Origin of the sequence: Streptomyces sp. NPDC012637 (genome assembly GCF_042954805.1) — a bacterium.
Taxonomy (GTDB): Bacteria; Actinomycetota; Actinomycetes; order Streptomycetales; family Streptomycetaceae; genus Streptomyces.
In genome coordinates this window covers 1-56,262 of the sequence record NZ_JBIBDS010000005.1, presented here as the reverse complement: position 1 = coordinate 56,262, position 56,262 = coordinate 1, and the positions used below count along the sequence as shown (strand labels likewise).

Here is a 56,262-nt window from a genome sequence, read left to right as displayed (position 1 = left end):
CCCAGTTCGTCACCTCGGGACTTCTCCGGCCTGCCCGGCGGGTGGAGCGGGAAGCTCAGCGCGAGGACGGCGCTCGCGCCGAGCTCGGCGGCCGTGCGGCAGGCGACCCGGGCGCCCGCGCTGCGCCCGCCGGCGATCACCGGCAGGCCGGGCGCGGCGAGCGCGGGCCACAGACCGCGCCACCCGGTGTCCAGGGTCTTCGGCGCGGGCGCGACCTTCTTGCCCGCGACCCGCCAGGGCTGCTCGACCAGGGCCACGGTCACGCCCTCGGCGGGCAGCGCCGCGGCCAGCGCCCGCAGGTCGCGGGCCTCGATGCCGCCGCCCGCGCCATGGCTCACGGCAAGCACGGTCCACGGCTTCTTCGCGGCGTGCCAGGTGATCCGGGCGTCCCCGGCGTCGGTCGGAACGGTCTCGCTCTTCGTCACGGTCACCCGCCCATCCTGCCCCGGCCCGCGGCCGGTCCGGCGGATCGGAGCCGGGGCCTCAGGGCGTTTCCCGCCCGTCAGAAGAGCGTCGCCACCTCCGGGCCCTCCAGCTCCGTCAGTAGCTCGGGCCCGTTGTTGCGTACGTTGCTGACGGCGGTCGCCACCGGGTAGGCGCGCATCAGGCCCTCCGTCGGCGGGGCGAGCAGCGAGCGCAGCTCGTCGAGGCCGGTGCGGGACGGGTCGAGCCAGGCGTCCCAGCGGTCGGGGGTCAGCATCAGCGGCATCCGGGGATGGATGTCGGCCAGCGAGCCCGGCCCCTCGGCCGGGGCCACGCCCAGCGGGCCGGTCTCGGCCTCGGTGGTGACCACCGAGCAGGTCACCCACCAGGCCTGCGGGTGGTCGTCGGGCAGGGTGCGGTCCCGCCAGAACTCGTAGAGCCCGGCCATGGCGAAGACCGAGCCGTCGGCGGGGGTCACGAAGTACGGCTGCTTGCGGGGGCGCTTCTTCCTGCCCTCGACCTCCAGCTCCCGCTCGTCGGCCGCGGTCACCCACTCGTAATACCCGTCGGCGGGCAGGATGCAGCGGCGGGCCGCGAAGGCCTTCTTGAAGGAGGGCTTCTCGTGCACGGTCTCCGCGCGGGCGTTGATCATCCGGGCGGCGCCCTCCGGGTTCTTCGCCCAGGACGGCACGAGCCCCCACTTCAGGACCCGCATCTGGCGAACCGGCCGCCGCGATTCCGCGTCTTTCAGAGGACGCTCCAGGATCGCGTAGACCTCCTTGGTCGGGGCCACGTTCCAGTCGGGCGCCAGGGTCTCCTCCGGCTCCCACTTCTCGACCCCGAAGGCGTCCACCAGGTCCTCGGGTCGCCTGCTCGCCGCATACCGTCCGCACATGAGTGCCACACTGCCACGTCACACCCGTCACCCGACCGCCACCCCGAGACGACGGTGCGACGCACCGGCCCCTTTCCCCGACGTCCCTTCCCACCGAGGAGCCCGTCCGCAAAATGAGCCCTGAACTCGACCTCCTCGGCACCCAGCCCGCGCCCGCGACGTGGATCGTGGTCGCCACGGCGGTCGCCGCCCTCGCGGCGGTCGTGCCCCGCCCCATATGGCGGCTGTCCAGGAACGCGATCACCATCGCCCACGAGGGCGGCCACGGTCTGGTCGCGCTCGTCACCGGCCGCCGCCTCCAGTCGATCCGGCTGCACTCCGACACCAGCGGGCTCACCGTCTCGCGCGGCCGGCCCACCGGCATCGGCATGATCCTGACGGCCGCCGCGGGCTACACCGCGGCCCCGCTGCTCGGCCTCGGCGGCGCCGCGCTGCTCGCCTCGCACCACGTGACGCTGCTGCTCTGGCTGGCCACGGCCCTGCTCCTCGCGCTCCTGGTGATGGTGCGCAACGCGTACGGGATCTTCACCGTCCTGGTGACGGGGGCCCTGTTCCTCCTGGTGTCCTGGCTGGCCGGCCCGGACGTCCAGGGCGTGTTCGCCTACGCGGTGGTGTGGTTCCTGCTGCTCGGCGGGGTCCGTCCGGCGTTCGAACTCCAGGCCAAACGGCGGCACGGCGGCGCCGGGGACTCCGACGCCGACCAGCTCTCCCGGCTCACCCACGTGCCTGCCGCGCTGTGGCTGTTCTTCTTCCATGCGGTCTCCCTGAGCGCCCTGATCGGCGGCTTCCGCTGGCTCCTGGCGTCGTGACTCCCCCGTAAAGTGAGGGCATGACCGAAAGCTCCGCGTCCACCGATCCCCTTACCGGCCTCTGGCCCGCCCCTCATGCGGGCGGCGCCGTCGACGCCACCGTCACCGTGCCCGGATCGAAGTCGGTCACCAACCGGGCCCTGGTGCTCGCCGCCCTGGCCGCCGAGCCGGGCTGGGTGCGCCGCCCGCTGCGCTCGCGCGACACCGTGCTCATGGCGGAGGCCCTGCGCACCCTCGGCGTCAAGATCGAGGAAGGCGTGGGCCCGGACGGCACGGGCGAGGCCTGGCGGGTCATCCCGGCCGGGCTGCGCGGCCCGGCGACCGTGGACGTCGGCAACGCGGGCACGGTCATGCGCTTCCTGCCGCCGGTCGCGGCCCTGGCCGACGGCGCGGTCCGTTTCGACGGCGACCCGCGCTCCCACGAGCGCCCGCTGCACGGCGTGATCGACGCCCTGCGCGCGCTGGGCGCACGCATCGACGACGACGGGCGCGGCGCGCTGCCGATGACCGTGCACGGGGCCGGCGGTCTGGAGGGCGGTGTCGTGGAGATCGACGCCTCCTCGTCGTCCCAGTTCGTCAGCGCCCTGCTGCTCTCGGGGGCCCGCTTCAACCACGGCGTGGAGGTACGGCACGTCGGCGGCCGGCTGCCCTCGCTGCCGCACATCCGGATGACCGTAGACATGCTGCGTGCGGTCGGCGCCCAGGTCGACGAGCCCGAGCACGGCGGCCGCCCCGACGTGTGGCGGGTGGCGCCGTCGGCGCTGCTCGGCCGCGACCTGGTGGTGGAGCCCGACCTGTCGAACGCCCAGCCGTTCCTGGCCGCGGCGCTGGTCACCGGCGGCCGGGTCACCGTGCCCGACTGGCCGGAGCGGACCACCCAGCCTGGTGACGCGCTGCGGGAGATCTTCACCGAGATGGGTGGCTCCTGCGAGCTCACCGAGCGGGGCCTGACCTTCACCGGCACCGGCCGGATCCACGGCATCGACGTGGACCTGGGCGAGGTCGGCGAGCTGACCCCGGGCATCGCGGCCGTCGCCGCGCTCGCCGACTCCCCCTCGACCCTGCGCGGCGTCGCCCATCTGCGGCTCCACGAGACGGACCGGCTGGCGGCGCTGACCAAGGAGATCAACGGTCTCGGCGGCGACGTCACGGAGACCGAGGACGGGCTGCGGATCGTCCCGCGCCCGCTGCGCGGCGGCGTCTTCCACACGTACCACGACCACCGGATGGCGACCGCGGGCGCGATCATCGGCCTCGCCGTCGAGGGCGTGGAGATCGAGAACGTGGCGACGACCGAGAAGACCTTGCCCGACTTCCCGAGGATGTGGACCGAAATGCTCGGAGCCTGAGCCATGCGGCGTTACGGGAAGCACACCGACGAGGACGACATCCGCCAGCGGCCCAACCGCAAGGGCAGCCGTCCCCGTACCAGCATCCGTCCGAAGCACGAGGACGCCGAGGAGGGCATGGTCCTCACCGTCGACCGGGGCCGGCTGACCTGCCTCGTCGACGACCGGGTCGTGCTGGCGATGAAGGCCCGCGAGCTGGGCCGCAAGGCCGCCGTGGTCGGCGACCGGGTCTCCCTGGTGGGCGACCTGTCCGGCGAGAAGGACACGCTCGCCCGGATCGTGCGGATCGGCGAGCGCAGTTCGGTGCTGCGCCGGACCGCCGACGACGACGACCCGTACGAGCGGGTGGTCGTCGCCAACGCCGACCAGCTGGCGATAGTGACCGCGCTCGCCGACCCCGAGCCGCGCCCGCGGCTGATCGACCGCTGTCTGGTGGCGGCCTACGACGGCGGGCTCTCGCCCTTCCTGGTCCTGACGAAGTCGGACCTGGCTCCGCCGTCGGCGCTGCTGGAGCTGTACGGCGACCTGGACATCCCGTACGTCGTCGTGAACCGCGAGGAGCTGTACGACGGCGGGGCGGCGGACCGGGTGCGCGAGCACCTGGGCGGCCGGGTGACCGCGTTCGTGGGGCACTCGGGCGTGGGCAAGACGACTCTGGTGAACGCGCTGGTGCCGCAGGAGCGGCGGCGGGTCACCGGTCACGTGAACGCGGTGACGGGCCGCGGCCGGCACACCACGACCTCGGCGCTCGCGCTGCCGCTGGACAAGGCGGACGGCTGGGTCATCGACACGCCCGGCGTGCGGTCCTTCGGGCTGCACCACGTCGACCCCGCCCGGGTCATCCACGCCTTCCCGGACCTGGAGTCCGGCACGGAGGACTGCCCGCGCGCGTGCAGCCACGACGAGCCGGACTGCGCGCTCGACGCGTGGGTGGCGGAGGGTCACGCGGACCCGGCCCGGCTGGTGTCGCTGCGCCGGCTTCTCGCGACCCGCGAGCGTCGTGAGGGCGACTGACGGGGCGAAGGGGCCGACCGGGCCCGCGGGGCTGACGGCGCGTTCACCCGTCTCGCTCACGTTTGCGGGCGCCGGCTGCTGGTAAGTGCATAATCGCACCAAGTAAGACGAAGCAGTCACCGAGGGCGTGGGAGGCACTGACGATGGCGTGGCTGCTGGTGGTGGTCGCCGGCCTGCTGGAGACCGGATTCGCGGTGTGCCTGAAGCTCTCCCACGGCTTCACCCGGCTGTGGCCGACCATCGCCTTCGCGGCCTTCGCGCTCGGCAGCTTCGGTCTGCTGACTCTGGCGCTGCGCAAGCTCGACGTGGGGCCGGCGTACGCGGTGTGGACCGGGATCGGCGCCGCGGGGACCGCGATCTACGGGATGATCTTCCTCGGCGACGTGGTGTCGACCCTCAAGATCGTCTCGATCACGCTGGTGATCGTCGGCGTCATCGGTCTCCAGCTGTCCGGCTCGGCGCACTGACCCCGCGGCACGGCCGTCGAGGCGACCACGTACGACAGGGCGAGGCGCAGCGTCAGCTCGCAGCCGCGGGCGGCGGTCCCGGGTTCCTCCGCGAGCAGGGCCGCGGCCCGGTCCCTGGCCTGGAGCAGCAGTTCGCCCGGTGACGGTACTCCGGCGTCGGCCCGCCGCTGTTCGGGTACGGCGGCGGCGCGGGTCCCGGTGCGCGCGGGTCGCGGCACGGGCAGCCGCTCGCCCCAGGCGCCGGTGAGCAGGGCGCGCATGACGGGCCGGGCGGCGGCCGCGGCGACGGTCCACTCGGCGACGGCCACGAGCCGGTGCGCGGGCGGCCCCGGCCGGGCGAGTGCGGCCTCCACGCCCCTGAGGTAGAGGTCGGCCTCGCGCCGTACGAGGGCGCGGGCGAGCCCTTCCTTGCTGCCGAACTCGTTGTAGAGGGTCTGCCGGGAGACCCGGGCGCGGGCGGCCACGTCGACCATCCGCACGGCGGACCAGGGCAGCGTGGCGAGGGCCGCGAGGGCCGTGTCGAGCAGGGTCTCTCGGGCAGTCGGCATCGTCGCCTCCCAGCCGGATCGGTTCTGCGCTCAGCGTTGACGGACGGACACGCACTGTCAAGGGCCGCCGCGGGCCGACGCTTCTTCGGGGGATAGAGTTTCGACCATGGCCGATTACCACGACGATCTTCGTCTCGCCCATGTCCTCGCGGATGCCGCGGACGCGGCCACGATGGACCGGTTCCAGGCGCTCGACCTGAAGGTCGAGACGAAGCCCGACATGACGCCGGTGAGCGAGGCGGACCGGGCCGCGGAGGAGCTGATCCGCGGACAGCTGCAGCGCGCCAGGCCGCGGGACGCGATCCTCGGCGAGGAGTACGGCGTGCAGGGCACGGGCCCGCGCCGCTGGGTGGTCGACCCGATCGACGGCACCAAGAACTACGTGCGCGGAGTGCCCGTCTGGGCGACGCTGATCGCGCTGATGGAGGCCGGCGAGACCGGTTTCCAGCCGGTGGTGGGCGTGGTCTCGGCGCCCGCCCTCGGCCGCCGCTGGTGGGCGGCGAAGGGTCTCGGCGCGTACACCGGCCGCAGCCTGGCCTCGGCCACCCGGATCGGGGTGTCGAAGGTCGGCCGCCTGGAGGACGCCTCGTTCGCGTACTCCAGCCTGACCGGCTGGGAGGAGCGCGGCCGGCTCGACGGCTTCCTCGACCTCAGCCGCGCGGTGTGGCGGACCCGGGCGTACGGCGATTTCTGGCCGTACATGATGGTCGCCGAGGGATCGGTGGACATCTGCGCGGAGCCGGAACTGTCGCTGTGGGACATGGCGGCCGTCGCGATCGTCGTCCAGGAGGCCGGCGGCACGTACACCGGCCTGGACGGCCGCCACGGCCCGCACAGCGGGAACGCGGCGGCCTCCAACGGGCTGCTGCACGGGGAGCTGCTCAGCTACCTCGGCGGCTGAGCGGCCGCCGTACCGGAACCGACACGGCGTCAGCCGAGCTGCCACCACGGGCCGGTGGCACCCGTGTGCACCCCCGCGCACCACGCGCGCCCCCTTGTTGAGCGCCGCTCCCGGTGTCACTCTGAGACTCCCCCCTTTGTGAACTTGTGAAAGAGTTCTCGAAGTCACCGAATCGGAGGTGGTCCCCTCCATGCTCGTCCGCGACGCCATGAGCACCGTGATCCTCACCATCGGCCCGGCCCATACGCTCCGTCAGGCGGCACGGCTGATGTCGGCGCGCCGCGTCGGCGCGGCCGTCGTCCAGGACGGAGATGCCGGCGGATTCGGCATCCTCACCGAACGCGACATCCTCAACGCCCTCGGCACCGACCGGAATCCCGACCACGAGACCGCCGACGCCCACACCACCCGGGACGTCGTCTTCGCCGCACCGACCTGGACCCTGGAGGAGGCCGCGGAGGCGATGACCCGCGGCGGCTTCCGCCATCTCGTGGTGCTCGACGACCACGGGCCGGTCGGCATCGTCTCCGTACGCGACATCATCCGCTGCTGGCTCCCGGTGCACAGCGCCGCCTGACGACGGACCGGGAGCGACGCACGACTCCCGACGCACGACGTGCGAGAGGGCCGGACCCCCGTACGGATACGGGAGGTCCGGCCCTCTTCACCTACGGCAGCGACCCTCAGCCACGCAGGGCCTGGACCGCGGCGTCGAGCCGCTTGCCGAAGTCTTCGTCCGCCTTGCGGAAGTTGCCTTGGCGCGATGAAACCGGCCGGGTTCTCGACCCGCCGGCCCTTCTACGGGTCGCGCGGTCACCGTGAAGGTGCCATAGGCGCCGGAGCGGGGAGGGGCTACGCGTCGTAGTTCGTGGTGAAGCAGCCCTTGACCTGGCCCTCATGGATCTCGTAGCCGCTGGGCACGTCCTTCCGGTCGTCCGGGTCGCAGGACAACGTGCGCAGACCGTTCTGGTTCAGGGTCGCGCCGAAGTTGCTGCTCTCGCCGGCGAGCGCGAAGTTCTGGCCGATGGTGAAGCTGCTGCCGTCCTTGGCCAAGGACTCCTGGAACTTGGTCATGTCACCGATGAGGAGCACAGTGACGGGGTTACCCCCCTTGTCGGAGCAGACGGCGCGCTCCTTGATGCCCCAGGCGGGGTCCTCGGCCTCGTCCTTCATGTAGGTCTTGCCCTCGCGGCTCTTCTCGAGCGGGCTGCAGTCCTCTCCGCGCTCGATGATGGCCTTCTGCACGTCAGCCATGGTGTTCGCCTTCGGCAGGCCGTCCAGTGGACCGTCGGAGGCGGCCGTGCCGTCGTCCCCGCAGCCCGTCAGCGTGACGAGCGCGCTCAGCGCGACGGCACCGGTGGCGAGGGCCTTGGTCAGACGCATGTTTCTCCTTGGATCGGTTCGAGTGGGTCAGAGCGCGGCTGCGGCGTCAATGCGACGCTGCGGGTCAACGAACCCGGCGCTCACCGAGGAACTCGATCGCCCGCCGGGTCAGGAGCTCGGCGGCGTCTGGGCCGTAGGACGGCATTGCTGCACAGATACGACAGCCACCCGATCTCGGGGCGAGGTCGGTGCATGGCACTGCCGCCGGAGAGAATTCTGGTTCCACTCGACCTTCCTTTCCATGGCGTACACGCGCAGACAATGGCAGTGGCCAGCTCAGTACCACTCGGCGGCCGGCTTCGAGAACCGCCCGCCGGTGACGAGCAACGCGGCAACGGCAAGGACCAGGAGCTGAAGTTCGGTCGGTTCGAGCGTCTCGGCCTCCCGCTGCACCAGCTGGCCAGGGCCGAGTTCGCAGTGGACTTTGTCCAAGTCGAGCTCTCATCCAAAGTCACACGTATTCGGGACTCCCCCGCGGCGGCTGTTACCCTGACTCCCATGAGTGACCTGTTGGAACGACTGCGCGGCCGCGGCTGGCGGATGACCGCGCAGCGCCGCGTCGTGGCCGAGGTGCTGGACGGCGACCACGTGCACCTGACCGCCGACGAGGTCCACGCCCGTGCCGTGGAGCGCCTGCCCGAGATCTCGCGGGCGACCGTCTACAACACGCTGGGCGAGATGGTCACGCTCGGCGAGGTGCTGGAGGTCGCCACGGACGGCCGCGCCAAGCGGTACGACCCGAACGCGCACCGGCCGCACCAGCACCTGGTCTGCGCCCGTTGCGGTGCGATCCGTGACGTCCACCCGGCGGGCGACCCGCTGGCCGACCTGCCCGACACCGAGCGCTTCGGCTTCACGATCTCGGACGTCGAGGTCACGTACCGGGGCATCTGCCCGAGCTGCGCGACGACCGCCTGACGTCTCCGTGAAGAGCCCCGCCCTGCGGCGGGGCTTTTTCGCGTACAGCCGCACACGGGAACGACGAAGGCCCGGATCCTGAGGATCCGGGCCTTCGTGCTACTGAGTAGCGGGGACAGGATTTGAACCTGCGACCTCTGGGTTATGAGCCCAGCGAGCTACCGAGCTGCTCCACCCCGCGTCGGTGAACCCAACCTTACGGGACCGTTCGGAGCAGAGCAAATCAGTTAGACGGGTGAACCATGTGAGCCGCGTTACGCCGCGGGCACGCCGTGGAACCGGTGCGTCCGGCCCACGGCGTCAGCTCTGTGCGGTTCACGCGGCAAGCTCCTGGCGCGGGTCACGCCGTCAGCTCCTGGTGCAGCGCCTCGCTCAGCCGCGCCGCGCGCTCCGCCACCTCCGCCGGGCCGAGCTCCACCGCGCGGTCGCACCAGCGGCGCCCCTCGGTGAGCTCCCCGCGCCGGGCCGCGAGCAGCGCGAGGCGCAGCGCGGCCCGGCCGTGACCGGCGTGGGCGGCGCGGGTCCACCACAGGGCCGCCTCCCGCTCCGCGCCCTCGCGGGCGAGCAGCAGGCCCAGGTTGAAGGCGCCGTTGCGGGAGCCGGCCTCGGCCGCCTCCCGGTACCAGCGGGCGGCCTCCGCCACGTCGCCGCGGCCGGCGGCGAGCATGCCGACCCGCACCTGGGCGCGGCGGTGGCCCTGCTCGGCGGCCCGCTCGTACCACTCCTCGCACTCGCTCTTCTCCTCGCGCGGGGCGCCGAGGACCGCCGGGCCGGGGGCAGGGCGACGCGCGTCGAGGAGGGTGGCCAGCCGGTAGGCGGCCTCGGCGCTGCCGCCGCCCGCCGCGCACCGCAGATGGCGCTCGGCGGTCTGCTCGTCGCCGTCGCGGAGCCGCGCGATGCCGACCTGGAGGGCGGCCTCGGTGTGCCCGGCGGCGGCGGCGCGCTCGTACCAGGTGAGCGCGGTCCGGTCGTCGTCCCGGCCGGCGTAGAGGATGCCCAGGTTGAACGCGGCGTCCACGCTGCCGGCCTCGGCGGCCTTGGAGAACCACGGCTCGGCGCCGTTGGCGTCGCCGGCCTGGAGCAGGAGCACGGCGAGCGCGTTGGCCGCCTCGCGGTGACCGGCGTACGCGGCGCGCCGGTACCACTGCTCGGCCTGCGCGGTCCGCTCCTGGGCGGCGCAGAGCAGCCCGAGGTTGTAGGCGCCGTTCACGTCGCCCGCGTCCATGGCGGCGCGGTACCAGCGCTCGGCGGTCTGCTGCTCGCCGCGGGCGGCGTGCAGCGCGCCGAGGGCGTTGGCGGCGTTGCCGTCGCCGTCCTGCGCGGCCCGCAGCCACCACACGGCGGCGCTCTCCTCGTCGCCCGCGTCGCGCAGCAGGAAGCCCAGCGCGCAGGCGGCCTTGGCCTCGCCGTCCTTGGCGGAGCTCAGGTACCAGCGGCCGGCCTCCTTGAGCTCGCCTCGCTTCTCCAGGATCGCCCCGAGGTGCAGGGCGGCCCGCCGGTGACCGCGCGCGGCGGCCTGCCGGAACCACTGCTCGGCCTCGGCGAGGCCGTCGGCGTCGCCTGCCGGGGCGCCTCCCGCGGCCACGAGGGGTCCCTCGCCGCCGGCCACCGGGCCCCCGCCGGTGCGGGCGCCCGGGCGCAGCCCCGTGCCCGTGTCGTACGCGTGGGGCCCGCGGGACGGCTCGGTGGCCCGCCGCTCCAGGGCGAGCGCGAGCCGGTACGCGGCCTCGCGGTGGCCCTGCTCGGCGGCGGCGCGCAGCCAGCGCTCGGCGCCGACGTCGCTGCGGTGCTCCAGGAGGTCGGCGAGGGCGTACGCGCCGAGGGCGTGGCCCTGTTCGGCGGCCTGGCGCAGCCAGTACTCGGCGGCGGGTTCGTCGCCGCGCTCCCGGTGGTGCCGGCCGAGCGCGTGGGCGGCCGGCGCGGAGCCGGCGACGGCGGCGACCCGCCACCAGCCGGCGGCCTCGTCCGGGTAGCCGCGCTGGTGCAGCAGGACGCCCAGGTTGTTGGCGGCGGCGCGGTCTCCCTGCGTGGTGGCGCCGCGCAGGTACGGCTCGGCGCCGTCCAGGTCGCCGCGGCGCAGCAGCAGCGCGCCCAGGACGCTCATGGACGCAGCGTCGCCCTTCTCGGCGGCGAGGCGGTGGCGGGCCTCGGTCTCGGCCTCGGTCTCCTGCTCGGCGGTGGTGTCGACGGCCGCATCGACGGCCTCGGCGGCCTCGATGATCTCGTCTGCGGCGTTTCCGGCATGCCGCTGCACAAACCGCCCTGTCTCCAACAGAGTTGCCCTGTCCCCCATAAATACCATCGTCGCACCACCTGCAACCCGCGTACACCTGGTATACCGCAGCCAGTGAGGTCACTTCAGCGTTTTGTCGACATGCCCACAGAGAGACAAGTCAAACACGTATCGCTCCAACTCCCCCCATCCATACCGCTCTTCGCGCCCCTCACGCCTCCGGACACACGCCGAGGGCCCGAATCCTTATGGATTCGGGCCCTCGTCTTGAGTAGCGGGGACAGGATTTGAACCTGCGACCTCTGGGTTATGAGCCCAGCGAGCTACCGAGCTGCTCCACCCCGCGTCGGTAACGCAACCGTATCACGACGCGGGGTGGAGCCTTGACCGGCTATCTGCTCCCGGGGCTCGCCGACGGGCTCGGGGTCGCCGACGGGCTCGCGCTCGCCTGCGGCGTGGGCTTGGCACCGCCCGTGCCGCCCGGGCTCGTCTGGAGCTTCGCTCCCGCGTCCGCGGCGCGCTGGAGCGCGTCCTGCAGCGCCTCCTGGGCCTTGCCGTAGGCCGCCCAGTCCTGCTTCTGCAGCGCCGCCTCGCCGTCGTCGAACGCCTTCTGCGCGTCCGCGATGGCCTGCTTGAGCGCCGCGTCGTTCGTGGTCGGCTGCGTCGGCGGCTTGGTGCCCGGCGGCTGCGTGGCCGGCGGCTCCGCGCCCTTGACCCCGAACACCGCGTTCAGCGCGGCCGTCAGGTTGTCCTCGAACACCGTGGTGTCCTTGGTGGTGTCGCCCTTCGGCTGGTCCGCGTCCACGTAGGACACCGCGACCTTCTTCAGCAGCGGGTACTGCGCGTTGCGGCCCTGCGCGTACACCGGCTCCACGTAGAGGAAGCCGCCGTCCAGCGGGACCGTCAGCAGGTTGCCGTAGATGATGTCGGAGTCGGCGCCCTTCATGTCACGGACGAACGTCGCCACCGACGGCAGGCTGTTGAGCTTGTTCTGCACCTGCTCGGGTCCCGGCACGTCCTCCGTGACCGACAACAGCCTTATCCGGCCGTACTCCTTGCTGTTGGCGTCGGCGTCCACCGCCATGAAGGCACCCAGGTTGGGCCGCCCGTTCGGCGTGAACGTCGTCGTCAGCGAGAACTGCTGCGAGGTGTCCCCGGGCATCTTGATGCTCAGGTAGTACGGCGGGACCGCGTTGCCGTCCTTGTTGGTCGGGTCGTCCGGCACCTGCCAGGCGTCCGAGCCGCTGTAGAACTGCGCCGGGTCCTGCACGTGGTAGCGGGTCAGCAGCTCGCGCTGGACCTTGAACATGTCCTGCGGGTAGCGCAGGTGCGCGAGCAGGTCCGGCTTGATCGCGGAACGCTCCTTGACCGTGCCCGGGAAGGCCTTCATCCAGGTCTTCAGGACCGGGTCCTCGGTGTCCCACTGGTAGAGGTTCACCGTGCCGTCGTAGGCGTCGACGGTGGCCTTCACCGAGTTGCGGATGTAGTTGACCTGGTTCTGCTGGGCGACGACCGCGCGCTGCTGGTTGCCGACCGTCAGGGCGTCCGCGGTGCTCTCGCCCAGCGTGGTGCGCGAGGCGTACGGGTAGCCGTTGGTCGTGGTGTAGGCGTCGACGATCCACTGGATCCGGCCGTCGACGACCGCCGGGTAGGCGTCGCCGTCGATGGTCAGCCACGGCGCGACGGCCTCGACCCGCTCCTTGGGAGTGCGGTTGTAGAGGATCCGCGAACCGTCGCCGATGGCCCCCGAGTAGAGGATCTGCGGCTCGCTGAACGCGACCGCGTACGCCGCCCGGTTGAAGGTGTTGGAGAGGCTGACCCCGCTGTTGCCCTGGTAGCTGGTGGTCTTCTCGCCGTTGTCCTCGTAGTCGAGCTCCTTCTGGGGCCCGCCGACGATCGAGTACTGGTCGGTCTTCTCGCCGTAGTAGATGCGCTGCTCGTACTTCGGGAGCATGCCGGTGGTCGGCAGGCCCTGCTCCGTGAAGACCGGGGAGCCGTTGGCGTCCGTCTGGGTGCCGGTCGCCATGATGGCGCCGTAACCGTGCGTGTAGGTGAAGTGGTCGTTGATCCAGTTCCGCTTCGGGATGCCCTTGATGTTGAGCTCACGCAGGCCGACGACGGTGTCCTTGCCGTTGTAGCGGTCCACGTCCAGGGTGAGCGGGAACTGGTAGTACTTCCGCTTCTGCTCCAGCTGCTGGAAGGTCGGCGACACGACGTTCGGGTCGATCAGGCGGTAGCTGGCCGCCGTGTCCGCGTCGGCGCGCAGCTGGTCCTTCGCCTTCACCGTCGACTTGCCCGAGTAGTCCTCGGCCTTGGTGGAGTCGATTGCGTAGGCCTTGCGGGTCGCGTCGATGTTCTTCTGGATGTACGGCGCTTCCTTGGCCTGCTCGTTCGGCTGGACCTGGAACTTCTGCACGATCGCCGGGTAGAGGCCGCCGATCAGGATCGCCGACAGCACCATCAGTCCGAAGCCGATCACCGGCAGCTGCCAGGTGCGCCGCCACAGCGTCGCGAAGAACAGCACCGCGCAGATGACCGCGATGCAGAACAGGATCGTCTTCGCCGGCAGATAGGCGTTGGCGTCCACGTAGCGCAGACCGGTCCAGTTGCCGGTCGCCTTGAAGTCGCTGGACTTCACCGCCAGGCCGTACCGGTCGAGCCAGTACGCCACGGCCTTCAGGGAGACGAACACGCCGAGCAGCACCGAGAGGTGGCCGGTCGCGGCGGCGGTCGCGCGGGCGCCCGGGCTGGTGATCCGCAGCCCGCCGTACAGGTAGTGCGTGAGGGCGGCGGCGATCAGTGAGAGGACGGCCGCGGCGAAGCCGAAGGCCAGCAGGAAGCGGTACCAGGGCAGGTCGAACGCGTAGAACGCCACGTCGAGCTGGAACTGCGGGTCCTTCTCGCCGAACTGGACCCCGTTCACCCACATCAGCCAGGTGCGCCACTGCCCGGAGGCCGAGGCGCCGGCGATCAGGCCGATCAGGGCCGTGACCGCGAGCAGCACCCACTTCTTGAAGGGCGCGAGACCCATCCGGTACCGGTCGAGGCTCTGCTGCTCCAGCGACATCGCGCTCAGCGGCGGCCGCAGCCGGTAGGCCAGCCAGATGTTCAGGCCGACGGCCAGCGCCATCAGCAGACCGAAGACCAGGAACAGCCCGATCTTGGTCCACAGGGTGGTGGTGAACACGGACGAGTAGTGGACCGAGCGGAACCACAGCCAGTCCGTCCAGAACCCGGCGAACATCACGAACGCCATGCCGAGAACCGCCAGGACGCCCAGCGTCATCAGCAGCGTACGGGCGCGCCGCGACGGCCGGCCGACTCTGATCCTTGGCCCGGAAGGACCTGTGCCGCCTCCGCGGTCCGGCATCTGGAAAGCCAACGTGCGCCCCTCGAGGTTGATGCGTCGAATGCGTCGATAAGCAGGCTCCGCGATCGTAGAGCCCACTGATGCAACTTACTGAGGCTTTACCTAGTTCCCGTCTCCGGGGGAAGAGGAGGCAGGATATTGCCCATGTCCAACGTTTCCCCCTCCGGCCCTCCGATGGCCGCGAGCCCCCTCACCCGCGCCGTGCTCGAGATCGACGAGTACGCGTCGGGCCTCGGCTGGGACCGGCCGGCCCGGCTCTTCGCCCTGGTCGACACCGCCCGGCTGCGCGCCCAGGAGCCCGCCCTCGCCTCCCAGCTGGGCGTCGGCGGCGACGACGCCACCACCACCTACACGCCGATCGAGCAGGACGAGCTGCCGCCCGGCAAGCCGCTCGACGAGTTCCTCGGCACCATCGCCTGGCCCGACGCCGTGGCCGGCTGTGCCCTCACGGTCGAGCGGCAGATGCTGCCGCCGTCGGCCGAGGCCGCCGTGCCGAAGGACCTGAGCGAGGCCCAGCTCGCCAAGTGGGTGGCCCGGCACCCGGACCGCCAGGAGGTCCGGATGACGGTCGCGGTGCTGCGGAACGGGGCCCGCGAGGCCGCGATCCGGCTGCGCGAGAAGGACTCGCCGAACGAGGTGCTCACCGGACCGGACCTGGTTCCGGGGCTCGCGGACGCGCTGGCGGCGACCTTCGAGTCGTAGCGGCCAGGACGTGTCCTCCGGATCGGGCCCGGGACACCGGCAAGATCCGGAAGACCCGCCCTGGGCCCGGCCCGTCCCGGCCCCCAGGCCGTTTCTTTCGGATCAGGGCCGGACGCCGCGGTCCGTCCGGCCCTGATCCGAAACAGACGGCCTAGCTCTTGGAGCAGCTGGGGAGCGACTTCGTGTCGCCCTTGCGCAGCTTCTCCAGCGACTTCGTCGCGTCGTCGATGGTGTCGACCTTGATGAGGGTGAGACCGGCGGGCGTGTCCGAAGCCGCGGCCGCGCAGTTGTCGGCGGGCGTCAGGAAGTACTCGGCGCCCGCCCGGCGTGCGCCGACCAGCTTCATCTCGATGCCGCCGATCGGGCCGACCTTGCCCTTGTCGTCGATGGTCCCGGTGCCGGCGACGAACTTGCCGCCGGTGATCGCGTCCGGGGTGAGCTTGTCGACGATGCCGAGCGCGAACATCAGGCCGGCGCTGGGGCCGCCGACGTCGGCCAGCTTGATGTCGATGGTGAACGGGAAGACGTGGTCGGTGCCGGCCTGGATGCCGACGATCGCCCGGTCGCCCTCCTCCGACTTGGCGGTCCTGATGACCACCTTCTCGGTCGCGGTGGCGTCCTTGTGGGCCTTCTCCGCGGCGGCGGCCGCCTTGGCCGGGACGATCGTGAAGACCACGTCCTGGCCGGGATCGCGCTTGGTGACCTGCTTGGCGACGTCACCGGGCTCCTTGACGGCCACGCCGTCCACGGCGCGGATGACGTCGCCCGCGTGCAGCTTGCCCTCGGCGGGGGTGCCCTTGACGACGGTGGCGACGACCACCCGGGTGGTCACCGGGATGTTCAGCTCCTTGAGGGCGGCGACCTTGGCGCTCTCCTGGGACTGGCTGAACTCCTCGGCGTTCTCCTGGCTCGACTCCTCCTCGGTCTTGCCGTCCGGGTAGAGGGTGTCGTGCGGGACGACGACGCTGTCGTGGGCCAGCCAGCCGTAGACGGCCTCGACCGCGTTCATCCTGTAGTCCGCGCCGGTGACCCGGACCGTCGTCATGTTGAGATGGCCGTCGGTCGGGTAGGTCTTGCGGCCCGAGATCTGCAGGACCGGCTCACCACGCGCCTCGCCGAGGGTGTTCACGGTCGGGCCGGGGCTCATCTCCGAGTACGGGACCGGAATGAGGACGCCGACGCAGAGCAGCGTGATCAGGACCAGGGTGGAGGCGAGCATCGTCGCGGTGCGGCGTGGCATGGAACGACAGTACGGGACTGGTCTGTGAGTGCACCCCTGGGGCGGTCCGTACGGGATCAGCCGGTGGTCGTCACCGGGGCGGCCTCACGCTCGGGCAGCGCCGAAGCGGAAGCGACTGCCGCGGGGCCGGCGGTACCGGTGTGGGACCGCTCCATGGCGTCACGGAAGCGCGCGTATCCCGCGAGCTCGGCGACGTCACCGATCGTCTTGTTCCGCGAAGCCCAGCTTCCCCATATCGCCGCGCCGACGACGGCGAAAAGCGGAATCAGCAACCAAGCCAGCACTGCCATCTCGACCTCCCATCCCCAAGGGTCACGAGTGAGTTGATCAGCAGATTATTCATCCGCGGAACCAACGCTCACGCGCGGGGGCCGGTTACGCAAATCGGGGCGTTCGACTACGGGTGGTCGGCGTGGCGCCTTGCCAGGAACCGTGCATGGCGAACCCCCGGGGTGAACGCTCAGCAGGCCCCGGCCCTCCCCCGGCCTTCGGCCGGGAGCCCCAGGCAAGGGGTGAGCGCTCAGCAGGCGCCGACCCACTCCTCCGTGCCGTCCGAGAACTTCTGGTGCTTCCAGATCGGGACCTCGTGCTTCAGGTCGTCGATCAGCTTGCGGCAGGCCTCGAAGGCCTCGCCGCGGTGGGGACAGGAGACGGCGACGACGACCGCGAGGTCACCCACACGGAGGTCACCCACCCGGTGGACGGCGGCCAGGGCGCGGACCGGGTAGTCCGCGACGACCTTCTCCGCGACCCGGCGCAGCTCGGCCTCGGCGCTGGGGTGGCAGGAGTAGCCCAGCGCGTCCACGTCGGCGCCGCCGTCGTGGTTGCGCACCGTGCCCACGAACAGGGTCGTGCCGCCCGCCGCGTCGTCGCCGACCGCTCGGAAGACCTCGTCGACCGAGAGCGGGGTGTCCCGGATCGCGAGGAGCTTGATGGGGTCGTCCGCGGCCCGCTCGCCGGGGTGGTCGCCGTGGGCGTGGTTCTCTGCCATGGCTCCATCGTGCCGTACGGCACGGACAGCGCGGAATAGCGCTTTCCGCCGGTGGCGCGCGGCCCTCCGTAGGAGGGTCCTACAGGCCGCGCCGCTTCCGCATCTGCCGGACCAGGGCCGCCGTGCCCAGGAGGGCCACCGTCGCGCCCGCGGCGCCCGCCGCCGTCGCGTCCTTGCGGCCGAGGCGACGGCCGGCGACCGTGTGCCGGCCCTGGACCTCCTCCAGGAGCGCGGCGAGCACCTCCTCGTTGGTCCACTGCGGCCGCCAGCCGGCGTCGTGCAGCCGCCCGACGCTGACCACCCACGGGTACATCGTGTACGCGAGGTCGCCGGCCGGGGACGGGGTCAGGCCGATCCGGTGCAGCCGGGCCGCCGCGCCGAGGGCGACCGCCGAGGGCAGCTCCATGCGCCGGATGCCGGAGAGCTCCTCGACCTCCTCCTGCTCGAGCCAGCCGTCGCAGCCGACCGCGAACTCGCCGTCGACCTTCTCCAGGGCCGCGTACTCCAGCGCGCTGACCAGGTCGTCGACGTGGCAGAACTGCCAGGTGGGGCGCGATCCGGCGACCACCAGCAGCCGCGGCGACTCGAAGTAGCGGGTCAGCGCCGTGTCCGTGCCGCCGACCAGGACCGCGGGCCGGACCACCGTCACGTTGAGACCGGGGTGGGCGCGCGGGGCGCGGCGGGCGAGCCGCTCGATCTCCAGGAGGTCGCCGACGCCGGTGGCCTCGGCGGTGGCCCGCAGCTCGGCGTCCTCGGAGAGCGGGATGTCGTTGTCGGGCAGCGCGCCGTAGACCATCGCCGAGGTGCACAGCACCACCCGGTGCACGCCGGCCGCCGCCGCGGCGGTCAGCACGGTCTGGGTGCCGCGCACGTTGTACGCGGTGCGCGCGGCCGGGTCGGTCTCCAGGTCGAGGTCGACCGCGAGGTGCACGACGACGTCCGCTCCGCGCAGCTTCTCGGCGATGGCCGGGTCGCGCACGTCGAGGATGTGCCACTGCGCCTCCGACACCTCGCCGCGGCGCTCGTCGATGGCGATGACCTGCTTGACCTCGTCGGACTCGGCGAGGCGCCGGGTCAGCAGGTCACCGATGCCGGACGCGGCACCGGTGACCGCGACGACGGGGCCGCGCGCGGCGGACCGGGTTGAGTGGTTTCGCGCTGCGCGAACCTGAGGGTCAGGGGAACTCACCGGGCGTCTCCAGCGGTTGTCTTCAGTACGTACCCGAATGACGCGTACGTACCAGGTGGCGTCCATCCTGCCCCAGGCCACGGCCCGGCGGAGCACCGAGCCCGGATCCGGTGCGGATGTCATGTGGTGGCTCGCCGGTCGGGCCGGTCGCGAGCCCGGCCCGACCGGCGAGCCACCACCTACGCTGGTGGTGTGGAGTCGGGGAGGCGAGCCGAGCCGAGAGCCCGCCGTCGGCAGGAGCCGGCGGCCTGACGAGCCGAGGAAACCTGTGAGTGACACCCCATTCGGATTCGGCCTTCCGCCGGAGGAGCCGGAGAACGGCGACGAGGGCAAGAAGAAGGACCCCGCCGGAGGTGGCCAGGGGTCCGGTGGCCAGGGCGGCAACCCCTTCGGGGCGAACCCGTTCGGCTTCGGCGTGCCGGGCATGGGCGGCCAGGGCGGCGCGGACAATCCGTTCGCCGCGATGTTCGGCAACCTGAACCCCCAGGACCTGGGTGCGGCCTTCCAGCAGCTCGGCCAGATGCTCAGCTACGAGGGCGGCCCGGTCAACTGGGACATGGCCAAGCAGATCGCGCGCCAGGTGGTCGCCCAGGGCACGGCCGACGGCACCAAGGACGCCAGTGTCGGCCCGGCCGAGAAGGCGGCGGTCGAGGAGGCGGTGCGCCTGGCCGACCTGTGGCTCGACCAGGTGACCTCGCTGCCCTCCGGCGCGAGCACGGCCGTGGCCTGGAGCCGCGCCGAGTGGGTCGAGGCGACCCTCCCGGCCTGGAAGCAGCTGGTCGACCCGGTCGCGGAGCGGGTCGGCGCGGCGATGGGCGACGTGCTGCCGGAGGAGATGCAGGCCATGGCGGGCCCGCTGATCGGCATGATGCGCTCCATGGGCGGCGCCATGTTCGGCCAGCAGATCGGGCAGGCCGTGGGCGTGCTCGCGGGCGAGGTCGTCGGCTCGACGGACGTCGGCCTGCCGCTGGGCCCGGCCGGCAAGGCGGCGCTGCTGCCGCTGAACATCGAGGCCTTCGGCAAGGACCTGGGCGTGCCCGCGGACGAGGTCCGGCTCTACCTGGCCCTGCGCGAGGCCGCCCACCAGCGGCTCTTCGCGCACGTGCCGTGGCTGCGCTCGCACCTGTTCGGCGCCGTCGAGGGCTACGCCCGGGGCATCAAGGTCGACACCTCCAAGCTGGAGGAGGCGGTGGGCCAGCTGGACCCGACCCACCCCGAGCAGCTGCAGGAGGCGCTCCAGCAGGGCATGTTCCAGCCGGAGGACACGCCGGAGCAGAAGGCGGCCCTGGCCCGTCTGGAGACGGCGCTCGCCCTGGTCGAGGGCTGGGTGGACGCGGTGGTCCACGAGGCCGCGAAGTCCCGCCTGACCTCGGCGGACGCGCTGCGCGAGACGCTGCGCCGGCGTCGGGCGACCGGTGGTCCCGCCGAGCAGACCTTCGCCACGCTGATCGGCCTCGAGCTGCGTCCGCGCCGGCTGCGGGACGCCGCGCGGCTGTGGGCCTCGCTCACCGACGCGCGCGGCGTGGACGGCCGGGACGGTCTGTGGGAGCACCCGGACATGCTGCCGACGGCGACCGACCTGGACGACCCGGACGGCTTCGTGCACCGCGAGCACATGGACTTCTCCGAGCTCGACAGGATGCTGGGCGAGGCGGCGAAGGGCGACTCCGACGGTTCCCGGGACGGGGACGACGAGAAGTGAGCCTGCGCGACGACGCGATCCTCGTCCTGAAGGGGTACGAGGACCAGCCGGAGCTCCGTGACGTCTACCTGGAGCACCTGGCGGAGCACGAGGACGGCATGTACAAGCCGTGCACGGCCGGTCACCTCACCAGCAGCGCGCTGGTGATCGACCCCACGCGCGGACGGGTGCTGCTGACCCTGCACAGGAAGCTGAACATGTGGCTGCAGATGGGCGGCCACTGCGAGCAGGGTGACCCGACGGTCGAGGCGGCGGCGCTGCGCGAGGCGACGGAGGAGTCCGGCATCGCGGGGCTGAGCCTGCTGCCCGGCGGTCCGGTGCGGCTCGACCGGCATCCGATCCCGGCGCCGTGCCACTGGCACCTGGACGTGCAGTACGCGGCGCTGGCCCCGGCCGGGGCCGCGGCGCAGATCAGCGACGAGTCGCTGGACCTGCGCTGGTTCGGTTACGACGAGGTGGCCGGCGTGGCGGACACGTCGGTGGTGCGGCTCCTGGAGGGCACGCTGAAGCGCCTGTGACACACGGGTGAGGGGCGGTCGCCACGGCGACCGCCCCTCACCCGTGTCCGTCGCGGCTCAGTTCCAGGCGTTGTTCTGGTTCTGGGCGCGCGAGCCGTGCTGGCCGACGCCGAACTGGGCGGCGACGCCCTGACCGAGGGCGGCGTTCTGCGGCGGCATGACCTCGCTCGGCTGGACGAGGGCGAAGCCCTGGCCGAGGAAGCTGAGCTCCCAGCCCTCGCCGGTGTTGCCGCGCCGGCGCATGACGCTGCTGTTGACCGTCTGGGCCTGCATCTGCACCCGGAGTCCGGTGGACCAGGCGACGATGGCGTCCGCGTCGACGCTGACGTACTTCTCCGGGGTGACCTGCATCATCAGCGGCTGGCCCGAGGTCATCAGGGCGACCTTGCCGCGGCCGGAGATGTTCAGCTGGTACTTGCCGGTGCCGGAGATGCCGTACTGGCTGTCCACGGCGATGACCTCGGTGTGCAGCGTCGAGTCGAGCGCCAGGACGTACGAGCTGTCGACGGTCAGGCCCTCCTGCTCGACGTCCACGACGTGGATGTACTGGGCGAGGTTGGCGAAGTAGACCGTGCCCTGACCGGAGCAGCGCATCAGGTCGAGGCCCTCACCGGTGCGGGCGCGGGCCCGGCGCTGGTTCGGGGTCTGGTACTCGCCGTCGAAGTCGACGAGGCCCTGGTAGGCGACCATCGCGCCCTTGCGGGCCAGGATGTCGTCCGAGCCGCCCAGGGTGACCCGCAGCAGCTGCGGGTTCTGGATGACGTAGCGGTCCTGGCTCTGCTGTTCGGCGTGGTTGAAAAGCGGGCTCTGCATGGTGTGTTCTCGCTCCCCCTCAGCCCCGGACCCGCAGGCGGTCGGTGCTGTCCTCGCTCGGCTGTACGACGACGATGCCCTGGCCCGAGAAGGCCATCTGGTACGCCTCGCCGCTGCCCCGCCCGATGAGCGAGCCGGCCTTGAAGCTGCGCTTGCCCTTCACCTTGAGGGCCGGCGACCAGGCGACGAGCGCGTCCGGGTCGACGTACGTCTCGTCCTCGCCACGGCCGCAGTCGACGACGATCGGCGTGCCGCGGGAGGTGAGGGCGACCCAGCCGGTGCCCGCGATCTCCACGTTGAACAGGCCCTGTCCGGCGAACTTGGCGAGCCCCTTGACCCGCTCGACGCCCCACTGGAGGTGGGCGTCGAAGGCGAGCACGTTGGTGCCGTTGACGGAGACCGAGTCGTTCTGGAGGTTGATCACGACGACGTCGGCGCCGTAGTCGGCGAGGTAGAGCAGCCCGTCGCCGGAGCACTTCATGACCGGGGCGCCCTCTCCGGTGGCCCAGGCCTGCGCGACCTGGCGGATGGCGGGCGGGTTGGGCTCGTAGCTGATGAAGCCCTCGTAGGCGACCATCGAGCCGGTGCGGGCGTACAGGTCCTGGCCGGAGGCCATGGCGACCTTCAGCATGGAACGGCCGTGGTTCTCCATCCGGGCCGTGATCGGGGTCGGGGCGTAGCCCGCGAGTTGCTGGTTCATGGTTCCGGGCTCCCTCAGACCTCGTAGGGCTGGACGACGATGAAGTTGCCGGGCGCGCCCCGGAACTGGAGGTTCACGGTCTCTCCGCTGTGGCCGGGGTACGCGTTGCGGCGCAGCCTGACCTGGCTGGAGAGGATGACCTGGGAGGCGGCCGACCAGGCGACGACGGCGTTGCAGTCGGCGAAGGTGGTCGGCGTGACGGGCAGCACGACCGGGATGCCGTGGGTCTTCACGACGACGGTGCCGGTGCCCTGGAACTGCATGGTGAACAGGGCGCCGCCGGGGATGCCGTGGCCCTCGATGCGCCGGACCTCGTACTGCAGCGACTCGTCGAACGCGAGCACGCTCTCGGCGGAGACGCAGATGGCGTCGCCCTGGAGCTCGATCGGGTGCAGGTGGGCGCCGTCCTCGGCGAGGAACACCTGGCCGCGGCCGGTGCAGCGCATCAGCTGCATCTCCTGGCCGGTGGCGTTGCCGACGATCCGGCCGGTGAACCCGGCTCCCTTGTGGGCGAACTCGACCTTGCCCTGGTACATGACCATGGAGCCCTGCCGGGCGAGGACGGGAACGCCGCCCATGGCCAGGTCGACCCGCATGAGCTGCTGGTTCTGCGGCGTCCAGCGGGCGCCGGTCGCGGTCTCCTTGTACGGCGCGAGCGCGGCGGCGAGCCCGGCGCCACCGGCCGGCACGCCCTGGGGCACGCCCTGCGGCACGCCGGGCTGCTGCGGGAACTGGCCGGGGGCCTGGCCGTACTGCGGCTGCTGACCGTACGGGGCCGGGGCGGGCTGCCCGTAGGGCGCGGGCGCGCCGTGCGGCGGCGTCTGGCCCGGGACCTGGCCGTACTGCGGCTGCTGCGGCGGCTGGCCGTACGGGCCGGGGGCCGGGGCGGGTGCCTGAGGCGCCTGCGGCGCCGGAGGTGCCATGGGCGCGGCCATCGTCGGGGCGTGGTGCACGTGCGCGGGGGCCGGGGCGGGCGCGGGAGCGGGCGGGGCGCCGAACGCGGGCGCGGGGGCCGGGGCGGCCGGAGCCGGGGCCGCGGGGGCCGGGGCGGCGGGGGCGCCGAAGGCGGGCGGCGCGGCGGCCTGGGCCGGCGGGGCGAAGCCCGGCGCGGCGGCGGGCGGCTGCTGGGCCGCGGGCTCCTCCTCGGCGACCTCGCCGCCGAAGTTCTTCAGGAGCGCTTCCAGGCCTCCGTCGAAGCCCTGGCCGACGGCGGCGAACCGCCACACGTCCTTCAGGTAGAAGTCGCCGAGCATCACGGCGCGCTCGGTGGAGAACTCCGCGCCGGTGAACGCGTACCGGGCGACCTCCTCGCCGCCCGCCACGATCCGGATCCAGCCGGGACCCACCTGCGACATCTGCCCGGCGCCGTCGATGGTCGCGGTGAAGGACAGCTTGTGGATGTGCGCGGGGACGCGGTCCAGCGTCACGCGGAAGGACTCCGTGTCGCCGGCCTGCGCGCCGAGCAACTGGATGGACTCCTCCGGCGACTTGGGCTGGTTGAAGAAGACGAAGTAGCGGTCGTCGGAGAGCCGCTCGTCGGCGTCGAGGCCGAAACAGCTGATGTCGAAGGTCAGACCGGGCGCCGAGATCTGCACGCCCACGTACAGATCCGTCCCCGCCGTGAGATCACTGATCTTGGCCTTGTGGCCGCGTTGGAATTCCCTGGCCATGTGTGACGACCGTCCCCCATCCCGAAATGACGAATGCGTCGCGCCAGGCTAACGGGTGGCCGAGACATTGCGGCAGGCCCGTACCCGTTCGGTACAGAACCGGAGCAATACGCGGCTCAGTCCTCGCGGGCGTCGGACAGGTGCGGCAGCCGGCCGGCCGCGGCCACGCCCTCCAGGTAGCCGCGGGCGCGCTCGGTGCGCGGATAGGCCTCCAGGAGCCGCCAGAAGCGGGGTCCGTGGCCCGGCACGAGGAGGTGCGCCAGCTCGTGGCAGAGGACGTAGTCGACGACGTACTCGGGCATTCCCTGGAGCCGGTGGGAGAGCCTGATGCTTCCCTCGGAAGGGGTGCACGAGCCCCAGCGGGTGTTCTGGTTCGTCACCCATCGGACGGACGCGGGGCGGGCCCGGCCGTCGAAGTACTGCTCCGAGAGCTGCGCCGCCCGTTCGGTCAGTTCCCGGTCGCCGCGGACGCTCCGGCTCTCCTGGGCGGCCAGTTTGTCCAGCATGACGGTGACCCACCGCCGCTCCTCCGCCTCCGACATCCGGGCGGGGATGAGCACGATGGTGCGGTCGCCCTCGCGGTAGGCGGAGACCGTTCTCCTCCGGCGGGAGCTCCTGCGGACCTCGACCGCGCTCGTCCCCGAGCCGCGGGGCGGGCTGCTTGTCACGCTGGGCTGTGGGTCGGCCGACACGGCCCCGACGTTACCCGCCGGCGGCGGGGGAAGTCCCGCACCATCGCATTCGAATGATTAATGCCTCAGTCCTGTGGACAACTCTCCGCACCGCTCGCGCCGTCCGGGCAACCTGACTCGTGGAACCGATGGGACACGGTGGGGAACCGAGTTCGGGGGGTGGCTTGATGCATCCGATGGTGAAGCCGGCGCTGCGGCGCGCCTGGCGGAACATGCGGTACGTGCAGTTCGGGGTGACGCCGGCGCACGCGGTGGTCCTGGGACCGGTGGACACGACGACGGGCAGTCTGATCGGCCTGCTCGACGGCACGCGCGGCATGGATCTGCTGCGGGCGGAGGCGGCGGCGCTCGGCCTGCCCGAGGGCCGTCTCGACGCCCTGCTCGCCCGGCTCGCCGCGGCCGGGCTGATCGCCGACGCCTCGGTACGGCCACCGGGCGGGCCGCCGGGCTGCCTGGACGGGGGCCAGGACGGCGAGCCCGGCGGCCGGGCGGACCCGGCGCTCGATCCGGTGCGTGCCGATCTGGCCTCGCTGTCGGTGGTGCACCGGGCGCCGGACGGGGCGGCGCGGGCGCTTGCCGCGCGGCGCGCGCTGCGGGTGCAGGTGCGCGGGGCGGGACGGGTGGGCGCGGCGGTGGCGGCGCTTCTGTCGGCGGCGGGGGTCGGACGGGTCGAGGTCCTGGACGCGGGCACGGTCGCGCCGTGGGAGGTGTCGCCGGGCGGACTGCCGCCGGAGTCGGTCGGCGAGCGCCGCGCGGTGGCGGCCCGCCGTCTGGTGACCCGCACCGCCCCGGGCGGCCGCCCGCACCGCCCCGGCCCGCCCGGAGGCCGGGAGGGAGAGGGACGGGGCCGGAGAGGGGGCGGGGGCGGGGAAGCCGGGGTCTCGCTCGTGGTGGTCGCCCCGCGCGACGGCCTCGGCGCCTACGTCCCCGACCCGCTCCCGGCCGAGGCCTGGATCGCCACCGGCACGCCCCACCTCTATGCGGGAGTGCTCGAAGCCACCGGTGTGGTGGGTCCGTTGGTGCTGCCGGGCGGCACGGCCTGCGCGGGCTGCATGCAGCGGGAGCTGGCCGACCGGGAGCCGGTGTGGCCACGGCTTCCGGCGCAGTGGCGCTCGGGGCGGCCGCATCCGCTGCCCGCGTGCGACGTGACGCTCGCGTCGGCGGTCGCGGGCCTCGCCGCGGCGCACGCGCTGGCGTTCCTGGACGGCGACCTGCCGTCGAGCACGTGGGCGCGCTGGGAGGTGTCGCTGCCGCTGCTCGAGTGGCGCTCGGCGCCGGTCCGGGCGCACCCGGCGTGTCCGTGCGGGGCGCGCCGCGGCGGGGAGGGGGAGCATGCGACGGCGGCTCGAGCGGCGCACGACACAATGGCGGGGTAGGGCCTGCCCCGAGGGCCCTGGCTCCGTGTGGAACTGCAGTCTGGGACTTGGAGGGCGTATGTCTGATCTTCCCCGGAAGGCGGTCACCCGGACCGCGAAGCTGGCCGCGTTGCCCCTGGGCTTCGCCGGGCGGGCCACGTGGGGTCTGGGAAAGCGGATCGGCGGGAAGTCGGCGGAGCTCGTGGCGCGCGAGCTGCAGCAGCGCACGGCCGAGCAGTTGTTCAAGGTGCTCGGCGAGCTCAAGGGCGGGGCGATGAAGTTCGGGCAGGCCATGTCCGTCTTCGAGTCGGCGTTGCCGGAGGAGATCGCCGGCCCCTACCGTGCGGCGCTCACGCGGCTGCAGGACGCCGCTCCGCCGATGCCGACGCGGACGGTGCACGCGGTGCTCGAGGAGCGGCTGGGCGAGGGATGGCGGGACCTGTTCCTGGAGTTCGAGGACAAGCCGGCGGCGGCCGCGTCGATCGGGCAGGTGCACCGGGCGGTGTGGCACGACGGCCGCGAGGTCGCGGTGAAGGTGCAGTATCCGGGCGCGGGCGAGGCGCTGCTCTCGGATCTGACGCAGCTGAGCCGGTTCGCCCGGCTGCTGGGTCCGCTGGTTCCCGGCATGGACGTGAAGCCGCTGATCACGGAGCTGCGGGACCGGGTCTCCGAGGAGCTGGACTACGGGCTCGAGGCCGAGGCGCAGCGGGAGCACGCGGAGGAGTTCGCGGACGACCCGGACGTGGTGGTCCCGGCGGTGGTGCACCAGTCGGAGCAGGTGCTGGTCACGGAGTGGATGGACGGCGTCCCGCTGTCGGAGGTGATCGCGGACGGCACGCCGGAGCAGCGCGACCGGGCCGGACAGCTCCTTGCCCGGTTCCTCTTCTCGGGGCCGGCGCGCACGGGTCTGCTGCACGCGGACCCGCATCCGGGCAACTTCCGGCTGCTGCCGGGGCCGGAGGGGGAGGATGACGACTCGTCCGCTTCGTGGCGGCTCGGCGTGCTCGACTTCGGCACGGTGGACCGGCTGCCGGGCGGGCTGCCGGAGACGATCGGCGCCTGTCTGCGGATGACGCTGTCCGGGCAGGCAGAGCCGGTCTACGAGCTGCTGTGCGCGGAGGGCTTCGTGAAGAAGTCCATCGCTCTGGACCCCGACGAGGTCCTGGAGTACCTGCTCCCGATCATCGAGCCGGCCGAGGTGGAGGCCTTCGGTTTCACCCGCGGCTGGATGCGCGCCCAGGCGGCGAGGATCGCCGATCCCCGCTCCCCCGCCCACCAGTTGGGCAAGCAGCTCAATCTGCCGCCCTCGTACCTGCTGATACACCGTGTGACGTTGAGCACGATCGGGGTGCTGTGTCAGCTGGGGGCGACGGTGCGGCTGCGGGACGAGCTGGAGGAGTGGCTGCCGGGCTTCGTCGCCGAGGACGAGTAGGGCCGGCCAGGCCCCGGGGCCTGGCCGGGCTTCGGCCCCGGCCGGGTCACCACCAGGAGGAGTCGAGGCGGCCCTCGATGGCCCTGATGTTGGCGCGGGCGCAGTCCTCGCAGAAGTACTGGCGGGTGCCGTTCTCCACCGAGCAGGTCCAGGTGACGGGCAGCTCCGGGGCGGTTTTGCCGCAGCGGGCGCACACGATGAGCGGCTCGTCGGCAGAGGCGTCGTTCACCTTGGTGACGATAACCCGCCGAGCGCCCGTGTCCGGGGCAACGCACCGCGGGGGCCGGTCCGTTCGGACCGGCCCCCGCGGTTTCAGGGTCTGCCTGGCTCAGTGCATGACGGCCATGGCGATCGCGCGGCGGGCGCGCATCGACACGCGCTCGGCGCGCCGCTGCATGCGCCGGGCGGCGACCAGGCGCGAGGCCTGGCGTACCGCGTCGGCTTCCCGCAGGCGGTCGTGCATATGGGCACGGGCCAGGGCTTCTGGGATGAGTTGCATTTCACGGGTCCTGTTCTGGCGCGAGCGCTTCGCGCCACTGATCGAAACGTCTGGAGTCGCGGAGCCGGAGGGCTCGTGGGCGGACGAGGTCATCGGGGCCTGCTTCTGGGGATCGTGCGTGAGGGGGCGGTCGACGGTTCCGAGGGCGTTCATGCCGCAACCGGGTTCTTGCGCGGGCGGCCACGGGGCCGCTTGCGGGCGACGACCACGCCCTGGACGAAGAGCTCTCCACCCCAGACGCCCCAGGGCTCGCGCCGCTCCTTGGCGCCCGCGAGGCAGGCTTCCATGAGCGGGCAGGTCCGGCAGAGCGACTTGGCGTACTCGACGTCGGCCGGGGACTCGGCGAAGAAGACCTCGGGGTCGTACGAGCGGCAGGGGACGGGTACGCCGAGGTTCTCGATGGCGTCGTCGAGCGCGGTGAGCGCGGTGAGGGGGGTCAAGGTGGAGTCCTCCGTGAGGCAGGGCGGGGGGATCGTCTCGGAAGGCGGTACGGACGGGGCGTGCGCTTCGAGTTGCACGGGTTTGTCTTCCTCGTCTGTCGTTCCGGCCTGTTGGCCGGGTTTTCTGTTGGTACCGGTCACTGCTGGTCCCGAGGCCCCCTCGCTCCGTCAGCCCCGTTCGGGGACAAACAGAAGGGCCGCGGATCCCTGATGGGGTTCCGCGGCCCTGAAGGCGCCGGCCTGATCGTCGATCAGGCTGGATCACTCCAGGGTTCGAGCCCACGGAAGGCCCACATCGTGTGGTGCTGCTGCGTCGTCCGCTGAATGCCGGCACCGGTCGCCGCGAAGCCGTAGGCAGCGGCCTTGGCCTTGCCCACTACTGCTGCTGCTTCCAGTGCCTTGGTCGGTCGCTCATTGCGCTCGAGGCGGTCCATCAGCAGACCGGACATGCCCAGAGGCAGACCGGCGCCGGACAGACCGGTGCCAAAGAGCGCGGAGGACGCGGAGGCGGCGAGGCCGAGCGAGCATGCGGAGACGACGACCGAGAGATCGGTCATTTTGGCGGTGCTGGTCTTGACGTTCTTGATGCTGATCACTGGAATCGCCTCCTCTCGGCGTCTCGGAGGGCTCGGTGTGAGCCGGACCCTCATGTTCATTTGGACAAGTACAGCACGAAGACAGGGCTTCCAAGAAGCCGCTGTGTCGTGGTTAAGAACCTATGGGGCTTGACGGGGCGGGCGCAAACTATTTTTCCCACGAGTTTTTCTCAGGCCTCCTCGTGGCTTCCTCCGGGCTCTTCACCTGCGCAGATGGCCAGTACGTCGGCGCCGAAACGATCGAGCTTGCGGGCCCCGACCCCCGAGATCGTGACGAGCTCCCCGTCGGAGGCCGGCACGCGCTCGGCGATCGCCATGAGCGTCTTGTCGGTGAAGACGCAATAGGGCGGCTGGCCGAGCTCGCGGGCCTGCTCCATGCGCCACTCGCGCAGCCGCTCGTACAGTCCCTCGTCCATGTCGGAGGGGCAGTCCTCGCAGCGCATGAGCTTCATCTCGCCGGCCTCGGTGAGAGTGGCGCCGCAGACCCGGCAGAGCACCGGTCCGCGCCGCTTGCGCCGCCCCGGGCCGCTGCCCCGGTCGATGCCTCCGCCGACGCCCGTGCCGCCGGCGCCGACCGGGCCGAGCGGGCCGGAGCCGGGCCGCAGGCCCTTCAGGAAGCGGCTGGGGCGCCGGGAGGCGCGGCCGCCCGGGGAGCGCGAGAGCGCCCAGGACAGCGACAGGTGGACCCGGGCCCGGGTGACGCCCACGTAGAGCAGCCGGCGCTCCTCCTCGACCTGCTCGTCGGTCTTGGCGTAGGTGATCGGCATCATGCCCTCGGTGAGGCCGACCAGGAAGACGGCGTCCCACTCCAGGCCCTTGGCGGCGTGCAGCGAGGCCAGGGTGACGCCCTGGACGGTGGGGGCGTGCTGGGCGGCGGCCCGCTCGTCGAGCTCGGCGACCAGGTCGGAGAGGGTGGCGCCGGGCTTGGCGCGGGCGAAGTCCTCGGCGAGCCGGACGAGCGCGGCCAGCGACTCCCAGCGGTCCCTGACGGCGCCGGAGCCGGCGGGCGGCTCGCCGGTCCAGCCCTTGGTGGAGAGCACGGCACGGACCTGGGCGGGCAGGTCCTCGGCGTCGTCGAGCAGCGCGTCGTTCCCTCCCGCACGGGCGGCGCCGCGCAGGGCGACGCCCGCCTCGCGGACCTCCTGGCGCTCGAAGAAGCGCTCGGCGCCGCGCAGCTGGTAGGGCACGCCCGCGTCGGCCAGGGCCTGCTCGTAGACCTCTGACTGGGCGTTGATCCGGTACAGGACGGCGATCTCGCCGGCCGGGACGCCGGCGGCGATGAGGTCGCGGATGCGCCGGGCGGTGCCCTCGGCCTCGGCGGGCTCGTCCGCGTACTCCGTGTAGGCGGGCTCGGGGCCGGGCTCGCGCTGGGAGACCAGCTCCAGGCGGTGCTCGGCGGCCCGGCCGCGGGCCTGGCTGAGCAGCCCGTTGGCCAGGTGGACGACCTGCGGGGTGGAGCGGTAGTCCCGGACCAGCTTGATCACGGTCGCGTTCGGGTGGCGGGTGCGGAAGTTCAGCAGGTGGTCCGGGGTGGCGCCGGTGAACGAGTAGATCGTCTGGCTGGCGTCGCCGACCACGCACAGGCTGTCCCGGTCGCCGAGCCACAGGTCGAGCAGCCGCTGCTGGAGCGGGGAGACGTCCTGGTACTCGTCGACCACGAAGTGCTGGTACTGCCGGCGGATCTGGTCGGCGATGTCGTGCCGGTCCTGGAGGATGCCGACGGTGAGCAGCAGCACGTCCTCGAAGTCGATCACGTCGCGCTCGCGCTTGAGCTGCTCGTACATCGCGTAGATCTGACCGATCTCCGCGGGGTCGCGGGGGCAGTCGCGGGAGGACTTGGCGACGGCGGCCGGGTAGTCGGCGGGGACGGTCTGGGTGACCTTCGCCCACTCGATCTCGCTCGTGACGTCCCGCAGCTCGTTCCGGTCGAGGCGGACGCGGCAGCGGGCGGCGGCCTCGGCGACCAGCTGGACCTTCCGCTCCAGCAGCCGGGGCAGCTCGCCACCGACGGCTTTCGGCCAGAAGTACTGGAGCTGGCGGAGGGCCGCGGAGTGGAAGGTGCGGGCCTGGACGCCGCCCGCGCCCAGCTGGCGGAGCCGGCCGCGCATCTCGCCCGCGGCGCGGTTGGTGAAGGTGACGGCGAGCACGCTGGCGGGCGCGACGATCCCGGCCCGCACGCCGTACGCGATGCGGTGGGTGATAGCGCGCGTCTTGCCCGTACCGGCACCGGCCAGGACGCACACCGGTCCGTGCAGGGCGAGGGCGACCTCGCGCTGCTCGGGGTCGAGCCCGTCGAGCACCGCGTCGGCCGACTCGGGGACCTGCGGGAAGAGAGTGGAGTGCGTTGCTGCTGTCACCCCGCCATGCTGCCAGGTCCGGCGGGATCGATGCGGCGCGTTGTCCACAGGCGGGTGGCGCCGGTCATACGAACGCGGTTCCGGGAATGGCCGGCCGGGGGCGTACGTTCTTCCTCTCGGCATCCACCCGCGAACAGAGGAGCGCCTGGCCATGCAGGGCACTGTGACGATGTACAGCACCACGTGGTGCGGCTACTGCCGCCGGCTGAAGAGCCAGCTGGACCGTGAGGGCATCGCGTACACGGAGATCAACATCGAGCAGGACCCCGAGTCGGCGAAGTTCGTCGAGCAGGCCAACGGCGGCAACCAGACCGTCCCGACCGTGCGCGTGGTCCCGGAGGCCGGCGGCGGCGAGGTCGTCATGACCAACCCGAGCCTGGCCCAGGTCAAGCAGGCCCTCGCCGCCTGACCCGAGCGCCTACTGGCCGAAAACAGCCCCCGCCCGGCACTGCCGGACGGGGGCTGTCGCGTTCCGCTTACGGGTGCGGGGCCGGGCTCAGACCACGTCGCCGGGCTTGGGCAGCGGCTTGCCATACCAGAGCTCGATCAGCCGGGAGGCGATCGAGATCCCGTACGGCGGCAGCACCTCGCCCGACTCGAAGGCCGCGGCCAGGTCCTCGCGGGAGAACCAGCGGGCCTCGTGGATCTCCTCTCCGTCCACCGTGATCTCCGCCGAGGTCGCCCGGGCGAAGAAGCCCAGCATCAGGCTGGACGGGAAGGGCCAGGGCTGGCTGGCCACGTACTCCACCTCGCCGACCGTGACGCCCGCCTCCTCGAAGACCTCGCGCACCACCGCCTGCTCGATGGACTCGCCCGGCTCCACGAAGCCCGCCAGGGTCGAGAAGCGGCCCTCGGGCCAGTGCACCTGGCGGCCGAGGAGGGCGCGGTCCTCCTCGTCGGTGACCAGCATGATCACCGCCGGGTCGGTGCGCGGGTAGTGCTCGGCGCCGCAGGCCTGGCAGCGGCGGACGTGCCCGGCCGCGGCGATGACGGTGCGCTCGCCGCAGCGCGAGCAGAAGCGGTGCAGCCGCTGCCAGTTCTCCAGCGCCACCGCGTGGACCATCAGACCGGCGTCCCGCGGCGAGAGCAGCAGCCCCGCCTCGCGCAGCCCGGCCGGCCGCGCCGACTGGTCCATGCGGCCCGGCAGGCTGTCCTTCTGGAGCGCGAAGTAGGAGACGCCGTCGGCGTCCGTGCCCAGGAAGTAGCGGTGGGTTTCGGTGACCGGGGCCTCGAAGGCCGGGGTCATGACCAGCTCGGTCCGGCCGTCGGGCGTGTCGTCGATCAGCACCTGACCGCCCGAGACCACGAAGACCCGGGTCGTCGGGTGGCTCCAGGCGGCCGCGAGCCACGCCTCGTCGAGGCGGTGGTGGGCGGCGCGGTCGATCCCGCTCGGGGCGGTGAGCGAGATCGGGCGGTCCGCGAACGCGTTGTTCAAGGTGCTCACAGGTGCTTCCAACTCCCCCGGTTCGATGTGTGGGTTCAGCGCGCGGCGTGAAGGGCCGAAGGCAGGTCGCCCCACAGGTGCGCGGTCGTCTCGACGCCCTTCATGAGGAGATCCAGCTCGATCTTCTCGTTCGGGGCGTGCCAGCCGTCGGAGGGGACCGAGATGCCCAGGAACAGCACCGGGGCGTCCAGCACGTCCTGGAGGTCGGCGGCCGGTCCCGAGCCGCCCTCACGGGTGTAGCGGATCTTGGCGCCGTCGAAGGCGCGGCTCATGGCGCCGGCCACCGCCTTGAGGGCGGGGTGGCCGAGCGGCGTGAGGCAGGGCCGGGTCGGTGCTCCGAAGACGATCTCGTGCCGGACGCCGGCCGGCACCAGCTCGGCCAGCCACTTCCGTACGAGCGTCTCGATCCGCGCCGGGTCCTGGCCCGCGACCAGTCGGAAGGAGAGCTTCAGATGGGCGGAGGCGGGCACGATGGTCTTGCCGCCGGGGCCCTGGTAGCCGCCGCCGATGCCGTTGACCTCGGCCGTGGGGCGGGCCCAGACGCGCTCCAGGGTGGAGAAGCCGGCCTCGCCGAGGGTCCCGTGGGACTTGGCCGTGTTCAGCCAGGCGCCCTCGTCGAAGGGCAGCTCGGCCACCAGGGCCCGCTCGGCGTCGGTCAGCTCGGTGACGCCGTCGTAGAACCCGGGGATCGCGACGCGCTCGTCGGCGTCGTGCAGGGCGGCGACGATCCGGCCGGCGACGGTGACCGGGTTGGGCACGGCGCCGCCGAAGGAACCGGAGTGGATGTCCTGGTCGGGGCCGTACAGGTCGATCTCGCAGTCCGCGACCCCGCGCATCCCGGTGCACACGGTCGGCGTGGTCTCGGACCACATGCCGGTGTCGGAGACGATCACGACGTCGGCGGCGAGCCGGTCGGCGCGCTCCTCCACCAGGGCGCGGAAGTGCGGCGAACCCGACTCCTCCTCTCCCTCCACGATCATCTTGAGGTTGACGGCGGGCGCCGTGCGCCCGGTCGCGGCGAGGTGCGCGCGGACTCCGAGGGTGTGGAAGAGGACCTGGCCCTTGTCGTCGGCGGCGCCCCGCCCGTACATCCGGCCGTCGACGACCACCGGCTCGAACGGCTCGGTGTGCCAGCCGTCCTCACGGGCGGCGGGCTGCACGTCGTGGTGGCCGTAGACGAGGACGGTCGGGGCGTCCGGCTCTCCGGACGGCCACTCGGCGAACACGGCCGGCGCGCCATCGGTCTCCCACACCTCGACGACGGGGAAGCCGGTGCCGGTCAGCCTGGCGGCGAGCCACTCGGCGCTGCGCCGGACGTCCGCGGCCCGCTCGGGCTGCGCCGACACGGAAGGGATCCGCAGCCACTCGGCGAGCTCGCCGAGGAACGCGGACCGGTGCTGCTCGATGTACGCGCGCACGGCACGGGTGTCCGCGGCGTGGACGGCGCTGTCCGGGGTCTCGCTCATGGCCCCGAGCCTATCCGGCGCCGGAACCCGTCCCGTCGTCGGCCGGTGTGCCGAGGAGCACAGCCTCCAGTTCCGCCCGACCGGGCAGCCGGGCAGGACGGACCACCTCCCCGGTGCGGACGTACACGAAGGAGGCGGCCACCTCTTCGGGGTCGAGGCCGTGCTGCTCGGCCCAGGCCAGGCGGTAGATCGCCAGCTGGAGCGGGTCGGCGTTGCGCAGGTGGCTGGTCTTCCAGTCGACGATCTCGTACGCGCCGGTGTCCGGGTCCCGGTAGACGGCGTCGATCCGGCCCCGGACCACCCGGCCCGCGAGGGAGAGGTGGACGGGGATCTCCACGCGGTACGGGGTGCGGCGGGCGTACGGGGTGCGGTCGAAGGCCTCCTTCAGGACGTCCAGGTCCCGCTCGTCCAGGATCTCCGGCTCGCCCGCGAAGTCCTCGCCGCCGGGCAGCTCGTCCGGGCCGAGCATGGGCAGCGGCAGCTCCTCGAAGCGTGACTCCACCCAGGCGTGGAAGCGGGTCCCGCGCCGGGCGGCCGGCTGCGGCGGCTTCGGCATCGGCCGGGCCAGCTCCTTGGCGAAGCCCTCGGGGTCGGCGGCGAGCCGCAGCACCTGGGAGGCGGAGAGGTACGCGGGCAGCAGGACGTCACGGGTGGTGGCGCGGGAGCGGTGCAGCTCGGCGGTCAGGGCGGTGAGGTCGCGGTCCCAGGAGGCGATGGTGCGGGCGTCCTCGGGAGTGAGGGCCGGCTCCGCCGGGCGGGCCTCGGCGCGGGGCGCCGGCACGTGGGGCTCCCCCCACTCCTGGTCGTACGGAGGTTCCCCGTGCGGCTCCTCCAGGCCGTCCAGGGCCTCCGGGTCCTCCGGGTCCTCCAGGTCTTCCGGGAACCAGAGGTCGCCCGGGTCCGCATCCGGGACCCCCGCGAAGTCGGCCTGGGTGGGCGCGGCGTGGGCGGGCGCGGTCGGTTCCTGGGCCCAGAGGCGGGCCATGACGGCCCGCGCGGCCTCCCGGCGCCGCTCCAGGGACTCCTTGTCCAGGGGCAGCGGCCAGGCCTGGTCGGCGAGGTCCGCGGTCAGGAGCGGGTTGGCGTCGCCCTCCTCCGGGGCGTCCGCCCAGGCCTCGATCTCGCCGTGGCCGGCCGCGCAGTGCTCGTACAGGGCCTGGAGGAAGTCCGAGGGTCCGCGCGGCTTCTTCTGGGCCGGGCCCCACCAGTGGGCGGAGCCCAGGAGGAGGGAGCGCGGGCGGGTGAAGGTCACGTAGCCGAGGCGCAGCTCCTCGGTGCGCTGGTGGTCCCGCATGCCGTTCTTGAAGGCCGTGAGCGCCTTCGCGTCCCAGGCGTCGAGCTGCGGCAGGGTCGCCGCGTCGCCGCGCAGCGCGTGCGGGAGGACCTGGGGCTGGGCGGCCCAGGACTCGCGGGCGCGGGTGGACGGGAACTGGCCGGTGACCAGGCCGGGCACCGCGACGACGTCCCACTCCAGGCCCTTGGACTTGTGGGCGGTCATCACCTTGACGGTGTTCTCGCCGCCGGGCAGCGCGTTGTCCAGGCCCTTCTCGTACTGCGCGGCCGTGCGCAGGAAGCCGAGGAAGGCGAGCAGGGTGGCCTCGCCGTCGAGGGAGGCGAAGCCGGCGGCGACGTCCAGGAAGTTGCCGAGGGTCTCACGGCGGCGGGCGGCCAGGGCGTGCGGCGAGGCGGAGAGCTCGACCTCCAGGCCGGTGGCGGCGAGGACCCGGTGCAGGACGTCCATCAGCGGGTCGGCGAGCGAGGTGCGCAGGGCGCGCAGCTCGGTGGCGAGGCGGGCGAACCGGACCCGGGCCTCGGCGGAGAACGGCAGGCCGTCGTCCTCTCCGCCGCCGGAGTCGAGGAAGGTGTCGAGCGCGTCGGCGAGGGAGATCACCTCGGCGGGGTCGACGCCCTCCACGGCGGCGGCGAGCCGCTGGTCGGCGTCGTCGCTCCCCTCGCCCGGCCGGTGCACGAGGAGCCGGGCGCGGCGGCCGAGGAGGGCGAGGTCGCGCGGGCCGATGCGCCAGCGGGGGCCGGTGAGGAGCCGCACGAGCGAGGCGTTGGCGCCGGGGTCCTGGAGGACCTCGCAGACGGCGACCAGGTCGGCCACCTCGGGGAGGTGGAGCAGGCCGGACAGGCCGACGACCTCGACGGGGACGTCACGGGCGACGAGGGCGGCCTGGACGGCCGGGAAGTCGGTGGCCGTGCGGCACAGGACGGCGATCTCGCCGGGCGCGGTGCCGGTGCGGACGAGGTGGGCGAGGGAGTCGGCGAGCCAGTCGATCTCCTCCGCGTGGGTGGGGAGCAGCGCGATGCGGACGCTGCCGTCCCGCTCCGCACCCGGCGCGGGCCGCAGCGCCTCCACGCCCGCGTGCATGGCGCGCAGCGGGGCGGCGAGGCCGTTGGCGAGGTCGAGGAGACGTCCTCCGCTGCGCCGGTTCTCGGACAGGGCGAAGCGGGTGGCGGGGCGGCCGTCCTCGTACGGGAAGTGCTCCGGGAAGTCGTCGAGGTTGGCGACGGAGGCGCCGCGCCAGCCGTAGATGGCCTGGCAGGGGTCGCCGACGGCGGTGACGGCGTGCCCGGTGCCCTGCCCGAAGAGGCCGGAGAGGAGCAGCCGCTGGGCGACGGAGGTGTCCTGGTACTCGTCGAGGAGGACGACCCGGAACTCGTCCCGGAGGATCGCGCCGACCTCGGGCCGGGTGGTGGCGAGCTCGGCGGAGAGGGCGATCTGGTCGCCGAAGTCGAGCAGGTCGCGGGAGCGCTTGGCCGCGCGGTAGCGGACGACGAGGTCGAGGAGCTCACGGCGCGCGGTGGCGGCCTCGGGGAGTTTGCGCAGGTCGGCGTTGGTGAGCTTGGCCGTGGCGAGGCCGGCGAGCAGCTCGGTGTCGTACGTGAGGAGGCGCTCGGGCCGTACGAGGTGCTCGGCGAGCTCGGCGTCGAGGGCGAGGAGGTCACCGACGAGGGTCGGGAAGGAGCGGGTGAGCGCCGGGTACGGACCGGGGGCCTCGCGCAGGACGCGGGCGGCCAGCTGGTAGCGGGTGGCGTCGGCGAGGAGGCGTGAGGTGGGCTCGAGGCCGATCCGCAGGCCGTGATCGGTGAGGAGCTGGCCGGCGAAGGCGTGGTACGTGGAGATGCGGGGCTCGCCCGGAGGGTCGTCCGGGTCGATCACGTCGGGGTCGGTGACGCCGGCGCGGACGAGGGCGGTGCGGACGCGCTCGGCGAGCTCGCCGGCGGCCTTGTTGGTGAAGGTGAGACCGAGGACCTGCTCGGGCGCGACCTGGCCCGTGCCGACCAGCCAGACCACCCGGGCGGCCATCACCGTCGTCTTGCCGGAGCCGGCTCCGGCCACGATGACCTGCGGGGCGGGCGGCGCGGTGATGCAGGCCGTCTGCTCCGGGGTGAACGGAATGCCGAGCAGCTCCTTGAGCTGCTCGGGGTCGGTGATGCGTGCGGTCACCCGAAAGAGGCTAACGGGGACCACCGACAGCGCGTTCCGGTCAGGCCGCGGTGCCCGGGTCCAGCTTGGACAGGTCGACGGTCTCGTCGGCGGGCGGGACGACGACCTTCACGGGCTTGTCGTAGTCGGAGAGCGTCACGGATCCCGGCTCCGCGCCGCCCTTCTTGACCGTCTTCAGGATGTACGGCTTGCCGCGCTCGGAGACGGAGACGGTGGTGGTCTCGCCGCCCGTCTTCTTCTTGACCAGGGTGGCGACGGGTGTGCCGTTCACCTCACCGTCGGGCCCGCGGACCAGGCCGGTGCGGTCCTCCTTGTTCTTGCCGAGGTCGGCGAGGAACGCCTTCAGGTCGCAGACGCCGCTGAGGCCCTCGGTGCCGGGCTGGCCCTGGGGGATCTTCAGCCAGCGCCCTTTGAGGAGTTCGATCGTCGCGTCGATCTGCGCGGGCGGCATGCCCTGGGAGGTCATGGAGGCCCGCCAGAACTTCTCGTCGCCCTTCATGTACGTGACGCGGTCGGTCTGGCGGAGTTCGGCGGCGCCGCCCCGCAGCTTGATGGCGCCGGTGCACTCGCTCTTGTCGTTGACGGCGAAGTCGACGTCCAGCGGCTGGCCGCCGGAGAGCACCCTGCCGGTCATGCGCAGCGAGGTCGCGGACTGGGTGGCGGTGACGGCCTTGTCGCCTATCTGGTCGGCGGTGAGGTCCTTGAACGGGTCGGGCGAAGGGCTGGGGGCGGCCCGCACGGCGGCCACGGGTGGGGACTGGGCGGCGGCGGCCAGGGCGGTGGGTGCGGCGGCGCCGGCGACCAGGACGGTGCAGGCGACGGTGGCGGCGCGAAGTGTGGTGGACGCCATGCGAGCCTCCTCGCGGTCTCCCCGATACTCCAGCCTGCCGGAGGGGGCGGAGGGGCGCGACTCCGCGGCGGGGGGCGGGGGGCGGGGCACAGGGCCCGGGCTTGGTGCCGGGGCACGGAGCTGGGGCCGGGGGCCGGGGGCGGGGGCCGGGGGCGGGGCCGGGGTCGGGGCCGGAGCCGGAGCCAGGGGCCGGAGCCGGAGCCAGGGGCCGGAGCCGGGGTCGGGGGCCGGAGCCGGGGGCCGGAGCCGGGGCACGGGGCCGGAAGCCCGGAGCTGGAGCCGGAGCGGGAGTCGGAGGCCGGGCGCCGGGGGCCGGGGGCCGGGGCCCCGGCGGGCAAGGCCGGAGACCGGGCCCGGGGACCGGGGCCCGGGCCGGGTGCCGCGGGTGTTCAGTCCACGATGTGGCGGCCCTCGGGGCGGGCGCTGCACGAGGCGCGGAAGGTGCAGGTCGTGCAGTGCTGGCCGGTCGTCGGGGTGAAGCGCTCGTCGAGGACGCGGCCGGCAGCGGTGGCGAGGAGGTCGCCGATCCACTCGCCGTCGAGCGGCTGCTGTGCCTGGACCTTGGGCAGCGCGTCCCCGCCCTCCTTCTTGGGGGCGGCCTGCCGCAGGTGGACGAGTTCGGCGCCGCCCGGTTCGGGGGTGCGGCCGCCGAAGACCTCGTCGACCGCTCCCTCGCGGACGGCGAGCTGGTAGACGGCGAGCTGCGGGTGGTGGGCGACCTCGTCCTTCGTGGGCGCGGACTTGCCGGTCTTGAAGTCGACGACGTAGGCGCGGCCCTGCTCGTCGGCCTCGACGCGGTCCATGGAGCCCCGGATGCGGACCTGGTACTCGCCCGCGCCCAGCGTCACGTCGAAGTCGTGCTCGGTGGCGGCGGGGGCTCGGCCGGCCCGGTCCATGACGTGCCAGTGCAGGAAGCGCTCCAGGGCGGCCCGGGCGTTCCGCTTCTCCTGCGCGGACTTCCACGGCGCGTCGAAGGCGAGGGCGTCCCAGACGGAGTCGAGCCGGGCCATGAGGACGTCGAGGTCGGCGGGAGTACGGCCGGAGGCGACCTCGTCGGCGAGGACGTGCACGACGTTGCCGAAGCCCTGGGCGGCGGTCGCCGGGGCGTCGGCCTTGACCTCGCGGCCCAGGAACCACTGGAGGGCGCAGGTGTTGGCGAGCTGGTCGAGGGCCGAGCCGGAGAGCGCCACCGGGCGGTCCCGGTCGCGCAGCGGCACGGCGCTGCGGGTCGGCTCGGCGAGGCCCCACCAGCGGTCCGGGTGCGCGGCGGGGACGAGCGGGTGACCGTCCTCGTCCGCGAGGGCGGCGAGCCGGGCGAGGCGCTCGGCGGCGGCGGCGCGCAGGGCGGGCGAGGCGTCGGGGTCGACGGTGGTGGCGCGCAGCTCGGCGACGAGGGCGGCGACGGCGAGCGGGCGGCGCGGGCGTCCGGTCACTTCCTTCGGCTCGACGCCGAGCTCGGTGAGGAAACGGGAGGGCTGGTCGCCGTCCTCGGCGGGGGCCTTGACGGCGGTGACGACGAGCCGGTCGCGGGCGCGGGTGGCGGCGACGTAGAAGAGGCGGCGCTCCTCGGCGAGGAGGGCGCCGGCGGTGAGCGGCTCGGCCAGCCCGTCACGGCCGATCCGGTCGGCTTCGAGCAGGGAGCCGCGGCGGCGCAGGTCGGGCCAGAGGCCCTCCTGGACACCGGCGACCACCACCAGGCCCCATTCCAGACCCTTGGAGCGGTGGGCGGTCATGAGGCGGACGGCGTCGGGGCGGGTGTGGCGGCGGGTGAGGGTGTCGGCGGCGATGTCCTGGGCGTCGAGCTCCTCCAGGAAGTTGAGCGCGCCGCGCCCGCCGACCCGGTCCTCGGCCCGGGCGGCGGTCTCGAACAGCGCGCAGACCGCGTCCAGGTCCCGGTCGGCGTTGCGCCCGGCGGTGCCGCCGCGCAGGGAGGCCCGCTCGAGTCGGCCGGACCACGGCGTGCCGTTCCAGAGCAGCCACAGCGCCTCCTCGGCGGTGCCGCCCGCGGCCAGCCTGTTCCGCGCGGCCCGCAGCAGCTCGCCGAGCCGCCGCGCCCCACGCGCGTACGACTGGTCGTGCGCGACCAGCCGCTCCGGCTCGGCGAGCGCCCGCGCGAGCAGTACGTCCGAGGGCGCCGGCACCTTGTTCCCGCCGGCCCGCTCCTCGTCCCGCAGCGCCCGCCCGAGCCGGCGCAGGTCGGCGGGATCCATCCCGGCGAGCGGCGAGGCGAGCAGCGCGACGGCGGTCTCGGTGTCGAGCCAGGAGATACCGGTGGAGGTGGAGGTGGAGGTGGAGGTGGAGGTGGAAGTGGAAGTGGGAGTGGAGGTGGAGGTGGTGGAGGGCTGCGCGGTCTCGGGGGCGGGGCCGCCCTCGGGAGCCTGGCCTGCCTCGGAGGCCTGGCCTGCCTCGGAGGCCTGGCCTGCCTCGGCGTCCCCTGGGGCCTGGCCTGCCTCGGCGGCCCGGCCTGACTCCTCGTCCTCGGGGGCCTGCACGGCTTCCGCGGCCTCGGAGGACCGCACGGCCTCCGCGGCCTCGGCCGCCGGGCCGGCCGCGGCCGCGCCAGAGGGGGCAACGCCGGAGGCGGCACCAGCCGCGCCGCGCGCGTCGGCCGACGCACCCGCAGCGGCTTCGGCCTGCCCGGACGACCCGGAACGCTCCCCGCCCTCGGAGTCCTCGGCCACCGGACCGGCCGGATCAGCGGCGGCGCCGCCGCCCAGCGCCCCGCCGTCGGCGGTCTCCGGCCCTGCCTGTGCCGTTCCCGCCGCCGCTGCCGCCGCTGCCGCAGCGCGGAGGGCGAGGAGGAGGGGTGCGACCGCCGGTTCGTGGCGCAGAGGGGTGTCCGCGGCGTCGGTCTCCACCGGGACGCCCGCCGAGGTGAGGGCGCGGCGGAGGGTGGTGAGAGGGGCCGTGGAGCGGGTGAGGACGGCCATGTCGTGCCAGGGGACTCCGTCCTCCAGGTGGGCGCGGCGGAGGAGGTCGGCGATGTTGTCCGTCTCGGTGGACGGGGTCGGGTACGTGTAGACCTCGGCGCGGCCGCCGTCCCGTACCGGCGCGAGGTCGCGGTGGGCGCGGACCCGGTCGGCGGGCAGGCGGGGCAGCGGCATCCGCTGGGTGAGCAGCCGGGTGGCGCCCAGGAGCGCGGCGCCGGAGCGGCGCGAGGTGCCGAGCACGCGGACGCTCCCGCCGAACGCGGCCGGGAAGTCGAGGATGCCGTTCACGTCGGCGCCGCGGAACGCGTAGATCGACTGGTCGGGGTCGCCGAACGCGACGACCGGCGCGGCCGACCCGGCGGCGAGCCCGCGCAGCAGCCGCACCTGCGCCGGGTCGGTGTCCTGGTACTCGTCGACGAAGATCGCGTCGTAGGGCGGCAGCGTGCCGGCCGTGGCGGACTCCACCAGGAGGACCGCCCGGTGGACCAGTTCCGTGTAGTCGAGGACGCCCTGGAGGTCCATGACGTCCAGGTACTCGGCGAGGAAGCCGGCCGCGGCCCGCCAGTCGGGGCGGCCGACCCGGCGTGCGAAGGCGTCGAGGGCGCGCGGCCCGAGGCCCAGTTCGCGGGAGCGCGCGATGACGGCGCGCACCTCGTCGGCGAAGCCGCGCGTGGTGAGGCAGGCGCGCAGTTCGTCCGGCCACCGGACGTGTCCGAGGCCGAGCTTCTCCAGGTCGATCTGGCCGGCCAGCAGTTCGCGTACGGCCAGGTCCTGCTCGGGGCCGGACAGCAGCCGGAGCGGCTCCGCGAACAGGTCGGCGTCCTGGTGGGCGCGGACGAGGGAGTAGCAGTAGGAATGGAAGGTGGTGGCCTGCGGCGGGCGGCTCCCGCCGAGCCGGGCCGCCATCCGGTCACGGAGTTCCACCGCGGCCTTGCGACTGAAGGTGAGGACGAGGATCCGTTCCGGGTCGGCGCCGCGCTCCATGCGCGCCGCGACGGCCTCGACCAGCGTCGTGGTCTTCCCGGTGCCCGGTCCGGCGAGGACCAGAAGCGGTCCGTCCGCGTGCTCAACCACCGCCCGCTGCGCTGCGTCAAGCACAGGGGGCCGCACCGGTGCCGGCACGGCCCGCACCAGCCGGTACGCGCCGGGGCCCCGCGTGGACGCGAGGGTGGAGGAGGAAGTCACGTGGGTCGCCGGTCCTGCTGGTCTGTGTGCGGGGTGCTCGGGTTCGCCGGGGTCTCGGGGTCGGCCGGGTTCCCGGAGTTCACCGGATCCCCCGACGCTCTCGGAGGTCTCCGGTGAGAAACGCGAGCTTCGACGTTACGCGATCCCGGCGCCGTACCCCACGTGTCGCGCCGTCAGGCGTGGCACCCGGCCGTCCCGCACCCGCCCGGCCCGCGCCGTCGGTCGCGGCGCCCGCCGCTCCGGCACCCCGCCCTCCGGCACCCGCCCGCCCCGAGCCGTCAGGCGTGGCAGCCCGTCCGGCACTCGCCGGTCCCGCACCCTCGAGCACGGCACCCTGGCTTCCTCCGACACCCGCCCACCCCACAGCGTCAGGCGCGGCGCCCGCCCGCCCCACGCCCGCGGGCCCGGCACCCGCCGGCACCCGGCCGCCGTGTCACGCGCCGTCAGGCGTGGCGCCCGCCGAGCTTCGGCGGCCGCGCCCGGCAGCGCCCTCAGCCCTCGGCGCCGTCCCAGCGGGCCCGTCGCATGTCCACCTTGATCCGGCCCCCGCCTTTGGGGTCCCGCAGCGGCGTGTTCTCCGCGCGGTAGTGGCCGAGGGCGCGCTGCTCGTGGCCGGGGAGCAGGGCGCCGTCCGCGCGCACCACGCGCCACCACGGCACGGAGCCTCCGTAGAGCGCCATGACCCGGCCGACCTGCCGTGGGCCGCCCTCGCCGAGCCACTCCGCGACGTCCCCGTAGGTCATCACCCGGCCGGGCGGGATCTCCTCGGCGACCTGAAGGACCCGTTCCGCATACTCGGGCAGCTCGGGCAGCTCCTGATTCTCCATTCGGCCCATCCTGCCTCACCCCACCGACAACCCCCTGATGCCTCCGAACGGCCCCTCTTCGTGCCACCATCGTCCGGGCGGTGACTGGTGATACGAGAACAAGAACACGCACGACGGCAAGAAGAAGCGACAACGACGGAACGGCATGCAGAGACGGACATGGTGATGGCGCACGACATCCCGCCTCCCGGGGAGGCCGGGCCTGGCACGCCCAACCTGCCCGAGCGCGTATCCGGCGACGAGCCGCTGCTCGCCGCGCGGGTGCACCGGCCGTCCGACCTGATGCGGCTGCTCATCGGCGTGCTCGCCATCGCCCTGGTCCTCGCCATCGCCGCCTTCGCCCACGGCACCACCTCCGGCCTTGAGCAGGACATCAACAAGGGCGCCGGCGGCGCCCCGGACGTCTTCGTCAAGATCGCCGGTCTCGCCTCGTCCATCGCCGTCCTGCTCGTGCCGGTCGCCTTCGCCATCGAACGCCTGGTCAAACGGGACGGACTGCGGATCGCCGACGGCGTCCTCGCGGCCGTTCTCGCGCACGGGGTGACCCTCGCCACCGACCTGTGGGTGGCGCGGGCGGCGCCCGGCACCATCCAGGACGCGCTGACCCAGCCGCAGTCCGGCGGCGGCCTCACCGACCCCGTGCACAACTACCTCGCACCGGTCATCGCGTACATGACCGCCGTCGGCATGGCCCGCAGACCGCGCTGGCGCGTGGTGCTGTGGGTGGTGCTGCTGCTCGACGCGTTCACGATGCTGGTCGCCGGTTACACCACCGCCTTCTCGATCATCCTGACCGTGCTGATCGGCTGGACCGTGGCGTACGGCACGCTCTACGCGGTCGGCTCGCCGAACGTGCGGCCGACCGGGCAGACGCTGCTCGCCGGTCTGCGCCGGGTGGGCTTCAAACCGGTGACGGCCCTGCGCGCCGAAGGCGTACCGGAGTCGGCGGACAGCGGGGACCGGGGCCGCCGCTACATCGTGACCCTGGAGGACGGGCCGCCGCTCGACGTGACGGTCGTGGACCGCGAGCAGCAGGCGCACGGCTTCTTCTACCGGGCCTGGCGCCGCATCACCCTGCGCGCCGTCACCACCCGCCGCTCGATCGTGTCGCTGCGGCAGGCCCTGGAGCAGGAGGCGCTGCTCGCGTACGCGGCGATCGCGGCGGGCGCGAACGCGCCGAAGCTGATCGCCACCTCCGAGCTCGGCCCCGACGCGGTGATGCTCGTGTACGAGCACCTGGGCGGCCGGACCCTGGACTCGCTCGACGACGAGGAGATCACCGACGACCTGGTGCGCAGCGCCTGGCGGCAGGTGAAGGCGCTCCAGTCGCGCAGGATCGCGCACCGGAGGCTCGCGGGGGACGCGATTCTGGTGGATCGTTCCGGCAGGGTGATCCTCACGGATCTGCGGGGCGGGGAGATCGCCGCGGGCGATCTGGTGCTCCGGATGGACATCGCCCAGCTGCTCACCACGCTCGGTCTGCGGGTGGGCGCCGAGCGGGCGGTGGCGGCGGCCGTGGAGGTGCTCGGGCCGGACGCGATCGCCGACTGCCTGCCGCTGCTCCAGCCGATCGCGCTCAGCCGGTCGACCCGTGCGGAGCTGCGGCGGCTGGCCCGCGAGCGGTCGAAGCGGGAGCGCGAGGCGGTGCTCGCGGCCTCCGAGGCGGCGAAGGGGGCCCGGGCGGAGGCGCGGGCCCAGGCGAACCTGGCACCGGACCGGAAGGTCGCGCGTGCGGAGAAGCAGGCCGACAAGAAGGCGGAGAAGCGGGCGCTCGACGAGGCCCTGGACGAGGCCCGCGAGGAGGATCTGCTGGCGCAGATCCGCCAGCAGGTGCTGCTGATCCGGCCGCAGGCCCCGGTGGAGCCGGTCCGTCTGGAGCGGATCAAGCCCCGGACGCTCGTCAGTCTCATCGCGGGCGCCGTCGCCGCGTACTTCCTGCTCTCGCAGATCGCCCGTACGCCGCTGTCGACGGTCAGCGAGGCGGACTGGCGGTGGGTGGCCGCGGCCGTGCTCTTCTCGGCGATCAGCTATCTGGCGGCGGCGATGAGCCTGCTCGGCTTCGTGCCGGAGCGGGTGGGGTTCTGGCGGACGGTGGTGGCGCAGGTCGCCGGGTCGTTCGTGAAGATCGTCGCCCCGGCGGCGGTCGGCGGCGTGGCCCTGAACACCCGTTTCCTGCAGCGCTCGGGCGTCCGTCCGGGGCTCGCGGTCGCGAGCGTCGGGGCCTCGCAGCTCTTCGGTCTCGGGGCGCACATCCTGTTGCTGCTGGCCTTCGGCTATCTGACCGGTACGGAGAAGTCGCAGTCGTTCACGCCGTCGAGGACGGTGATCGCGGGCCTGCTGACGGTCGCGGTGCTGGTGCTCGTGGTGACGGCGATCCCGTTCATGCGGAAGTTCGTGTCGACCCGGCTGCGCTCGCTGTTCGCGGGCGTGGTGCCGCGCATGCTGGACGTGCTCCAGCGGCCCCTGAAGCTGATCACGGGCATCGGCGGCATGCTGCTGCTGACCGGCTCGTTCGTCTTCTGTCTGGACGCGTCGATCCGCGCCTTCGGGCACGGCGACGCGACGATCAGCTACGCGAGCGTGGCCGTCGTCTTCCTCGCGGGCAACGCGCTCGGTTCCGCCGCGCCGACTCCGGGCGGCGTCGGCGCGGTCGAGGGCGCGCTCACCGTCGGCCTGGTCACCATCGGCAACCTCCCGCTGGAGGTCGCCACCCCGGCCGTGCTGCTGTACCGCCTCCTGACCCTGTGGCTGCCCGTCCTGCCGGGCTGGATCTGCTTCAACTGGCTGACGAAGCGGGAAGCCCTCTAGAAGCCGCGGAACGAGGGACGACGGGCCTCCCCGGAACCCGCACCTCCCGGAACCCGGACCCTCCGGAAGCCGGACCTCCCAGAACCCGGACCCTCCGGAAGCCGGACCTTCCACGAGCCCCACCGCGCCCACCGCCGGCACCCTCGGTCCGCGCCCCGGCAGCACGGCGGCCCGTGCGAGGTACAGCCCGAAGGGGACGGCGAGCCACGGGTGGAGGGCGCCGAGCGGCAGGCCGACGGCACCCCCGAGACGACCGGCGTCCGGAAGCGACCGCCCCCGCGGCGGCGGCCGCCCCGGCCGCCCGGCTGCCACCCACATGGCCCTCCGCCCCGGGCGGGGCCCCGGCGGGCGGCCCACGATGGGGGCATGCCGATCTCCGCCGCCCAGTGCACCGCCCGGCGCGCTGCCCGGAGCGCCGCGCTCCTCGCCGCGACCGCTCTGCTCGCCACGACCGCCGGGTGCTCCGACGACGGGAGCTCGGCGACGCCCGCCGAGTCCAGCGGTCCGACCGGGCTCGACCGGCTCGCGGCGCAGCGGCTCGAATGGACGCCGTGCCTGCCGCCGTCCCCGGCGGAGGGCGGCGGTCCCGCGCCCACCCCACTGCCCGGCGGCACGCCGTGGGAGTGCTCCTTCATGACGGCGCCGCTCGACTACGCCAAGCCCGACGGCGAGACCGTCGACCTGGCCCTGATCCGCGTCAAGGCCGCCGACCGCGACCGGCGGATCGGCTCGCTCCTCTTCAACTTCGGCGGCCCCGGCGTCTCCGGCGTCACCGGCCTGCCCGGCTTCGCGACCGACTTCGAGACCCTCCGCTCCCGCTACGACCTGGTCTCCTTCGACCCGCGCGGAGTCGGCCGCAGCGCGCCCGTCGAGTGCGCGAGCGACAAGGAGCTCGACGCCTACTACGCGCTCGACTTCACGCCCGACGACGCCGCCGAGGAGCAGACCCTCTCCGACGCGCAGAAGAAGTACGCGGCCGGCTGCGAGAAGGACTCCGGCAGCCGGCTCCCGTACGTCGGCACCGAGAACGCGGCCCGCGACATGGACCTGATGCGCCGGGTCCTCGGCGACGACAAGCTCCACTACTTCGGCATCTCGTACGGCACCGAGCTCGGCGGCGTCTACGCCCACCTCTTCCCCCGGAACGTCGGCCGCGCCGTCTTCGACGCGGTCGTCGACCCGGAGGCGGGCGTGGAGGCGGGCGCCCTCGGCCAGGCGCGCGGCTTCCAGCTCGCGCTCGACAACTTCGCGAAGGACTGCGTGGCCCGCGCCGAGGAGTGCGTCCTGCCCGGCTCGACGGTCGCCGAGATCGAGGAGTTCGTCATCGGCCTCCTCGCCGAGCTCGACGAGAAGCCGATCGCGGGCATCGGCGACCGCAAGCTCACCCAGACCCAGGCCACCAACGGCATCGCGCAGGCGCTGTACTCCAAGGAGTTCTGGCCCTATCTGGAGCAGGGTCTCGACGAGGCCGACGGCGGCAACGGCGCGCTGCTGCTCGCCCTGTCGGACTCCATGAACGGCCGCAGCCAGACCGGAAGCTACAGCAACATCCAGGCCGCGAACGCCGCCATCAACTGCGTCGACTTCAAGGAGCGCTACACCCTCGGCCAGGCCAAGGAGCAGCTCCCCGAGTTCCGCGAGACCTCCCCGGTCTTCGGCGACTTCATGGGGTGGGCGCTGGCCGGCTGCTCCCAGTGGCCGGTGCCCGGGGCCCATGAACACCCGGACGTCTCCGCCGCCGGCTCCGCCCCGATCCTGGTCATCGGCAACACCGGCGACCCGGCCACACCGTACGAAGGGGCCCGCTCCATGGCCGAGGCCCTCGGCAAGGGTGTCGGCGTGGAGCTCACGTACAAGGGTCAGGGCCACGGCGCCTACAACAGCGGCGACACGTGCGTGAAGACCACGACGGACGCGTATCTGCTCGACGGGAAGGTGCCGGCCTCCGGGACCGTCTGCCCGTAGCGCCCCCGGCGCCGCCTACGATGGCGGTCCGGGACGGATCAGGGGGTGGCGCATGGGGCGTTCGTTCATACGCGGCGGCATACGCACGGGGGCGGCTCTCGCCCTCGGGGGACTGCTCGCGGCCGGCTGTACGGCCTCCGGTGCCGGCACCGCCGCCCCGGGTGACGACCCCAAGTCCTCGGCGACCACCCCGTCCGCCGGGCCGTCCGCCTCCGCGAACGGCCCCGCCGACGGCCCGGCGCTGCCCGCCGCGCTCACCGGGCAGCGGCCCGACTGGCGGCGCTGCACCGCTCCCGAGGGCAGCGAGGCCCCCGGCTCCGCCTGGCGCTGTGCCACCGTCAAGGTGCCGTTCGACTACGCCGAGCCGGACGGCCCGACCATCCCGATCGCGCTGATCCGCAAGGAGGCCGGGTCCAAGGACGCCCGGCTCGGTTCGCTGCTCTTCAACTTCGGCGGTCCCGGCGGCTCCGGCGTCGACATCCTGCCGCGGGGCGCCGCCGAGTACACGGCCCTCGGCAGCCGCTACGACCTGGTCTCCTTCGACCCGCGCGGCGTCCAGCGCAGCGCGGGCGTGGTCTGCCGGGACGACAAGGAGCAGGCGACGGCCGAGCGGACCGTCGACTACACGCCCGACACGGCCGCCGAGGAGCGCGCCTTCCGCGCCGACGCCGTCGCCTTCGGCAAGGGCTGCGAACGCCGCTCCGGCCCGATCATCTCGGCCACCACGACCAGCAACACCGCCCGCGACATGGACCTGATCCGCCGGGTCCTCGGCGACGCGAAGCTGAACTACTTCGGCATCTCGTACGGGACGCAGCTGGGCGCCGCCTACGCGCACCTCTTCCCCCGGAACGTGGGACGGATGGTGCTCGACGCGGTCGTCGACCCGACCGCCGACTCGGTCGGCCACGCCCGCAACCAGACCGTCGGCTTCCAGCGGGCCCTGGACAACTACCTGAAGTCCACCGGGCAGGACCCGAAGCAGGGCACGGCGCGGATCGTCCGGCTCCTGGAGAAGCTCGACCGCCGCCCGCTCGCGGTCGGCGACCGGCGGCTCACCGACTCCCTGGCCCTGACCGGCGTGGTCATGCCGCTGTACTCGCAGCAGAGCTGGCCGCTGCTCACCTCGGCACTGGCCAAGGCGGAGAACGGATCGGGCGCCGAACTCCTCTCGCTCGCCGACTGGTACAACGACCGGGACGCCACCGGCCACTACTCGACCCAGTCGCACTCGCAGCGGGCGATCTCCTGCGCCGACACCGCCGAGCGTCCCACCCTCGACCAGGCGCGGGCGCTGCTCCCCGAGTTCCGCCGCCTCTCCCCCGTCTTCGGCGCCTTCCTCGCCTGGGACACCGCCGGCTGGTGCGCCGACTGGCCGGTGAGGGGCGAGTACGAGGTGATGGACGCGAGCGCTCCCGGAGCGGCCCCGGTCCTGGTCGTCGGCACGACCGGCGACCCGGCCACCCCGTACGAGGGCGCCGAGAAGATGGCGAAGGCGCTGGGCCCGGGCGTGGGCGTCCTGGTCACCAACAAGGGCGAGGGCCACGGCGCGTACGGCTCCGGCGCGTGCGTCACGAAGACGATCGACGCGTACCTGCTGAAGGCCGAGGTCCCGGCGAACGGCACGACCTGCTCGTAGCGGACGCCTGCGCGCGGAACGCGGGAAGGCCCCCGGACCTGAAACCGGGTCCGGGGGCCTGCCTCGTGTACGACTCGGCCGGTCGGCCGCTCGCGGCTAGTAGACCGGCTTCGCGGGCTCGATCTGGTGGACCCAGCCGATCACGCCGCCGCCGACGTGCACCGCGTCCGCGAAGCCCGCGGACTTGAGCACGGCGAGGACTTCCGCACTGCGGACACCCGTCTTGCAGTGCAGGACGATCCGCTTGTCCTGCGGGAGGTCCTGGAGGGCGTTGCCCAGCAGGAACTCGTTCTTCGGGATCAGGCGGGCGCCGGGGATCGAGACGATCTCGTACTCGTTCGGCTCGCGGACGTCGATGATGTCGATGTTCTCGCCGTCGTCGATCCACTCCTTGAGCTGCTTCGGAGTGATCGTGGAGCCGAGCGCCGCCTCCTGGGCCTCCTCGGACACGACGCCGCAGAAGGCCTCGTAGTCGATGAGCTCGGTGACGGTCGGGTTCTCGCCGCAGACCGCGCAGTCGGGGTCCTTGCGGACCTTGACCTGGCGGTACTGCATCTCCAGGGCGTCGTAGATCATCAGACGGCCGACCAGCGGGTCGCCGACGCCGGCGAGGACCTTGATGGCCTCGGTGACCTGGATGGAGCCGATGGACGCGCACAGCACGCCCAGGACGCCGCCCTCGGCGCAGGACGGGACCATGCCCGGCGGCGGCGGCTCCGGGTAGAGGCAGCGGTAGCAGGGGCCGTACTCGGACCAGAAGACCGAGGCCTGGCCGTCGAAGCGGTAGATCGAGCCCCACACGTAGGGCTTGTTGAGGAGCACGCACGCGTCGTTGACCAGGTAGCGGGTCGCGAAGTTGTCCGTGCCGTCGACGATCAGGTCGTACTGGCTGAAGATGTCCATCACGTTCTCGGCCTCGAGCCGCTCTTCGTGAAGGATCACGTTCACGTAGGGGTTGATGCCGAGCACGCTGTCGCGCGCCGACTCGGCCTTGGAACGGCCGATGTCGGACTGGCTGTGGATGATCTGGCGCTGCAGGTTCGACTCGTCGACCTCGTCGAACTCCACGATGCCGAGCGTGCCGACACCGGCCGCGGCCAGGTACATCAGGGCCGGGGAGCCGAGACCGCCGGCGCCCACACAGAGCACCTTGGCGTTCTTCAGCCGCTTCTGTCCGTCCATCCCGACATCCGGGATGATCAGATGACGGGAGTACCTGCGGACCTCGTCTACGGTGAGCTCGGCGGCCGGCTCGACCAGGGGTGGCAGCGACACGGAGACCTCATCAATACAGATGGTCGGGATGTCAGTACGACACTTGTTCTCCGCACAACACTGCCACGGCCCTCCTCATTCCGAGACACCCCGTCCGATACGCGAGACAATTTCGTCCCAGTAGCCGGGCAGCGTGTGGAATTGGTCGCTTTGTCCCGGCCGGCCTCTGCGGTCGGTCATGAACACCGTTCCGGCGCCCTGCCAGCGGGCGATCCGCAGGGCCTCCTCCAGGTGGGTGCGGGGCACTCCGTGGACCAGGTGCGCGAACTTGCGCGCCGGGTAGTCCGCCGTCCACTCCGCCACCTGCGACCAGCGGTAGTCGGCCCAGGGGCCGGAGAAGGTGACGAGCTGGTCGGCGACCTCCGCGTAGCCCGGGTACGGGTGGGTGCCGTGGCCGAGGACCAGGTGGACCTCGCCCTCGCGGAGCGCCTCCAGGGTCGCCGCGACCCGCCGCACGCCGGGCAGGTCGGCCCGGTCGGCCGGGGCGCGGTCCAGGTAGAAGCCGTCCGCCTTGTACCAGTCGAGGTAGCGCTGGGCGTCGGAGACGATCTCGCCGAAGGGCCGCGAACCGTGGCGCAGGCCGAGGTGGCCGAGCACCCGCACGCCGGCGTTGCGGAGCCTGCCCGCCGCCTCCAGGCAGTGCGGGTCGGGCCGGTCGCCCGGCCCCTCGGCGACGTTGAGCACGGCCCAGTGGACGGGTGTGCCGGGGCGGGTGAGCTCGGCCCACTCGACGGGCGCGAGAAGGGGATGGGCGTAACCCGGCACGCCGAGGCCCGTCTCGGTGACCGTCCCGGTCGCCGTCCCGGTGGCGGTCAGATGCGACATGCGGCCTCCATCCAGATGTCGGCCAGCGACTCCTCCAGGTTGATCCGGGGCCGCCAGCCGAGCCGGTCGCGGGCGGTGCGGACGTCGGCCTGCTGCCAGGGTCCGCAGCCGTCGGGGTACGGGTAGGGCGCGGCGGCCAGCTGTTCGGCGATGGTCGCCTCGGTGCGCGGGGCGCCGATCACCGACCGCGGCGGCGGCCCGTCGATCTCGTGCAGCTGACCGGCGTACCCGGCGACCCGGGCCAGGACGGCTGCGGCGTCCCGGAGCTTCACCGCGCGGCCGGTGCCGATGTTGACGACGCCCTGGGCGGCGGAGAGCGAGGCGGCGTGGACGGCGCGGGCCACGTCACGGACGTCCACGAAGTCCCGCTGCACGCCCAGACCGCTGAGCTTCAGCTCGCCGTCGCCGGCCTGGATGGCGCGGCGCATCGCCTCGGCGAGCCGGCCGAGCGGGGAACCGGCCGGGGTGCCGGGGCCGACCGGCGAGAAGACCCGCAGCACGACCGCGTCGAGGCCGGAGCCGAGGACGAGTTCGGTCGCGGCGAGCTTGGACACGCCGTAGGGGCCGCCGGGCCGTGGCACCGCGTCCTCGGCCGTGGACGAGCCGGGCTGGCTCGGCCCGTACTCGGAGGCGCAGCCGACCTGGACCAGGCGGGCTCCGCAGCCGCTGCGGCGCAGTGCCTCGCAGACGGTGGCGACGGCGACGGTGTTGTGCCGGGTCAGGTCGCGGGCGCCGCCGCGGGTGGCGCCCGCGCAGTTGACGACGACTCCGGGATGGACGGCGTCGAGGAACCGGGTCAGCGCGCCGGGGCTTCCGGTCGCGAGGTCGAACCGGACGTCGGCGTCGTCGCCGCGGCCGAGGGCGGTGAGATGGACCGCCGGGTCGGCGAGGAGGCGGTCGGCGACGAACCGGCCGATGAATCCGTTGGCTCCGAGCAGCAGCACCCTCATCGTGCGGCCCCTTCGTGCCGACCGGCCGTGGCGTGGGATCGGGGTGTCATGTCTCTTTCCTTCTCCTTGGAGGTTCACAGGGGGTGCGCCCGCGGCGTCGGCTCCGCGGGTGAGTCGGGTTCAGGCGTGGGCGGATGCCCGGGACAGCGCGTCGGTGGCGTGGGCGAGCAGGGCGAGAGCGGCGAGGCCGCAGACCAGGACGGGCAGCGCGGCCGGTCCGCCGAGTTCCACGAGGGCGCGGACCGGGGCGCCGAGGACGTCGCAGCCCGGCAGCCGGGCGGCGAGGACGCTCGCGAGGGCGAGGGCCTCGGCGGCGCAGGCGGCGGCCAGGGCACCGGCCGCCGCCTCGGGGAAGCCGTGCACGGCGAGCAGCCGGGCGAGGAGGAGCAGCGCGCCGAGCGCGAGGGCGCCGGGGTGGAAGCCGGTGAGGGCGAGCAGTCCGGCGAGGGCGGCGAGATGGAGGGCGACGCTGCCGAGGAGCAGCGGGCGGGCGCCGGCCGCGAAGTCGGCGAGTCCGCGGCTCGCGGCGAGTCTGCGGCGGGCGCGGACCGCGAAGAGCCGGGCGCACCAGGCGGCCGGGGCGACGGACAGGGCGAGGGCGAGCAGCGGGCCGGTGTCGAACGCCCAGCCGCCGTCGGCGACCGGGCCGTCCAGGACGGTGACGACGGCCGGGGCGCCGTCGGGTCCGCCGCCGAGGAGCTGCCCGAGCAGGCCGTCGCCGGCCGCCGCGTACCCGAGCAGCCAGAGCGTCCAGAGGGTCTCCTGGACGGTGGCGGACGCGGTGCGGCCGGTGGCGCGGAGCGGCCCGCCGCGTACGGCGAGGGCGAGCGCGGCGGCCAGGCCGAGCGCCCCGAGGAGACCGGCGGCGACGTGGAGCCCGTCGGTGCTGACGGCGAGTGCGGCGGTGGCGAGCGCGGCGACGGCACCGGGGACGCAGGCGACCAGGGCCCAGGCGCCGTGTCCGGTCCCGGCCGCCCGGTCCGCCGTGGTCCGGGGCGGTGCGGCCTCGCCGCGCGGGACGCGCGCGTAGAGCTCCTCGGCGAGGGAGAAGACGTCGCGGTGCCGGAAGCGGGCGGCGGTCCGGTCGGTCACGCCGTGCGCCTCGAGTCCGGCGGCGATCTCCAGCGCGTCGACGGCCCGTTCGCACAGTTCGCGGTGGCGGTGCATCAGGGCCTTGACCGGGTCCGCGGGGCCGCGCCGCGCGGGCCGTAGAGGCTGCTGATGAATCGCTTCGGCATGCGCGGCGGGAGGGCCGGGGGCCGGCTCGCCGACCGGCGCGGCGGCGGACCCGGTGCTCGTCCCGTCGACCGGCGTGGTGACCGGCTCGGTGACGGGCGCGGAGGACAGGTCGAGGGCGCCGGGCGGGAGGGCCCGCGCGGCGGCGGCCCGCATCGCGAGCGCCGGGGCGTCGAGCAGGGCCTCGGAGCGGGAGTCCCAGGGGCCGGGGCTGGTGGGAGCGGCGGGGCCGCGCATGGGTGTGTCTCCTTCAGGCATCGGGCTCTCCCGCGCCGGCCGCCGCGGTGACCGGCTGGTCCGCCCAGCTGCCCGGCACATGGGCCTCGGCGGGGTGGGCGAAGGGCACGCCGCTGGTCGTGCGGCGGCGGACCGGCGAGTGGGAGAGGAGTTCGAGGTAGATGCCGCGGAACGCCGCCAGGTTCTGCTCCACGGTGAACAGCTCCAGCGCGCGGGCGCGGGCGGCGGCGCCGAGGCGGTGCCGGCGCTCGGGGTCGCGCAGCAGCGCGAGGCAGGCGTCGGCGAGCGCCTTGGGGTTGCGCGGGGGGACGACGAGCCCGGTGCCGCCGATGACCTCGACGACCGCGCCGACGTCGGTGGAGACCGTGGCCCGGGCACAGAACATGGCCTCGACGAGGCCGACCGGGAAGCCCTCCACGACGCTGGAGAGCACGACGACGGCGCTGGCGGCGTAGGCCTCCTCCAGGGTGGGGGCCTCGGGTCCGCCGAGCTCCTCGAAGGAGACGGGGTTCTCGCCCACGGCGTGGGCGCCCGCCGCCTCGTCGGGGAAGAGCTGCTCGGCGAGGCCCCGGCAGTGGGCGAGGTAGGCGGCGGCGCCGGGTTCGCGCACCGGCGCGGCGATGATCCGCAGCCGGGCGTCGGGCTGCTGCCGCCGCACCTCGGCGAAGGCGTGGAGCAGGGCGACCAGGTCCTTGGCGGGCTCGACCCGGCCGATCCAGGAGAGGGTGGCCGGATCGCCGCTCTCCTCGTCCTCGCCGACCTCGGCGAAGCGCTCGGCGTCCATGCCGGGGTGGACCGTACGGAGCCGGGCCCGGTCGGCGCCGCACCTCTCCTGCCAGCGGCGGGCGTGGGCGTTGCCCGGCGTGAGGAGCGCGGCCTGGCGGTAGACCTCGCCGGCGAGCCTGCCGTGGAAGGCGGCGAGCAGGGCCCTTACGGGCGTGGCGAGGGGCGCGCCCGCGGCGGCGAGGTAGTGGGCGCGCAGCTGGACGCCGTACTCGGTGACGAGCAGCGGGGTGCCGAAGAAGCGTTTGGCCAGCAGGCCCGGGAGGGCCGCGGCGCCCGCGGAGGCCGCGTGGCAGAGGTCGACGAGCCCGAGGCCGCCGCTTCCGTCGGGACCCTCCTCCTCGCCGTACCAGGCGAGCGAGAGGGGACGCAGGGCGCGCTCCAGTTGCTCGGTGAAGGCGAGCTGGTCGGGGACGGTGGCGGCGGCGACGCTCCGGCGCGCGCCGGGTGCGCGGCAGGCGGACTCCAGGATGCGGACGGCGGCTTCGGAGCGGAGCGCGACGGCCGGTCCGCCGTGGGCGCGGGCGAGTTCGGCGAGTCCGTAGAGCCCGGCGGCGAAGCGCTCGGGGATCTCCTGGTCGTGCTCGGCACGGAGGGCGTCGTCGGCGCAGACGCCCTCGGCCAGGTCCCGGAACGCCTCCTCGAAGAGGCGCCGTTCGCGCCGCCCGTAGCCGCGGGCGGGTCCGCGCCCGTGGCCCCGCCCGCGGTTGCGGCCCTCGTCCTCGGCGGTCCACAGCGGCGCGGTGCGCACGCTCCGCACGTTGGGCGGCAGCGGCAGCAGGCCGTCGGCCTCCTGCCGGGCGTCGCGGCTGAGGGCGTACAGGTCGAACTCGTGGGGGGCGAGACCGCGGACGAGCCGGTCGCACCAGAGCCCGGACTCACCGGCGGCATACGGGTAGCCACCCTCCGTGAGCAGTCCGATCCGCATGAGCACACCCCCGTTCTCCCGTGACGACGGTCACCGTTCGGTCCGGCGACCCGCAGCGGGAAGAACGTAAGCGGAGATGACGGTGGTGGGGGGGGGGGGGGGGGGGGGGGGGCCCCCCCCGCGGGGGGGGGGGGGGGGGGCGGGGGGCGCCCCCCCCCCCCGACGGCCGAGGTGGTTCGTCACTGCGTGAGGGGTGTCAGGTGCGGTCGATGTGCACGCTGGTCGACTTCACGCGGGCGGTGGCCTGCATGCCG

The 56,262-nt window shown here is 73.4% G+C and carries 47 protein-coding genes and 2 tRNA genes (1 of these 49 only partly in view); 16 read left to right on the top strand and 33 right to left on the bottom strand.

What is annotated here, in order from left to right; translation table 11 throughout:
- Both ACFY8W_RS20675 and ACFY8W_RS20670 read right to left on the bottom strand, forming a co-directional pair.
- A protein-coding gene (locus ACFY8W_RS20675; protein ID WP_391108237.1) for an alpha/beta family hydrolase crosses the window boundary here: on the bottom strand, positions 1–425 show its 5' portion. 208 nt of this gene lie to the left of the window's left edge; only the first 425 of its 633 coding nucleotides appear in the window; the start codon lies at positions 423–425; the stop codon falls past the left edge of the window.
- Between the two features lie 77 nt (positions 426–502).
- A complete protein-coding gene (locus ACFY8W_RS20670) occupies positions 503–1,318 on the bottom strand; it encodes an SOS response-associated peptidase family protein (protein ID WP_391107050.1) in 816 nt (271 codons plus the stop codon).
- A gap of 113 nt (positions 1,319–1,431) precedes the next feature.
- On the opposite strand from ACFY8W_RS20670, the gene ACFY8W_RS20665 reads away from it, so the two are divergent.
- The 4 genes from ACFY8W_RS20665 (at position 1,432) to ACFY8W_RS20650 (ending at position 4,957) form a co-directional block, all read left to right on the top strand.
- Positions 1,432–2,127, top strand: coding sequence for a M50 family metallopeptidase (locus ACFY8W_RS20665; protein ID WP_391107048.1), 696 nt, complete (start codon positions 1,432–1,434; stop codon positions 2,125–2,127).
- Positions 2,128–2,147: 20 nt separating this feature from the next.
- Positions 2,148–3,476: a 3-phosphoshikimate 1-carboxyvinyltransferase gene (aroA, locus tag ACFY8W_RS20660; RefSeq protein WP_391107045.1), complete on the top strand. Its 1,329-nt coding sequence runs from the start codon at positions 2,148–2,150 to the stop codon at positions 3,474–3,476.
- 3 nt (positions 3,477–3,479) lie between these two features.
- Positions 3,480–4,490: a ribosome small subunit-dependent GTPase A gene (gene rsgA / locus ACFY8W_RS20655; protein ID WP_391107042.1), complete on the top strand. Its 1,011-nt coding sequence runs from the start codon at positions 3,480–3,482 to the stop codon at positions 4,488–4,490.
- A gap of 143 nt (positions 4,491–4,633) precedes the next feature.
- The gene (locus ACFY8W_RS20650) at positions 4,634–4,957 is read left to right on the top strand and encodes an SMR family transporter (protein ID WP_391107039.1); all 324 of its coding nucleotides are present in this window, start codon (positions 4,634–4,636) and stop codon (positions 4,955–4,957) included.
- Here ACFY8W_RS20650 and ACFY8W_RS20645 read toward each other — a convergent pair.
- Positions 4,849–5,505: a TetR family transcriptional regulator gene (locus tag ACFY8W_RS20645; protein WP_391107036.1), complete on the bottom strand. Its 657-nt coding sequence runs from the start codon at positions 5,503–5,505 to the stop codon at positions 4,849–4,851. The genes ACFY8W_RS20650 and ACFY8W_RS20645 overlap by 109 nt on opposite strands.
- A gap of 106 nt (positions 5,506–5,611) precedes the next feature.
- Between ACFY8W_RS20645 and hisN the strand changes: the two genes are divergently transcribed.
- Entirely contained in the window at positions 5,612–6,406 is a 795-nt protein-coding gene (gene hisN, locus ACFY8W_RS20640) for a histidinol-phosphatase (protein ID WP_391107033.1), read from the top strand.
- Positions 6,407–6,596: 190 nt separating this feature from the next.
- On the top strand, positions 6,597–6,983 hold the full coding sequence (locus ACFY8W_RS20635) for a CBS domain-containing protein (RefSeq protein ID WP_391107030.1): 387 nt from the start codon (positions 6,597–6,599) through the stop codon (positions 6,981–6,983).
- 275 nt (positions 6,984–7,258) lie between these two features.
- On the opposite strand, the gene ACFY8W_RS20630 is transcribed toward ACFY8W_RS20635, so the two are convergent.
- The gene (locus ACFY8W_RS20630; RefSeq protein WP_391107027.1) at positions 7,259–7,789 is read right to left on the bottom strand and encodes a hypothetical protein; all 531 of its coding nucleotides are present in this window, start codon (positions 7,787–7,789) and stop codon (positions 7,259–7,261) included.
- Positions 7,790–8,065: 276 nt separating this feature from the next.
- Positions 8,066–8,221: a hypothetical protein gene (locus ACFY8W_RS20625; RefSeq protein ID WP_391107024.1), complete on the bottom strand. Its 156-nt coding sequence runs from the start codon at positions 8,219–8,221 to the stop codon at positions 8,066–8,068.
- A gap of 66 nt (positions 8,222–8,287) precedes the next feature.
- On the opposite strand from ACFY8W_RS20625, the gene ACFY8W_RS20620 reads away from it, so the two are divergent.
- Positions 8,288–8,707: a Fur family transcriptional regulator gene (locus ACFY8W_RS20620; protein ID WP_386870101.1), complete on the top strand. Its 420-nt coding sequence runs from the start codon at positions 8,288–8,290 to the stop codon at positions 8,705–8,707.
- A 107-nt stretch (positions 8,708–8,814) separates the two neighbouring features.
- Here the strand turns inward: ACFY8W_RS20620 and ACFY8W_RS20615 are convergent.
- The 4 genes from ACFY8W_RS20615 to ACFY8W_RS20600 all read right to left on the bottom strand — a co-directional run bounded on the left by ACFY8W_RS20615 (position 8,815) and on the right by ACFY8W_RS20600 (position 14,310).
- Positions 8,815–8,888 (bottom strand) — tRNA-Met (locus ACFY8W_RS20615).
- A 159-nt stretch (positions 8,889–9,047) separates the two neighbouring features.
- Positions 9,048–11,009: a tetratricopeptide repeat protein gene (locus ACFY8W_RS20610; RefSeq protein WP_391107021.1), complete on the bottom strand. Its 1,962-nt coding sequence runs from the start codon at positions 11,007–11,009 to the stop codon at positions 9,048–9,050.
- A gap of 203 nt (positions 11,010–11,212) precedes the next feature.
- Positions 11,213–11,286, bottom strand: a tRNA-Met gene (locus ACFY8W_RS20605).
- Between the two features lie 45 nt (positions 11,287–11,331).
- The gene (locus ACFY8W_RS20600) at positions 11,332–14,310 is read right to left on the bottom strand and encodes a UPF0182 family protein (RefSeq protein WP_391107018.1); all 2,979 of its coding nucleotides are present in this window, start codon (positions 14,308–14,310) and stop codon (positions 11,332–11,334) included.
- Between the two features lie 144 nt (positions 14,311–14,454).
- On the opposite strand from ACFY8W_RS20600, the gene ACFY8W_RS20595 reads away from it, so the two are divergent.
- Positions 14,455–15,012, top strand: a complete 558-nt coding sequence (locus ACFY8W_RS20595) for a PPA1309 family protein (RefSeq protein ID WP_391107015.1) — start codon at positions 14,455–14,457, stop codon at positions 15,010–15,012.
- A 151-nt stretch (positions 15,013–15,163) separates the two neighbouring features.
- Here the strand turns inward: ACFY8W_RS20595 and ACFY8W_RS20590 are convergent, their stop codons facing one another.
- From ACFY8W_RS20590 to ACFY8W_RS20575, 4 genes are all read right to left on the bottom strand, one after another.
- Entirely contained in the window at positions 15,164–16,252 is a 1,089-nt protein-coding gene (locus tag ACFY8W_RS20590) for a PDZ domain-containing protein (protein WP_391107012.1), read from the bottom strand.
- Positions 16,253–16,308: 56 nt separating this feature from the next.
- Positions 16,309–16,542: a hypothetical protein gene (locus ACFY8W_RS20585; protein WP_391108313.1), complete on the bottom strand. Its 234-nt coding sequence runs from the start codon at positions 16,540–16,542 to the stop codon at positions 16,309–16,311.
- 230 nt (positions 16,543–16,772) lie between these two features.
- Positions 16,773–17,243 carry a molybdenum cofactor biosynthesis protein MoaE gene (locus ACFY8W_RS20580; RefSeq protein WP_128983016.1) on the bottom strand — a complete coding sequence of 157 codons (471 nt, stop codon included), beginning with the start codon at positions 17,241–17,243 and terminating at the stop codon, positions 16,773–16,775.
- A gap of 79 nt (positions 17,244–17,322) precedes the next feature.
- Positions 17,323–18,432: an NAD-dependent epimerase/dehydratase family protein gene (locus ACFY8W_RS20575; protein ID WP_391107009.1), complete on the bottom strand. Its 1,110-nt coding sequence runs from the start codon at positions 18,430–18,432 to the stop codon at positions 17,323–17,325.
- Between the two features lie 268 nt (positions 18,433–18,700).
- Here ACFY8W_RS20575 and ACFY8W_RS20570 point away from each other — a divergent pair, with 268 nt between their 5' ends.
- Positions 18,701–20,134: a zinc-dependent metalloprotease gene (locus tag ACFY8W_RS20570; RefSeq protein ID WP_391107007.1), complete on the top strand. Its 1,434-nt coding sequence runs from the start codon at positions 18,701–18,703 to the stop codon at positions 20,132–20,134.
- Positions 20,131–20,652 (top strand): NUDIX domain-containing protein, encoded by a 522-nt coding sequence (locus tag ACFY8W_RS20565; protein WP_391107004.1) that lies wholly within the window; start codon positions 20,131–20,133, stop codon positions 20,650–20,652. Before ACFY8W_RS20570 ends, ACFY8W_RS20565 begins: the two co-directional genes overlap by 4 nt.
- Positions 20,653–20,709: 57 nt before the next feature.
- Here ACFY8W_RS20565 and ACFY8W_RS20560 read toward each other — a convergent pair whose 3' ends face one another.
- The 4 genes from ACFY8W_RS20560 to ACFY8W_RS20545 all read right to left on the bottom strand — a co-directional run bounded on the left by ACFY8W_RS20560 (position 20,710) and on the right by ACFY8W_RS20545 (position 24,527).
- Positions 20,710–21,465: an AIM24 family protein gene (locus tag ACFY8W_RS20560; protein WP_385694512.1), complete on the bottom strand. Its 756-nt coding sequence runs from the start codon at positions 21,463–21,465 to the stop codon at positions 20,710–20,712.
- A gap of 19 nt (positions 21,466–21,484) precedes the next feature.
- A complete protein-coding gene (locus ACFY8W_RS20555; RefSeq protein WP_391107001.1) occupies positions 21,485–22,165 on the bottom strand; it encodes an AIM24 family protein in 681 nt (226 codons plus the stop codon).
- Between the two features lie 14 nt (positions 22,166–22,179).
- Positions 22,180–23,835, bottom strand: coding sequence for a TerD family protein (locus ACFY8W_RS20550; RefSeq protein WP_391106998.1), 1,656 nt, complete (start codon positions 23,833–23,835; stop codon positions 22,180–22,182).
- Positions 23,836–23,951: 116 nt separating this feature from the next.
- Positions 23,952–24,527 (bottom strand): SprT-like domain-containing protein, encoded by a 576-nt coding sequence (locus ACFY8W_RS20545; protein WP_391106995.1) that lies wholly within the window; start codon positions 24,525–24,527, stop codon positions 23,952–23,954.
- 167 nt (positions 24,528–24,694) lie between these two features.
- Here ACFY8W_RS20545 and ACFY8W_RS20540 point away from each other — a divergent pair, with 167 nt between their 5' ends.
- Entirely contained in the window at positions 24,695–25,903 is a 1,209-nt protein-coding gene (locus tag ACFY8W_RS20540; protein ID WP_391106992.1) for a ThiF family adenylyltransferase, read from the top strand.
- Between the two features lie 58 nt (positions 25,904–25,961).
- The gene (locus ACFY8W_RS20535; protein ID WP_391106989.1) at positions 25,962–27,314 is read left to right on the top strand and encodes an AarF/UbiB family protein; all 1,353 of its coding nucleotides are present in this window, start codon (positions 25,962–25,964) and stop codon (positions 27,312–27,314) included.
- Between the two features lie 46 nt (positions 27,315–27,360).
- On the opposite strand, the gene ACFY8W_RS20530 is transcribed toward ACFY8W_RS20535, so the two are convergent.
- From ACFY8W_RS20530 to ACFY8W_RS20510, 5 genes are all read right to left on the bottom strand, one after another.
- Entirely contained in the window at positions 27,361–27,543 is a 183-nt protein-coding gene (locus ACFY8W_RS20530; protein ID WP_391106986.1) for a hypothetical protein, read from the bottom strand.
- 99 nt (positions 27,544–27,642) lie between these two features.
- Positions 27,643–27,966, bottom strand: a complete 324-nt coding sequence (locus ACFY8W_RS20525) for a hypothetical protein (RefSeq protein WP_391106984.1) — start codon at positions 27,964–27,966, stop codon at positions 27,643–27,645.
- Positions 27,963–28,331: a WhiB family transcriptional regulator gene (locus ACFY8W_RS20520; RefSeq protein WP_360973588.1), complete on the bottom strand. Its 369-nt coding sequence runs from the start codon at positions 28,329–28,331 to the stop codon at positions 27,963–27,965. Before ACFY8W_RS20520 ends, ACFY8W_RS20525 begins: the two co-directional genes overlap by 4 nt.
- A 173-nt stretch (positions 28,332–28,504) precedes the next feature.
- Complete coding sequence (locus ACFY8W_RS20515) at positions 28,505–28,810, bottom strand: hypothetical protein (protein WP_391108234.1); 306 nt, start codon at positions 28,808–28,810, stop codon at positions 28,505–28,507.
- A gap of 209 nt (positions 28,811–29,019) precedes the next feature.
- Entirely contained in the window at positions 29,020–31,206 is a 2,187-nt protein-coding gene (locus ACFY8W_RS20510; RefSeq protein WP_391106980.1) for a UvrD-helicase domain-containing protein, read from the bottom strand.
- A gap of 151 nt (positions 31,207–31,357) precedes the next feature.
- Between ACFY8W_RS20510 and ACFY8W_RS20505 the strand changes: the two genes are divergently transcribed.
- The gene (locus tag ACFY8W_RS20505) at positions 31,358–31,615 is read left to right on the top strand and encodes a mycoredoxin (RefSeq protein ID WP_391106977.1); all 258 of its coding nucleotides are present in this window, start codon (positions 31,358–31,360) and stop codon (positions 31,613–31,615) included.
- Between the two features lie 87 nt (positions 31,616–31,702).
- Here ACFY8W_RS20505 and nudC read toward each other — a convergent pair whose 3' ends face one another.
- The 6 genes from nudC to ACFY8W_RS20475 all read right to left on the bottom strand — a co-directional run bounded on the left by nudC (position 31,703) and on the right by ACFY8W_RS20475 (position 43,371).
- A complete protein-coding gene (gene nudC, locus ACFY8W_RS20500; protein ID WP_391106974.1) occupies positions 31,703–32,650 on the bottom strand; it encodes an NAD(+) diphosphatase in 948 nt (315 codons plus the stop codon).
- 35 nt (positions 32,651–32,685) lie between these two features.
- On the bottom strand, positions 32,686–34,116 hold the full coding sequence (locus ACFY8W_RS20495) for a dipeptidase (protein ID WP_391106971.1): 1,431 nt from the start codon (positions 34,114–34,116) through the stop codon (positions 32,686–32,688).
- 10 nt (positions 34,117–34,126) lie between these two features.
- A complete protein-coding gene (locus ACFY8W_RS20490; protein WP_391106968.1) occupies positions 34,127–37,570 on the bottom strand; it encodes a UvrD-helicase domain-containing protein in 3,444 nt (1,147 codons plus the stop codon).
- Between the two features lie 40 nt (positions 37,571–37,610).
- Positions 37,611–38,420, bottom strand: a complete 810-nt coding sequence (locus ACFY8W_RS20485; RefSeq protein ID WP_391106965.1) for a hypothetical protein — start codon at positions 38,418–38,420, stop codon at positions 37,611–37,613.
- Positions 38,421–38,809: 389 nt separating this feature from the next.
- Positions 38,810–42,460 carry a UvrD-helicase domain-containing protein gene (locus ACFY8W_RS20480; protein WP_391108231.1) on the bottom strand — a complete coding sequence of 1,217 codons (3,651 nt, stop codon included), beginning with the start codon at positions 42,458–42,460 and terminating at the stop codon, positions 38,810–38,812.
- Between the two features lie 566 nt (positions 42,461–43,026).
- Positions 43,027–43,371: an MGMT family protein gene (locus tag ACFY8W_RS20475; protein WP_391106963.1), complete on the bottom strand. Its 345-nt coding sequence runs from the start codon at positions 43,369–43,371 to the stop codon at positions 43,027–43,029.
- A 156-nt stretch (positions 43,372–43,527) separates the two neighbouring features.
- On the opposite strand from ACFY8W_RS20475, the gene ACFY8W_RS20470 reads away from it, so the two are divergent.
- The 3 genes from ACFY8W_RS20470 to ACFY8W_RS20460 all read left to right on the top strand — a co-directional run bounded on the left by ACFY8W_RS20470 (position 43,528) and on the right by ACFY8W_RS20460 (position 49,774).
- On the top strand, positions 43,528–46,170 hold the full coding sequence (locus ACFY8W_RS20470; protein ID WP_391106960.1) for a lysylphosphatidylglycerol synthase domain-containing protein: 2,643 nt from the start codon (positions 43,528–43,530) through the stop codon (positions 46,168–46,170).
- A gap of 366 nt (positions 46,171–46,536) precedes the next feature.
- The gene (locus tag ACFY8W_RS20465) at positions 46,537–48,135 is read left to right on the top strand and encodes an alpha/beta fold hydrolase (protein WP_391106957.1); all 1,599 of its coding nucleotides are present in this window, start codon (positions 46,537–46,539) and stop codon (positions 48,133–48,135) included.
- A 52-nt stretch (positions 48,136–48,187) separates the two neighbouring features.
- Complete coding sequence (locus tag ACFY8W_RS20460) at positions 48,188–49,774, top strand: alpha/beta fold hydrolase (RefSeq protein ID WP_391106954.1); 1,587 nt, start codon at positions 48,188–48,190, stop codon at positions 49,772–49,774.
- 96 nt (positions 49,775–49,870) lie between these two features.
- Here ACFY8W_RS20460 and moeZ read toward each other — a convergent pair whose 3' ends face one another.
- The 5 genes from moeZ to ACFY8W_RS20435 form a co-directional block, all read right to left on the bottom strand.
- Positions 49,871–51,049, bottom strand: a complete 1,179-nt coding sequence (moeZ, locus tag ACFY8W_RS20455) for an adenylyltransferase/sulfurtransferase MoeZ (RefSeq protein ID WP_391106951.1) — start codon at positions 51,047–51,049, stop codon at positions 49,871–49,873.
- Between the two features lie 75 nt (positions 51,050–51,124).
- Positions 51,125–51,874 carry a spherulation-specific family 4 protein gene (locus ACFY8W_RS20450; RefSeq protein WP_391106948.1) on the bottom strand — a complete coding sequence of 250 codons (750 nt, stop codon included), beginning with the start codon at positions 51,872–51,874 and terminating at the stop codon, positions 51,125–51,127.
- Positions 51,862–52,824: an NAD-dependent epimerase/dehydratase family protein gene (locus ACFY8W_RS20445; protein WP_391106945.1), complete on the bottom strand. Its 963-nt coding sequence runs from the start codon at positions 52,822–52,824 to the stop codon at positions 51,862–51,864. Before ACFY8W_RS20445 ends, ACFY8W_RS20450 begins: the two co-directional genes overlap by 13 nt.
- Positions 52,825–52,944: 120 nt before the next feature.
- A complete protein-coding gene (locus ACFY8W_RS20440) occupies positions 52,945–54,297 on the bottom strand; it encodes a hypothetical protein (RefSeq protein WP_391106943.1) in 1,353 nt (450 codons plus the stop codon).
- A gap of 13 nt (positions 54,298–54,310) precedes the next feature.
- Entirely contained in the window at positions 54,311–56,008 is a 1,698-nt protein-coding gene (locus ACFY8W_RS20435; RefSeq protein WP_391106940.1) for a DUF3492 domain-containing protein, read from the bottom strand.
- Positions 56,009–56,262: the final 254 nt, after the last annotated feature.

What these genes read in the sequence shown, in the direction of transcription:
- ACFY8W_RS20635 (WP_391107030.1), top strand. Translation starts at nt 6,597, where the DNA reads ATGCTCGTCCGCGACGCCATGAGCACCGTGATCCTCACCATCGGCCCG.
- ACFY8W_RS20580 (WP_128983016.1), bottom strand. Translation starts at nt 17,243, where the DNA reads ATGGCAGAGAACCACGCCCACGGCGACCACCCCGGCGAGCGGGCCGCG.
- ACFY8W_RS20645 (WP_391107036.1), bottom strand. Translation starts at nt 5,505, where the DNA reads ATGCCGACTGCCCGAGAGACCCTGCTCGACACGGCCCTCGCGGCCCTC.
- ACFY8W_RS20585 (WP_391108313.1), bottom strand. Translation starts at nt 16,542, where the DNA reads ATGGCAGTGCTGGCTTGGTTGCTGATTCCGCTTTTCGCCGTCGTCGGC.
- ACFY8W_RS20435 (WP_391106940.1), bottom strand. Translation starts at nt 56,008, where the DNA reads ATGCGGATCGGACTGCTCACGGAGGGTGGCTACCCGTATGCCGCCGGT.
- rsgA (WP_391107042.1), top strand. Translation starts at nt 3,480, where the DNA reads ATGCGGCGTTACGGGAAGCACACCGACGAGGACGACATCCGCCAGCGG.
- ACFY8W_RS20540 (WP_391106992.1), top strand. Translation starts at nt 24,695, where the DNA reads ATGCATCCGATGGTGAAGCCGGCGCTGCGGCGCGCCTGGCGGAACATG.
- ACFY8W_RS20460 (WP_391106954.1), top strand. Translation starts at nt 48,188, where the DNA reads ATGGGGCGTTCGTTCATACGCGGCGGCATACGCACGGGGGCGGCTCTC.
- ACFY8W_RS20550 (WP_391106998.1), bottom strand. Translation starts at nt 23,835, where the DNA reads ATGGCCAGGGAATTCCAACGCGGCCACAAGGCCAAGATCAGTGATCTC.
- ACFY8W_RS20600 (WP_391107018.1), bottom strand. Translation starts at nt 14,310, where the DNA reads ATGCCGGACCGCGGAGGCGGCACAGGTCCTTCCGGGCCAAGGATCAGA.
- ACFY8W_RS20610 (WP_391107021.1), bottom strand. Translation starts at nt 11,009, where the DNA reads ATGGTATTTATGGGGGACAGGGCAACTCTGTTGGAGACAGGGCGGTTT.
- ACFY8W_RS20670 (WP_391107050.1), bottom strand. Translation starts at nt 1,318, where the DNA reads ATGTGCGGACGGTATGCGGCGAGCAGGCGACCCGAGGACCTGGTGGAC.
- aroA (WP_391107045.1), top strand. Translation starts at nt 2,148, where the DNA reads ATGACCGAAAGCTCCGCGTCCACCGATCCCCTTACCGGCCTCTGGCCC.
- ACFY8W_RS20590 (WP_391107012.1), bottom strand. Translation starts at nt 16,252, where the DNA reads ATGCCACGCCGCACCGCGACGATGCTCGCCTCCACCCTGGTCCTGATC.
- ACFY8W_RS20595 (WP_391107015.1), top strand. Translation starts at nt 14,455, where the DNA reads ATGTCCAACGTTTCCCCCTCCGGCCCTCCGATGGCCGCGAGCCCCCTC.
- ACFY8W_RS20440 (WP_391106943.1), bottom strand. Translation starts at nt 54,297, where the DNA reads ATGCGCGGCCCCGCCGCTCCCACCAGCCCCGGCCCCTGGGACTCCCGC.
- ACFY8W_RS20650 (WP_391107039.1), top strand. Translation starts at nt 4,634, where the DNA reads ATGGCGTGGCTGCTGGTGGTGGTCGCCGGCCTGCTGGAGACCGGATTC.
- ACFY8W_RS20495 (WP_391106971.1), bottom strand. Translation starts at nt 34,116, where the DNA reads ATGAGCGAGACCCCGGACAGCGCCGTCCACGCCGCGGACACCCGTGCC.
- ACFY8W_RS20515 (WP_391108234.1), bottom strand. Translation starts at nt 28,810, where the DNA reads ATGACCGATCTCTCGGTCGTCGTCTCCGCATGCTCGCTCGGCCTCGCC.
- ACFY8W_RS20630 (WP_391107027.1), bottom strand. Translation starts at nt 7,789, where the DNA reads ATGCGTCTGACCAAGGCCCTCGCCACCGGTGCCGTCGCGCTGAGCGCG.
- ACFY8W_RS20485 (WP_391106965.1), bottom strand. Translation starts at nt 38,420, where the DNA reads ATGGCGTCCACCACACTTCGCGCCGCCACCGTCGCCTGCACCGTCCTG.
- ACFY8W_RS20465 (WP_391106957.1), top strand. Translation starts at nt 46,537, where the DNA reads ATGCCGATCTCCGCCGCCCAGTGCACCGCCCGGCGCGCTGCCCGGAGC.
- ACFY8W_RS20665 (WP_391107048.1), top strand. Translation starts at nt 1,432, where the DNA reads ATGAGCCCTGAACTCGACCTCCTCGGCACCCAGCCCGCGCCCGCGACG.
- ACFY8W_RS20560 (WP_385694512.1), bottom strand. Translation starts at nt 21,465, where the DNA reads ATGCAGAGCCCGCTTTTCAACCACGCCGAACAGCAGAGCCAGGACCGC.
- ACFY8W_RS20555 (WP_391107001.1), bottom strand. Translation starts at nt 22,165, where the DNA reads ATGAACCAGCAACTCGCGGGCTACGCCCCGACCCCGATCACGGCCCGG.
- hisN (WP_391107033.1), top strand. Translation starts at nt 5,612, where the DNA reads ATGGCCGATTACCACGACGATCTTCGTCTCGCCCATGTCCTCGCGGAT.
- ACFY8W_RS20450 (WP_391106948.1), bottom strand. Translation starts at nt 51,874, where the DNA reads ATGTCGCATCTGACCGCCACCGGGACGGCGACCGGGACGGTCACCGAG.
- ACFY8W_RS20505 (WP_391106977.1), top strand. Translation starts at nt 31,358, where the DNA reads ATGCAGGGCACTGTGACGATGTACAGCACCACGTGGTGCGGCTACTGC.
- ACFY8W_RS20470 (WP_391106960.1), top strand. Translation starts at nt 43,528, where the DNA reads ATGGCGCACGACATCCCGCCTCCCGGGGAGGCCGGGCCTGGCACGCCC.
- ACFY8W_RS20620 (WP_386870101.1), top strand. Translation starts at nt 8,288, where the DNA reads ATGAGTGACCTGTTGGAACGACTGCGCGGCCGCGGCTGGCGGATGACC.
- ACFY8W_RS20525 (WP_391106984.1), bottom strand. Translation starts at nt 27,966, where the DNA reads ATGAACGCCCTCGGAACCGTCGACCGCCCCCTCACGCACGATCCCCAG.
- ACFY8W_RS20445 (WP_391106945.1), bottom strand. Translation starts at nt 52,824, where the DNA reads ATGAGGGTGCTGCTGCTCGGAGCCAACGGATTCATCGGCCGGTTCGTC.
- ACFY8W_RS20475 (WP_391106963.1), bottom strand. Translation starts at nt 43,371, where the DNA reads ATGGGCCGAATGGAGAATCAGGAGCTGCCCGAGCTGCCCGAGTATGCG.
- ACFY8W_RS20535 (WP_391106989.1), top strand. Translation starts at nt 25,962, where the DNA reads ATGTCTGATCTTCCCCGGAAGGCGGTCACCCGGACCGCGAAGCTGGCC.